This window comes from Trinickia acidisoli, assembly GCF_017315725.1.
Classification (GTDB): Bacteria; Pseudomonadota; Gammaproteobacteria; order Burkholderiales; family Burkholderiaceae; genus Trinickia; species Trinickia acidisoli.
The window spans coordinates 286566-344236 of record NZ_JAFLRG010000001.1 but is presented as its reverse complement, the minus strand read 5'-3'; the positions used below and the strand labels follow the sequence as shown (position 1 = coordinate 344236).

Annotated in this window: 45 protein-coding genes, 6 tRNA genes and 3 rRNA genes (2 of these 54 cut by a window edge); 22 read left to right on the top strand and 32 right to left on the bottom strand. The window is 62.3% G+C overall.

The genetic code is table 11. The annotated features are described in order from the left end of the window. From rpoC to J3485_RS01495, 19 genes are all read right to left on the bottom strand, one after another. Positions 1 to 3641, bottom strand: the 5' portion of a protein-coding gene (gene rpoC, locus J3485_RS01585) for a DNA-directed RNA polymerase subunit beta' (protein ID WP_206950864.1). 619 nt of this gene lie to the left of the window's left edge; only the first 3641 of its 4260 coding nucleotides appear in the window; it begins with the start codon at positions 3639 to 3641; the stop codon falls past the left edge of the window. 21 nt (positions 3642 to 3662) lie between these two features. After that, positions 3663 to 7769 carry a DNA-directed RNA polymerase subunit beta gene (gene rpoB / locus J3485_RS01580; protein ID WP_206950863.1) on the bottom strand — a complete coding sequence of 1369 codons (4107 nt, stop codon included), beginning with the start codon at positions 7767 to 7769 and terminating at the stop codon, positions 3663 to 3665. Between the two features lie 368 nt (positions 7770 to 8137). Further along, the gene (gene rplL, locus J3485_RS01575) at positions 8138 to 8512 is read right to left on the bottom strand and encodes a 50S ribosomal protein L7/L12 (RefSeq protein WP_206950862.1); all 375 of its coding nucleotides are present in this window, start codon (positions 8510 to 8512) and stop codon (positions 8138 to 8140) included. A 78-nt stretch (positions 8513 to 8590) separates the two neighbouring features. Further along, positions 8591 to 9085: a 50S ribosomal protein L10 gene (rplJ, locus tag J3485_RS01570; RefSeq protein WP_206950861.1), complete on the bottom strand. Its 495-nt coding sequence runs from the start codon at positions 9083 to 9085 to the stop codon at positions 8591 to 8593. Positions 9086 to 9410: 325 nt separating this feature from the next. Next, positions 9411 to 10112, bottom strand: a complete 702-nt coding sequence (gene rplA, locus J3485_RS01565) for a 50S ribosomal protein L1 (RefSeq protein ID WP_206950860.1) — start codon at positions 10110 to 10112, stop codon at positions 9411 to 9413. Beyond that, a complete protein-coding gene (gene rplK / locus J3485_RS01560; protein WP_102645094.1) occupies positions 10113 to 10544 on the bottom strand; it encodes a 50S ribosomal protein L11 in 432 nt (143 codons plus the stop codon). 153 nt (positions 10545 to 10697) lie between these two features. Beyond that, entirely contained in the window at positions 10698 to 11255 is a 558-nt protein-coding gene (nusG, locus tag J3485_RS01555; RefSeq protein WP_206950859.1) for a transcription termination/antitermination protein NusG, read from the bottom strand. Position 11256: 1 nt separating this feature from the next. Beyond that, positions 11257 to 11637 (bottom strand): preprotein translocase subunit SecE, encoded by a 381-nt coding sequence (secE, locus tag J3485_RS01550; protein ID WP_206950858.1) that lies wholly within the window; start codon positions 11635 to 11637, stop codon positions 11257 to 11259. A 35-nt stretch (positions 11638 to 11672) separates the two neighbouring features. After that, positions 11673 to 11748: transfer RNA gene (locus tag J3485_RS01545), tRNA-Trp, on the bottom strand. 63 nt (positions 11749 to 11811) lie between these two features. Continuing rightward, positions 11812 to 13002, bottom strand: coding sequence for an elongation factor Tu (gene tuf / locus J3485_RS01540; protein ID WP_206950857.1), 1191 nt, complete (start codon positions 13000 to 13002; stop codon positions 11812 to 11814). A gap of 62 nt (positions 13003 to 13064) precedes the next feature. Next, positions 13065 to 13139, bottom strand: a tRNA-Thr gene (locus J3485_RS01535). A 15-nt stretch (positions 13140 to 13154) separates the two neighbouring features. Beyond that, a tRNA-Gly gene (locus J3485_RS01530) sits at positions 13155 to 13228 on the bottom strand. 43 nt (positions 13229 to 13271) lie between these two features. Continuing rightward, positions 13272 to 13357: transfer RNA gene (locus J3485_RS01525), tRNA-Tyr, on the bottom strand. Positions 13358 to 13518: 161 nt separating this feature from the next. Then, a 5S ribosomal RNA gene (gene rrf, locus J3485_RS01520) occupies positions 13519 to 13632 on the bottom strand. A gap of 228 nt (positions 13633 to 13860) precedes the next feature. Next, positions 13861 to 16743: ribosomal RNA gene (locus tag J3485_RS01515) — 23S ribosomal RNA — on the bottom strand. A 366-nt stretch (positions 16744 to 17109) separates the two neighbouring features. Beyond that, a tRNA-Ala gene (locus tag J3485_RS01510) sits at positions 17110 to 17185 on the bottom strand. 61 nt (positions 17186 to 17246) lie between these two features. Continuing rightward, a tRNA-Ile gene (locus J3485_RS01505) sits at positions 17247 to 17323 on the bottom strand. Between the two features lie 64 nt (positions 17324 to 17387). Beyond that, positions 17388 to 18918: ribosomal RNA gene (locus J3485_RS01500) — 16S ribosomal RNA — on the bottom strand. Together the 16S, 23S and 5S rRNA genes with 5 tRNA genes alongside form the textbook arrangement of a ribosomal RNA operon. A 452-nt stretch (positions 18919 to 19370) precedes the next feature. Beyond that, positions 19371 to 20663 carry an SGNH/GDSL hydrolase family protein gene (locus J3485_RS01495; protein ID WP_206950856.1) on the bottom strand — a complete coding sequence of 431 codons (1293 nt, stop codon included), beginning with the start codon at positions 20661 to 20663 and terminating at the stop codon, positions 19371 to 19373. Positions 20664 to 21005: 342 nt separating this feature from the next. Between J3485_RS01495 and J3485_RS01490 the strand changes: the two genes are divergently transcribed. The 3 genes from J3485_RS01490 to J3485_RS01480 are packed head-to-tail and all read left to right on the top strand — an operon-like array spanning position 21006 to position 22342. Continuing rightward, positions 21006 to 21392, top strand: a complete 387-nt coding sequence (locus J3485_RS01490; RefSeq protein WP_206950855.1) for a hypothetical protein — start codon at positions 21006 to 21008, stop codon at positions 21390 to 21392. Positions 21393 to 21407: 15 nt separating this feature from the next. Then, positions 21408 to 21827: a hypothetical protein gene (locus tag J3485_RS01485; RefSeq protein ID WP_206950854.1), complete on the top strand. Its 420-nt coding sequence runs from the start codon at positions 21408 to 21410 to the stop codon at positions 21825 to 21827. Between the two features lie 35 nt (positions 21828 to 21862). Continuing rightward, complete coding sequence (locus J3485_RS01480; protein WP_206950853.1) at positions 21863 to 22342, top strand: lytic transglycosylase domain-containing protein; 480 nt, start codon at positions 21863 to 21865, stop codon at positions 22340 to 22342. Positions 22343 to 22365: 23 nt separating this feature from the next. On the opposite strand, the gene J3485_RS01475 is transcribed toward J3485_RS01480, so the two are convergent. After that, positions 22366 to 22548 (bottom strand): hypothetical protein, encoded by a 183-nt coding sequence (locus tag J3485_RS01475; protein WP_206950852.1) that lies wholly within the window; start codon positions 22546 to 22548, stop codon positions 22366 to 22368. Positions 22549 to 22749: 201 nt separating this feature from the next. On the opposite strand from J3485_RS01475, the gene paaA reads away from it, so the two are divergent. The 7 genes from paaA (at position 22750) to J3485_RS01440 (ending at position 28282) form a co-directional block, all read left to right on the top strand. Then, entirely contained in the window at positions 22750 to 23748 is a 999-nt protein-coding gene (paaA, locus tag J3485_RS01470) for a 1,2-phenylacetyl-CoA epoxidase subunit PaaA (protein WP_206950851.1), read from the top strand. Between the two features lie 72 nt (positions 23749 to 23820). Further along, on the top strand, positions 23821 to 24105 hold the full coding sequence (gene paaB / locus J3485_RS01465) for a 1,2-phenylacetyl-CoA epoxidase subunit PaaB (RefSeq protein ID WP_206950850.1): 285 nt from the start codon (positions 23821 to 23823) through the stop codon (positions 24103 to 24105). Positions 24106 to 24112: 7 nt separating this feature from the next. Further along, the gene (gene paaC / locus J3485_RS01460) at positions 24113 to 24916 is read left to right on the top strand and encodes a 1,2-phenylacetyl-CoA epoxidase subunit PaaC (protein WP_206950849.1); all 804 of its coding nucleotides are present in this window, start codon (positions 24113 to 24115) and stop codon (positions 24914 to 24916) included. 38 nt (positions 24917 to 24954) lie between these two features. Further along, on the top strand, positions 24955 to 25530 hold the full coding sequence (gene paaD, locus J3485_RS01455) for a 1,2-phenylacetyl-CoA epoxidase subunit PaaD (RefSeq protein ID WP_206950848.1): 576 nt from the start codon (positions 24955 to 24957) through the stop codon (positions 25528 to 25530). A gap of 2 nt (positions 25531 to 25532) precedes the next feature. Then, positions 25533 to 26621 (top strand): 1,2-phenylacetyl-CoA epoxidase subunit PaaE, encoded by a 1089-nt coding sequence (gene paaE, locus J3485_RS01450; protein WP_206950847.1) that lies wholly within the window; start codon positions 25533 to 25535, stop codon positions 26619 to 26621. A gap of 144 nt (positions 26622 to 26765) precedes the next feature. Then, positions 26766 to 27365 carry a TetR/AcrR family transcriptional regulator gene (locus tag J3485_RS01445; protein WP_206950846.1) on the top strand — a complete coding sequence of 200 codons (600 nt, stop codon included), beginning with the start codon at positions 26766 to 26768 and terminating at the stop codon, positions 27363 to 27365. A gap of 245 nt (positions 27366 to 27610) precedes the next feature. Beyond that, complete coding sequence (locus J3485_RS01440; RefSeq protein ID WP_206950845.1) at positions 27611 to 28282, top strand: GNAT family N-acetyltransferase; 672 nt, start codon at positions 27611 to 27613, stop codon at positions 28280 to 28282. A 109-nt stretch (positions 28283 to 28391) separates the two neighbouring features. Here the strand turns inward: J3485_RS01440 and J3485_RS01435 are convergent, their stop codons facing one another. Continuing rightward, positions 28392 to 28883 (bottom strand): Lrp/AsnC family transcriptional regulator, encoded by a 492-nt coding sequence (locus J3485_RS01435; protein ID WP_206950844.1) that lies wholly within the window; start codon positions 28881 to 28883, stop codon positions 28392 to 28394. 224 nt (positions 28884 to 29107) lie between these two features. On the opposite strand from J3485_RS01435, the gene hppD reads away from it, so the two are divergent. Continuing rightward, complete coding sequence (gene hppD, locus J3485_RS01430) at positions 29108 to 30205, top strand: 4-hydroxyphenylpyruvate dioxygenase (RefSeq protein WP_206950843.1); 1098 nt, start codon at positions 29108 to 29110, stop codon at positions 30203 to 30205. A gap of 102 nt (positions 30206 to 30307) precedes the next feature. Here the strand turns inward: hppD and J3485_RS01425 are convergent, their stop codons facing one another. Then, positions 30308 to 30607, bottom strand: coding sequence for a hypothetical protein (locus tag J3485_RS01425; RefSeq protein ID WP_206950842.1), 300 nt, complete (start codon positions 30605 to 30607; stop codon positions 30308 to 30310). A gap of 393 nt (positions 30608 to 31000) precedes the next feature. Between J3485_RS01425 and J3485_RS01420 the strand changes: the two genes are divergently transcribed. After that, entirely contained in the window at positions 31001 to 34591 is a 3591-nt protein-coding gene (locus J3485_RS01420) for an indolepyruvate ferredoxin oxidoreductase family protein (RefSeq protein ID WP_206950841.1), read from the top strand. Between the two features lie 81 nt (positions 34592 to 34672). On the opposite strand, the gene J3485_RS01415 is transcribed toward J3485_RS01420, so the two are convergent. After that, positions 34673 to 36943 (bottom strand): NADP-dependent malic enzyme, encoded by a 2271-nt coding sequence (locus tag J3485_RS01415; RefSeq protein WP_206950840.1) that lies wholly within the window; start codon positions 36941 to 36943, stop codon positions 34673 to 34675. A gap of 312 nt (positions 36944 to 37255) precedes the next feature. Here J3485_RS01415 and J3485_RS01410 point away from each other — a divergent pair, with 312 nt between their 5' ends. Continuing rightward, a complete protein-coding gene (locus J3485_RS01410; RefSeq protein WP_206950839.1) occupies positions 37256 to 37942 on the top strand; it encodes an orotate phosphoribosyltransferase in 687 nt (228 codons plus the stop codon). Positions 37943 to 37992: 50 nt separating this feature from the next. Here the strand turns inward: J3485_RS01410 and J3485_RS01405 are convergent, their stop codons facing one another. Then, on the bottom strand, positions 37993 to 38805 hold the full coding sequence (locus J3485_RS01405) for a response regulator (protein ID WP_206950838.1): 813 nt from the start codon (positions 38803 to 38805) through the stop codon (positions 37993 to 37995). A 124-nt stretch (positions 38806 to 38929) separates the two neighbouring features. Here J3485_RS01405 and J3485_RS01400 point away from each other — a divergent pair, with 124 nt between their 5' ends. From J3485_RS01400 to J3485_RS01385, 4 genes are all read left to right on the top strand, one after another. After that, positions 38930 to 39538 (top strand): YbhB/YbcL family Raf kinase inhibitor-like protein, encoded by a 609-nt coding sequence (locus tag J3485_RS01400; RefSeq protein ID WP_206950837.1) that lies wholly within the window; start codon positions 38930 to 38932, stop codon positions 39536 to 39538. Positions 39539 to 39709: 171 nt separating this feature from the next. Beyond that, positions 39710 to 40660, top strand: coding sequence for an N-acetyl-gamma-glutamyl-phosphate reductase (argC, locus tag J3485_RS01395; protein ID WP_206950836.1), 951 nt, complete (start codon positions 39710 to 39712; stop codon positions 40658 to 40660). Between the two features lie 707 nt (positions 40661 to 41367). Then, on the top strand, positions 41368 to 42588 hold the full coding sequence (locus tag J3485_RS01390; protein ID WP_206950835.1) for a DUF2957 domain-containing protein: 1221 nt from the start codon (positions 41368 to 41370) through the stop codon (positions 42586 to 42588). Between the two features lie 50 nt (positions 42589 to 42638). Then, complete coding sequence (locus tag J3485_RS01385) at positions 42639 to 43475, top strand: OmpW/AlkL family protein (RefSeq protein WP_206950834.1); 837 nt, start codon at positions 42639 to 42641, stop codon at positions 43473 to 43475. A 200-nt stretch (positions 43476 to 43675) separates the two neighbouring features. Here the strand turns inward: J3485_RS01385 and J3485_RS01380 are convergent, their stop codons facing one another. Together J3485_RS01380 and J3485_RS01375 are read right to left on the bottom strand one after the other, a co-directional pair. Next, positions 43676 to 44116, bottom strand: coding sequence for a response regulator (locus J3485_RS01380; protein WP_206950833.1), 441 nt, complete (start codon positions 44114 to 44116; stop codon positions 43676 to 43678). A gap of 265 nt (positions 44117 to 44381) precedes the next feature. After that, complete coding sequence (locus J3485_RS01375; RefSeq protein WP_206950832.1) at positions 44382 to 45314, bottom strand: LysR family transcriptional regulator; 933 nt, start codon at positions 45312 to 45314, stop codon at positions 44382 to 44384. Between the two features lie 96 nt (positions 45315 to 45410). Here J3485_RS01375 and J3485_RS01370 point away from each other — a divergent pair, with 96 nt between their 5' ends. After that, a complete protein-coding gene (locus tag J3485_RS01370) occupies positions 45411 to 46685 on the top strand; it encodes an MFS transporter (RefSeq protein ID WP_206950831.1) in 1275 nt (424 codons plus the stop codon). A 119-nt stretch (positions 46686 to 46804) separates the two neighbouring features. Here the strand turns inward: J3485_RS01370 and J3485_RS01365 are convergent, their stop codons facing one another. Further along, positions 46805 to 47449, bottom strand: a complete 645-nt coding sequence (locus tag J3485_RS01365) for a LysE family translocator (protein WP_206950830.1) — start codon at positions 47447 to 47449, stop codon at positions 46805 to 46807. Between the two features lie 165 nt (positions 47450 to 47614). Next, positions 47615 to 48484, bottom strand: a complete 870-nt coding sequence (locus tag J3485_RS01360) for an NAD(P)-dependent oxidoreductase (protein WP_206950829.1) — start codon at positions 48482 to 48484, stop codon at positions 47615 to 47617. Positions 48485 to 48598: 114 nt separating this feature from the next. Between J3485_RS01360 and J3485_RS01355 the strand changes: the two genes are divergently transcribed. After that, a complete protein-coding gene (locus J3485_RS01355; RefSeq protein WP_206950828.1) occupies positions 48599 to 49363 on the top strand; it encodes a Mut7-C RNAse domain-containing protein in 765 nt (254 codons plus the stop codon). Positions 49364 to 49377: 14 nt separating this feature from the next. On the opposite strand, the gene J3485_RS01350 is transcribed toward J3485_RS01355, so the two are convergent. After that, the gene (locus J3485_RS01350) at positions 49378 to 51027 is read right to left on the bottom strand and encodes a carbohydrate porin (protein WP_206950827.1); all 1650 of its coding nucleotides are present in this window, start codon (positions 51025 to 51027) and stop codon (positions 49378 to 49380) included. 1069 nt (positions 51028 to 52096) lie between these two features. Here J3485_RS01350 and J3485_RS01345 point away from each other — a divergent pair. Together J3485_RS01345 and J3485_RS01340 are read left to right on the top strand one after the other, a co-directional pair. Further along, the gene (locus J3485_RS01345) at positions 52097 to 52255 is read left to right on the top strand and encodes a hypothetical protein (protein ID WP_206950826.1); all 159 of its coding nucleotides are present in this window, start codon (positions 52097 to 52099) and stop codon (positions 52253 to 52255) included. Between the two features lie 108 nt (positions 52256 to 52363). Then, complete coding sequence (locus J3485_RS01340) at positions 52364 to 54022, top strand: NRAMP family divalent metal transporter (RefSeq protein WP_206950825.1); 1659 nt, start codon at positions 52364 to 52366, stop codon at positions 54020 to 54022. Positions 54023 to 54060: 38 nt separating this feature from the next. Here J3485_RS01340 and J3485_RS01335 read toward each other — a convergent pair whose 3' ends face one another. From J3485_RS01335 to J3485_RS01325, 3 genes are all read right to left on the bottom strand, one after another. Further along, positions 54061 to 55095, bottom strand: a complete 1035-nt coding sequence (locus tag J3485_RS01335; protein WP_206950824.1) for a class I fructose-bisphosphate aldolase — start codon at positions 55093 to 55095, stop codon at positions 54061 to 54063. A 274-nt stretch (positions 55096 to 55369) separates the two neighbouring features. After that, on the bottom strand, positions 55370 to 56092 hold the full coding sequence (locus J3485_RS01330) for an Hpt domain-containing response regulator (protein ID WP_206950823.1): 723 nt from the start codon (positions 56090 to 56092) through the stop codon (positions 55370 to 55372). A gap of 187 nt (positions 56093 to 56279) precedes the next feature. Next, positions 56280 to 57188, bottom strand: a complete 909-nt coding sequence (locus J3485_RS01325; RefSeq protein WP_206950822.1) for a DMT family transporter — start codon at positions 57186 to 57188, stop codon at positions 56280 to 56282. Positions 57189 to 57362: 174 nt separating this feature from the next. Between J3485_RS01325 and J3485_RS01320 the strand changes: the two genes are divergently transcribed. Next, a protein-coding gene (locus J3485_RS01320; protein ID WP_374192399.1) for a helix-turn-helix domain-containing protein crosses the window boundary here: on the top strand, positions 57363 to 57671 show its beginning. It continues 624 nt past the right edge of the window; 309 of the gene's 933 nt are visible here — the first part of the coding sequence; it begins with the start codon at positions 57363 to 57365; its stop codon lies beyond the right edge, outside the window.

Below are 57671 nucleotides of genomic sequence, written 5' to 3'. Positions count from 1 at the left end.
TCGCCCTTGTTGACGACCTGACCATCGTGGACGAGCACCTGCTTTTCCTTCGCGATCAGAAACTCGTGCTGGTTGCCCTCGAGATCCGTGATGACGAGACGCTGCTTGCCCTTCGTATCTTTACCGAACGAAACCGTACCGGTGACTTCCGCCAGAATGCCGGCATCCTTCGGCGAACGCGCTTCGAACAGTTCGGCCACACGTGGCAGACCGCCGGTAATGTCACGCGTCTTTTGCGATTCCGTCGGAATCCGCGCGAGCACCTCACCGACCTGCACCTGCTGGCCGTCCTTCACCGTAATCAGCGCGCCGACTTGGAAGCCGATCTGCACCGAGTGTTCGGTACCGGGGATCTTCACTTCCTCGCCGACGGCATCGAGCAGCTTCACCTGCGGGCGCACGCTCTTGGCGGCCTGCGAGCCACGACGCTTCACGTCGATCACGACGAGCGTCGAAAGCCCCGTCACGTCGTCGATCTGCTTGGCAACCGTCACGCCTTCTTCGACGTTCTCGAACTTCACCGTACCGCCGTACTCGGTGATGATCGGACGCGTGAGCGGGTCCCACGTGGCCAACTGCGTGCCGGCCTTGATCTGCGCGCCGTCGAGCTGCAACAGCGTGGCGCCGTACGGCACCTTGTGACGCTCGCGCTCGCGGCCGTGATCGTCGGTGATCATCGCCTCGCCCGAACGCGTGATGACGATCTGTTCGCCCTTCGCGTTCGTGACGTAGCGCATCGTCGAGGTGAAGCGCACCGTACCGTTGCTCTTCGCTTCGACCGACGAGGCCACCGCCGCACGCGATGCCGCACCGCCGATGTGGAACGTACGCATCGTGAGCTGCGTGCCCGGTTCGCCGATCGACTGCGCCGCGATCACACCGACCGCTTCGCCGACGTTTACGAGCGAGCCGCGGCCGAGGTCGCGGCCATAGCACGCCGCGCAGAGACCGTAGCGCGTTTCGCAGGTGAGCGGCGTGCGCACGCGCACTTCGTCGATACCGAGGCGTTCGATCTCTTCGACAGCCGTTTCGTCGAGCAACGTACCCGCTTCGTAAAGCGTTTCTTGCGATTCGGGGTTGACGACGTCTGCCGTCGCCACGCGGCCGAGAATCCGGTCGCGCAGCGCTTCGACGACTTCACCGCCTTCGACGAGCGCCTTCATCGCCACGCCGTTGCTCGTGCCGCAATCGTCTTCGGTCACGACGAGATCCTGCGTCACGTCGACCAGACGCCGCGTGAGGTAACCCGAGTTCGCCGTCTTCAGTGCCGTATCGGCCAGACCCTTACGCGCGCCGTGCGTCGAGATGAAGTACTGCAGCACGTTCAGGCCTTCGCGGAAGTTCGCCGTAATCGGCGTCTCGATGATCGAGCCATCCGGCTTGGCCATCAGCCCCCGCATACCGGCCAACTGACGAATCTGCACCGCGGAACCGCGAGCGCCCGAGTCGGCCATCATGTAGATCGAGTTGAACGACTCTTGACGCACTTCGTTGCCGTCGCGATCGACCACGGGTTCGGTCGAGAGCTGCTCCATCATCGCCTTGCCGACCGCTTCCGACGTTGCCGACCAAATATCGACCACGTTGTTGTAGCGCTCTTGCGCGGTGACGAGACCCGACATGTACTGGCGGTCGTACTCCTTCACCTTCTTCGCGGCGTCGCCGACGATCACTTCCTTCTGCGTCGGCACGAGCATGTCGTCCACGCAGATCGAGATGCCGGCGCGCGTCGCGAGGCGAAAGCCCGACTGCATCAACTGATCGGCGAAGATCACCGTCTCGCGCAGACCGCAACGGCGGAACGCCGTATTGATGAGGCGCGAGATTTCCTTCTTCTTGAGCGGCTTGTTCAGCACCGAGAACGGCAGGCCCGGCGGCAGGATTTCCGACAGGATCGAGCGGCCGACCGTCGTCGCGTACAACGAGATCTTCGGCACGAACTTCGGCGCGCCTTCGGACGTGTCCTCGTTCGCCACCATTTCGGTGATACGCACGTTCACGCGCGAGGCCAGCTCGACTTCCTTGTTCTCGTAGGCACGCAGCGCTTCGGACACGCCCGTGAACGACATGCCTTCGCCCTTGCCGTTGACCGCCTCGCGCGTCGCGTAGTACAGGCCGAGCACGATATCCTGCGACGGCACGATCGACGGATCGCCGTTGGCCGGGAACAGGATGTTGTTCGACGCGAGCATCAGCGTGCGCGCTTCCATCTGCGCTTCGAGCGACAGCGGCACGTGCACGGCCATCTGGTCACCGTCGAAGTCGGCGTTGAACGCCGCGCAAACGAGCGGGTGGAGCTGAATGGCCTTGCCTTCGATCAGCACGGGCTCGAACGCTTGAATGCCGAGACGGTGCAGCGTAGGCGCGCGGTTGAGCATCACCGGGTGCTCGCGGATCACCTCTTCGAGGATGTCCCACACCACCGCCGTTTGATTCTCGACTTCCTTCTTCGCCGCCTTGATGGTCGTGGCCACGCCCATCACTTCGAGCTTGTTGAAGATGAACGGCTTGAACAACTCGAGCGCCATCAGCTTCGGCAGGCCGCACTGGTGCAGCTTCAGCGTCGGACCCACGACGATGACCGAACGGCCCGAGTAGTCGACGCGCTTACCGAGCAAGTTCTGACGGAAGCGGCCGCCCTTGCCTTTGATCATGTCGGCGAGCGACTTCAGCGGACGCTTGTTCGCACCCGTCATCGCCTTACCGCGACGACCGTTGTCGAGCAGCGAATCGACGGCCTCTTGCAGCATCCGCTTTTCGTTGCGGACGATGATTTCGGGCGCCTTGAGCTCGAGCAGACGCTTCAACCGGTTGTTCCGGTTGATCACGCGGCGATAGAGATCGTTCAAGTCCGACGTGGCGAAACGGCCGCCGTCGAGCGGCACGAGCGGACGCAGCTCGGGCGGCAGCACGGGCAGCACTTCGAGCACCATCCATTCGGGCTTGATGCCCGAACGCTGGAAGGCCTCGAGCACCTTCAGGCGCTTCGCGTACTTCTTGATCTTCGCTTCCGAGCCCGTGTTCTTGAGCTCGGTGCGCAGCGTCTCGACTTGCTCGTCGATGTTGATCGCGCGCAGGAGCTCGCGCACGCCTTCCGCGCCCATCTCGGCGCGGAACTCGTCACCGTACTCTTCGACCTTGTTGTAGTAATCCTCTTCGGTCATGATCTGCCGCGCTTTGAGCGGCGTCATGCCCGGATCGATCACCACGTACGCTTCGAAGTACAGCACGCGCTCGATGTCGCGCAGCGTCATGTCGAGCACCATGCCCAGACGCGACGGCAGCGACTTCAAGAACCAAATGTGCGCGACGGGCGAAGCCAGTTCGATATGGCCCATCCGTTCGCGACGCACCTTCGCGAGCGTCACTTCGACGCCGCACTTCTCGCAGATCACGCCACGATGCTTCAGGCGCTTGTACTTGCCGCACAAGCATTCGTAATCTTTGATCGGCCCGAAGATCTTCGCGCAGAACAAGCCGTCGCGCTCGGGCTTGAACGTGCGGTAGTTGATCGTTTCGGGCTTCTTGACTTCACCGAACGACCACGAGCGGATCTTGTCGGGCGAGGCAAGACCGATCTTGATCGCATCGAAAACTTCTTCTTGTTGGACTTGCTTGAATAGATCGAGCAAAGCTTTCATCGCTTCTCTCCAGTAGTCCTATTAGTTCCGGTCCAGGTCGATGTCGATACCGAGCGACCGGATTTCCTTCACCAACACGTTGAACGACTCAGGCATGCCGGCGTCGATCACGTGGTCGCCCTTGACCAGGTTCTCGTAAACCTTCGTCCGGCCCGTCACATCGTCAGACTTCACCGTCAACATTTCCTGCAGCACATACGATGCGCCGTACGCTTCGAGCGCCCACACTTCCATTTCACCGAAGCGCTGACCGCCGAACTGCGCCTTACCGCCGAGCGGCTGCTGCGTCACGAGCGAGTAAGGACCGGTCGAACGGGCGTGCATCTTGTCGTCCACCAAATGGTGCAGCTTCAGGTAATGCATGTAGCCGACCGTGACGGTGCGCTCGAACGGCTCGCCCGTGCGGCCGTCGCATAGGCGCACCTGGTTCTTCGATTTCGTCATGCCGAGTTGCTCGGCGATGTCGTCCGGGAAGGCAAGGTCGAGCATCTTCGACATTTCCTCTTCCGTCGCACCGTCGAACACCGGCGTTGCGAACGGCACGCCTTCGCGCAGGTTCTTCGCCAACTCGACGATGTCGTCGTCCGAGAAGCTCTCGAGCTCTTCGGCGCGGCCCGACTCGTTGTACAGCTTGGTCAGGAACACACGCAGCTCTTCGATCTTCGCCTGACGCTGCAGCATTTCGCCGATACGCCAGCCGAGACCCTTCGCAGCCCAGCCCAAATGCACTTCGAGCACCTGACCCACGTTCATCCGCGACGGCACGCCGAGCGGGTTCAGTACGACGTCGGCCGGGCGGCCGTCGGCCATGTACGGCATGTCCTCGATCGGAACGATCTTCGACACGACACCCTTGTTACCGTGACGGCCGGCCATCTTGTCGCCAGGCTGCAGGCGGCGCTTGACGGCCAAGTACACCTTGACCATCTTCAGCACGCCCGGGGGCAGTTCGTCGCCTTGCGTGAGCTTCTTGCGCTTCTCTTCGAACGCGAGGTCGAATTGGTGACGCTTCTGCTCGATCGAATCCTTGATTGCTTCGAGCTGAGCGGCCGCTTCTTCGTCGGCGAGGCGAATGTCGAACCAGTGGTAATGGTCGAGATCTTCCAGGTACGCTTGATCGATCTTCGTGCCCTTCGCGAGCTTCTTCGGACCGCCGTTCGCGACCTTGCCGACGAGCATACGCGCCAGACGCTGGAACGCATCGCCTTCGACGATACGCAACTGATCGTTCAAGTCGAGGCGATAGCGCTTCAGTTCATCGTCGATGATCTGCTGTGCGCGCTTGTCGCGCTGGATGCCTTCGCGCGTGAACACCTGCACGTCGATGACCGTACCGCTCATGCCCGAGGGCACGCGCAGCGACGTGTCCTTCACGTCGGATGCCTTCTCGCCGAAGATCGCGCGCAGCAGCTTTTCTTCCGGCGTGAGTTGCGTTTCGCCCTTCGGCGTGACCTTGCCGACGAGCACGTCGCCCGCTTCGACCTCGGCGCCGATATAGACGATGCCCGACTCGTCGAGCCGGCCAAGCTGCACTTCGGCCAAGTTCGAGATGTCGCGCGTGATTTCCTCAGGTCCGAGCTTCGTGTCGCGAGCGACGACGTTGAGCTCTTCGATGTGGATCGACGTATAGCGATCATCGGCCACGACCTTCTCGGAGATCAGGATCGAATCTTCGAAGTTGTAGCCATTCCACGGCATGAACGCGACGAGCATGTTCTGACCGAGCGCGAGCTCGCCCAGATCCGTCGAAGCGCCGTCCGCCAGGACGTCGCCGCGCGCGACCATGTCGCCGACCTTCACGATCGGACGCTGGTTGATGTTCGTGTTCTGGTTCGAGCGCGTGTACTTGATCAGGTTGTAGATGTCGACGCCGACTTCACCGGCCACCGCCTCGTCGTCGTTCACGCGAATGACGATACGGCCCGCGTCGACGTAATCGACGACACCACCGCGCAACGCTTGCACCGTGGTGCCCGAATCGACGGCCACTGTCCGCTCGATGCCCGTACCGACGACCGGCTTCTCAGGACGCAGACACGGCACGGCCTGACGCTGCATGTTCGAGCCCATCAACGCGCGGTTCGCGTCATCGTGCTCGAGGAACGGGATCAGCGAAGCTGCGACCGAAACGATCTGCGACGGCGCCACATCCATGTACTGGATGCGGTCCGGCGTGACCATCAGCGTTTCGCCCGCTTCGCGCGACGAGACGAGCTCGTCGGTCAGCGTGCCGTCGCCCGCCACCGCCGCGTTCGCCTGCGCGATCACGTAACGGCCTTCTTCGATCGCCGACAGGTAGTCGATCTGGTCCGTCACTTTGCCGTCCACGACCTTGCGGTACGGCGTTTCGAGGAAGCCGTACTCGTTCAGGTGCGCATAGAGCGCGAGCGAGTTGATCAGGCCGATGTTCGGACCTTCAGGCGTTTCGATCGGGCACACGCGGCCGTAGTGGGTCGGGTGCACGTCGCGTACTTCGAAGCCCGCGCGCTCGCGCGTCAGACCGCCCGGTCCCAGTGCGGAAACACGGCGCTTGTGCGTGATTTCCGACAGCGGATTGGTTTGGTCCATGAACTGCGACAACTGCGACGAACCGAAGAACTCGCGGATCGCCGACGAAATCGGCTTCGAGTTGATCAGGTCGTGCGGCATCAGGTTTTCGCTCTCGGCTTGGCCGAGGCGTTCCTTCACCGCGCGCTCGACGCGCACGAGGCCGGCACGGAATTGATTCTCCGCGAGTTCGCCAACGCAGCGCACTCGACGATTGCCGAGGTGATCGATGTCGTCGACTTCGCCCTTGCCGTTGCGCAGCTCGACGAGGATCTTGATCGTCGCGAGGATGTCGTCGTCCTGCAGCGTCATCGGGCCCGTGATTTCATCGCGGCCGACGCGGCGGTTGAATTTCATGCGGCCGACCTTGGACAGGTCGTACGCGTCTTCGCTGTAGAACAGACGATTGAACAGCGCCTCGACCGCTTCTTCGGTCGGCGGCTCGCCCGGGCGCATCATGCGGTAGATTGCGATGCGCGCGGCCGTCCGGTCGGTCGTTTCGTCGATACGCAGCGTCGACGAGATGTACGGGCCTTGATCCAGATCGTTCGTGTAGAGCGTCTGAATGTCCTTGACCTTCGCCTCGCGCAGCTTCTCGAGCGTGCTTTCGGTGATTTCGTCGTTCGCGTTCGCGATGACTTCACCCGTCTCGCCATCGATCACGTTCTTCGCTAGAACGCGGCCGAGCAGGTAGTCCTCGGGCACCGAGATGAACTTCGTCTTGGCGTTGTCGAGGTCACGGATGTGCTTCGCGTTGATCCGCTTGTCCTTTTGGACGATGACGTTGCCGTCGCGATCACTGATGTCGAAGCGCGCGACTTCGCCGCGCAGACGTTCGGGGACGAACTCCATCTGCGCCCCTTCCGCCATCAGCGTGAAGTTGTCGAAGACGAAGAAGTTCGCGAGGATCTGTTCCGGCGTGAGGCCGATCGCCTTGAGCAGGATCGTGACCGGCATCTTGCGGCGACGGTCGACGCGGAAGTAGAGAACGTCCTTCGGGTCGAATTCGAAGTCGAGCCACGAGCCGCGGTACGGGATGATCCGCGCCGAGAACAGCAACTTGCCCGAGCTATGCGTCTTGCCCTTGTCGTGTTCGAAGAACACGCCCGGCGAACGATGCAACTGCGAGACGATGACACGCTCGGTGCCGTTGATGACGAACGAGCCGGTCGGCGTCATGAGCGGAATTTCGCCCATGTAGACTTCCTGCTCCTTCACTTCCTTGACGACCGGTTTGCTCGGCGATTCCTTGTCGAGCAAGACGAGGCGCACCTTGGCGCGCAAGGCCGAGCAATAGGTGAGACCGCGCTGCTGGCACTCCTTGATGTTGAAGGCCGGCGGCGACAACGCGTAGCTCACGAACTCCAGGCGCGCGAAACCGTTGTGCGAGACGATCGGGAAAACAGACGTGAACGCTGCCTGCAAACCCTCGGGTTTGCGAGCATTCGCGAGCACGTCAGCTTGCAGAAACGTGCTGAATGATTCAAGCTGGGTGGCCAGCAGGAAAGGTACTTGGTGAACGATGGGGCGCTTCGCAAAACTCTTACGAATGCGCTTCTTCTCGGTGAAGGAATATTGCATACGATCTCCGAATCACGGCGGGAATGGTGTCGAGGCAAGGCGCCAGGATGAGACAACCCGAGTGTTCACCGACTGAGACCCGATGGCCGTTCTGAGGCTTGAACGAGCCTAGAAGCTTGGTGGTTGGCCGCTACCAACCGCTGGCTGACGGCAGCGGATGCCTATGTTGCCCGCCGCCCGACCAAACTTGCCTTCTGCAGTCGCTTCAGAAGACAAAGAGAAATGCCGCTCGCAGGGAGAAGGCAATTTTCTTTGGCCTCTTGGGGCTATGTTCCGATGGCGCAAAGGGCCAGCAAAACATAGTTCCCACAAAGCACAAAAAGGCCGGCGGTGGAAAAACCGCCAGCCTTCGCACAACGCGAGGGGCTTTACTTGACTTCAGCTTTCGCGCCGGCTTCTTCCAGCTTCTTCTTCGCTTCTTCAGCAGCAGCCTTGGGCACCGCTTCCTTCACGGGCTTCGGTGCACCGTCGACGAGATCCTTCGCTTCCTTCAGGCCCAGGCCCGTCAGTTCGCGCACGGCCTTAATGACGGAAACCTTGTTGGCGCCGACTTCCGTGAGGATCACGTTGAATTCCGTTTGCTCTTCGACGGCGGCAGCAGCACCGCCGCCTGCGGGGCCCGCCACTGCGACAGCAGCGGCCGACACGCCGAACTTCTCTTCGAACGCCTTGACGAGTTCGTTCAGTTCCAGAACCGACATCGAGCCAACGGCTTCGAGGATGTCTTCTTTTGCGATTGCCATGTGAAATACTCCTAAATTGAATTCGGATACAGCCAGCGATCAGTCACGCCCGGCTAGAGTGCGCCATGCGCTGCCCGTTTAGGCAGCTTCGCCCTGCTTCTCGGCGAGCGCGGCGAGTGCGCGCACAAAGCCCGAGACAGGCGCTTGCATGACGAACAACAGCTTGGAGAGCAGCTCTTCACGGCTCGGGATGTTGGCGAGCGCTTGCACGCCTGCCTTGTCCATCACCTTGCCTTCGTACGAGCCGGCCTTGATGATCAACTTGTCATTGCTCTTGCCGAAGTCGTTGACGACCTTGGCGGCGGCAATGGCATCTTCCGAGATGCCGTAGATCAGAGGACCGGTCATCTGCTCGGCCAACGGAGCAAACGGGGTACCCTCGACAGCGCGACGCGCCAGCGTGTTCTTCAACACGCGCAGGTACACCTTCTGCTCGCGCGCTTTCGCGCGCAGCTTCGTCAGATCGCCAACCGCTATCCCACGATACTCGGCCAGGACCATGGACTGGGCTTTCGCGACTTGCGCGGAAACCTCAGCCACGACGGCCTGCTTATCTTCTTTGTTCAGTGGCACGGTTAACCTCCAGATGCGATGCGCCAGGCGACTAAGCCCGATACACCGCGTTCAACAACGGCGTCCGAGGGTTAGGAGTATTTCGCCCACCGGCCTTGCGCATCGCTGCGCGCAACCCGTGAACTCAATGACTGCAAAACTTTTTCGGGTTCGCCATCTGCGTTGGCTTTCAATTAAGGAAACGCTTGCCTGTTGCCTTCCTGCTACGTTCCCGCCAACGGTCTTTGACAACCGGCCGCGCGAGGCACGATACCCTCCCGCGACCGCCCAAAGCCCTTAAATACCGCGCCGGTGGGCAACTGCCGCACCGGACGCGATCGATTCTTTACTGCTGCGCAGCGAGCGATGCTTGGTCGACCCGCACGCCGACGCCCATCGTGCTCGACAGCGCGATCTTACGCAGGTACACGCCCTTGCTCGTCGCCGGCTTAGCCTTCTGCAGCGCTTCAACCAGCGCCGACAGGTTCGTGCGCAGCGCGGTCGGTTCGAACGACGCACGGCCGATCGTTGCGTGGATGATCCCCGCCTTGTCGACGCGGAACTGCACTTGACCCGCCTTGGCATTCTTCACAGCCGTTGCGACGTCGGGCGTGACCGTGCCAACCTTCGGGTTCGGCATTAGGCCGCGCGGGCCGAGGATCTGGCCCAGCGTACCGACAACGCGCATCGTGTCCGGCGAAGCGATCACGACGTCGAAATTCAGATTGCCGCCCTTGATTTGCTCGGCGAGATCTTCCATACCGACGATCTCAGCGCCGGCAGCGCGCGCTTGCTCGGCCTTTTCACCCTGAGCAAACACCGCAACGCGAACCGACTTGCCGGTACCCGCGGGCAGCACAACCGAGCCGCGAACGACTTGATCCGACTTCTTCGCATCGATGCCGAGCTGAACGGCAACGTCGATCGACTCATCGAACTTCGCCGTTGCACATCCCTTGACGAGCGACAGCGCTTCGTCGATTGGGTACAGCTTCTGACGATCGATCTTGTTCGCGAATGCTTGCAGACGCTTGGAAATCTTAGCCATTTACACGCCCTCCACGGTGATGCCCATCGAGCGGGCGCTGCCGGCGATCGTACGGACCGCGGCGTCCAAGTCGGCAGCCGTGAGGTCGGGCATCTTTGCCTTGGCGATGTCTTCTGCTTGCGCGCGCGTGATCTTGCCGACCTTGTCGGTGTGCGGCTTGCTCGAACCCTTGTCGATCTTCGCAGCCTTCTTGATCAGCACGGTGGCCGGAGGCGTCTTGAGGATGAACGTGAAGCTCTTGTCGGCGAACGCGGTGATGACGACGGGAACGGGCAGGCCCGGTTCCATCGCTTGGGTCTGCGCGTTGAACGCTTTGCAGAACTCCATGATGTTCAGGCCGCGCTGACCCAGTGCCGGGCCAACCGGCGGCGACGGATTGGCTTTACCTGCAGGGATCTGCAGCTTGATAAAGCCGATGATTTTCTTTGCCATGACGAAAACCTCGTTGGAACGCGTGAGCGTTCGGTGAGTAGTAGCGCGCTGTCACCGCGATGCACCGCGATTACTGACGCTCCTCAACGGTCATTACGCGGACCGTAAGCGCGAAAACGGACCGCCCGCAATCGGGCGACCCGTTGGAATCGATCACAGCTTTTCGACCTGCCCAAATTCCAATTCGACAGGCGTGGCGCGCCCGAAGATCGTGACCGAGACGCGCACGCGCGATTTCTCGTAGTTCACTTCTTCGACGCTGCCATTGAAGTCCGTGAACGGACCATCCTTGACACGAACCATCTCGCCCACTTCGAACAGCGTCTTCGGCCGAGGCTTCTCGACGCCTTCTTGCATTTGCGACATGATCTTTTCGACTTCGCGCGGGGAAATCGGACTCGGGCGGTTGCGCGCACCGCCGACAAAGCCTGTCACCTTCGCCGTGTTCTTGACGAGATGCCAAGTTTCATCGGTCATCTCCATCTCGACGAGAACGTAGCCGGGGAAGAAACGACGTTCGGTCACCGATTTGTGACCCCCCTTCACTTCCACGACTTCCTCGGTCGGAACGAGGATTTGGCCAAACTTATCTTGCATGCCAGCGCGCTCGATGCGCTCTTGGAGCGCCCTCTGCACGCTTTTCTCCATGCCGGAGTACGCATGCACGACGTACCAACGTTTACCGCTCGGAGGTGCCGGAGTATCGCTCATATCATTTCCAACCCAGAATCGCCGAGAAAATGACCCATTCGATGGATTTATCGCTGATCCACAGCAGCACCGCCATCACCAGCACGAAGCCGAAGACTACGAGCGTGGTTTGCGTTGCCTCCTTGCGAGTCGGCCAAACAACCTTGCGGACTTCCTTGTAGGAGTCCTTGGCGAAAGCGATAAAGCTCTTACCGGGGGAGGAGAGGAGACCAACCACTACACCGGCAACGACGCCGACAGCAAGCGCCGCGCCGCGCACATACCATTCCTGACCACTCAGCCAGAAGAAACCCACGAATCCGGCCAAGACCAGCAATACGCCCGCGATGACCATCAACTTGTCGCTGGAAGTATCCACAGCTTCGACGGAAGGATTCGCCATAACACCCTAACGTGCGCCTATTCAGCGCAGAATTTTGGCAGGGGCAGAGGGAATCGAACCCCCAACCTTCGGTTTTGGAGACCGACGCTCTGCCAGTTGAGCTATACCCCTAAACCATTTGGGGTTGACTCTACAGCCAACCCCGAAACCACCGATCAACGAGAATTAACTGGCTTACTCGATGATCTTAGCGACGACACCTGCGCCGACGGTACGGCCACCTTCGCGAATGGCGAAGCGCAGACCTTCTTCCATGGCGATCGGGGCGATCAGCTTCACCGTGATCGACACGTTGTCGCCCGGCATCACCATTTCCTTGTCCTTCGGCAGCTCGATCGAGCCCGTCACGTCCGTCGTACGGAAGTAGAACTGCGGACGGTAGTTGTTGAAGAACGGCGTGTGGCGCCCGCCCTCATCCTTGCTCAGCACGTACACTTCAGCCGTGAAGTGCGTGTGCGGCGTGATCGAACCGGGCTTGGCCAACACTTGGCCGCGCTCCACGTCTTCGCGCTTCGTGCCGCGCAGCAAAATGCCCACGTTGTCGCCCGCTTGACCTTGGTCCAGCAGCTTGCGGAACATTTCCACGCCCGTGCACGTCGTCTTCACCGTCGGCTTGATCCCGACGATTTCGATTTCCTCGCCGACCTTCACCACACCGCGCTCGACACGACCCGTCACCACCGTGCCGCGGCCCGAGATCGAGAACACGTCTTCCACCGGCATCAGGAACGCACCGTCGATCGCGCGCTCCGGCGTCGGGATGTACGAGTCCAGCGCGTCGGCCAGGTTCATGATCGCCACTTCACCAAGCTCGCCCTTGTCGCCTTCCAGCGCCAGCTTGGCCGAACCCTTGATGATCGGCGTGTCGTCGCCCGGGAAGTCGTACTTCGAGAGCAGCTCGCGCACTTCCATTTCCACCAGTTCGAGCAGCTCCGCGTCGTCCACCATGTCGCACTTGTTCAGGAACACGATGATGTAGGGCACGCCCACCTGACGGGCCAACAAGATGTGCTCGCGCGTTTGCGGCATCGGGCCGTCCGCTGCCGAACACACCAGGATCGCGCCGTCCATCTGCGCCGCACCCGTGATCATGTTCTTCACGTAGTCGGCGTGGCCCGGGCAGTCCACGTGTGCGTAGTGGCGATTGGCCGTTTCGTACTCGACGTGCGCCGTGTTGATCGTGATGCCGCGCGCCTTTTCTTCCGGTGCCGCGTCAATCTGATCGTAGGCCTTCGCCTCACCGCCGAACTTCGCCGTCAGCACCGTCGTGATCGCCGCCGTCAGCGTCGTCTTGCCATGATCCACGTGACCAATCGTGCCCACGTTCACGTGCGGCTTGGTCCGCTCAAACTTACCCTTGGCCATTTTCGACTCCTAAGAGGATTTTCCGTATGTTGCGCCGCACGCAAACAACCAATGACAGCTACTGGTGCCCATGGGCAGGATCGAACTGCCGACCTCTCCCTTACCAAGGGAGTGCTCTACCACTGAGCCACATGGGCAGTACTTCTTGGCATTGGAGCGGGTGAAGGGAATCGAACCCTCGTCATAAGCTTGGAAGGCTTCTGCTCTACCATTGAGCTACACCCGCGAGGGCCTTCGCGATTCCCTGCCGCACCACGGCCTGCATATTCTGGTGGAGGAGGTTGGATTCGAACCAACGTAGGCGTAAGCCAACAGATTTACAGTCTGCCCCCTTTAGCCACTCGGGCACCCCTCCGCAGAGAACGGACAATTATGAAGACAAAGTCGTGCCGTGTCAAGCCTTACGCACGCGCTTCAGGAGTCGGCGCTCTCATCTATACAACGAGACTTTTTGTTCGAGCATAAAGCACAAACCCCCGGTAGCGGGCGCGCTAACGGGGGTTTGTAGGGTAGGGAGCCTGACGATGACCTACTTTCACACGGGCAATCCGCACTATCATTGGCGTGGAGTCGTTTCACGGTCCTGTTCGGGATGGGAAGGGGTGGTACCAACTCGCTATGATCATCAGGCATGACTTGTTGCTACGAGGCTTGTGGGCCGCATAGCCAATCTGGGAAGAAGTATTGAGCGCGCGGTGTGGGCGGGCTCGGTGTCTCGGTGTAATGGGGGGGTGATCGATGGGGGGTGATTGCGTGGCACGGATACGCGAGTCAAACCTTGAGCGCTGAGCCCCCGTTCGGGGGTGCTCTTCAGTCGGTGCTGAGGCACACACACTGAAGGCGAAACGCTCCGGTTATAGGATCAAGCCGTACGGGCAATTAGTATCGGTTAGCTAAGTGCATTACTGCACGTACACACCCGACCTATCAACGTCCTGGTCTTGAACGACCCTTCAAGGGGCTTAAAGCCCCGGGGATATCTCATCTTAAGGCGAGTTTCCCGCTTAGATGCTTTCAGCGGTTATCTCTTCCGAACATAGCTACCCGGCGATGCCACTGGCGTGACAACCGGTACACCAGAGGTTCGTCCACTCCGGTCCTCTCGTACTAGGAGCAGCCCCCTTCAAATATCCAACGCCCACGGCAGATAGGGACCAAACTGTCTCACGACGTTTTAAACCCAGCTCACGTACCTCTTTAAATGGCGAACAGCCATACCCTTGGGACCGGCTACAGCCCCAGGATGAGATGAGCCGACATCGAGGTGCCAAACACCGCCGTCGATATGAACTCTTGGGCGGTATCAGCCTGTTATCCCCAGAGTACCTTTTATCCGTTGAGCGATGGCCCTTCCATACAGAACCACCGGATCACTATGACCTGCTTTCGCACCTGCTCGACTTGTCGGTCTCGCAGTTAAGCACGCTTATGCCATTGCACTATCAGCACGATTTCCGACCGTACCTAGCGTACCTTCGTACTCCTCCGTTACGCTTTGGGAGGAGACCGCCCCAGTCAAACTGCCTACCATGCACTGTCCCCGACCCGGATCACGGGCCAAGGTTAGAACCTCAAACAAACCAGGGTGGTATTTCAAGGACGGCTCCACGCAAACTAGCGTTCACGCTTCATAGCCTCCCACCTATCCTACACAGATCGGTTCAAAGTCCAATGCAAAGCTACAGTAAAGGTTCATGGGGTCTTTCCGTCTAGCCGCGGGTAGATTGCATCATCACAAACACTTCAACTTCGCTGAGTCTCGGGAGGAGACAGTGTGGCCATCGTTACGCCATTCGTGCAGGTCGGAACTTACCCGACAAGGAATTTCGCTACCTTAGGACCGTTATAGTTACGGCCGCCGTTTACCGGGACTTCAATCAAGAGCTTGCACCCCATCATTTAATCTTCCGGCACCGGGCAGGCGTCACACCCTATACGTCCACTTTCGTGTTTGCAGAGTGCTGTGTTTTTATTAAACAGTCGCAGCCACCAGTTTATTGCAACCCCTTCACCCTTCTGGCGCAGGCCAGTCAAGCTACAGGGGCGTACCTTATCCCGAAGTTACGGTACCAATTTGCCGAGTTCCTTCTCCCGAGTTCTCTCAAGCGCCTTAGAATACTCATCTCGCCCACCTGTGTCGGTTTGCGGTACGGTCATCATGAGACTGAAGCTTAGAGGCTTTTCTTGGGACCCCTTCCGATTGCTTCGCAGCACTAGGCCGCTCGCGCCACACCCTTGAATTACGCGCCCGGATTTGCCTAAGCGCCTTCTCCAATGCAGCGACCGGGACTTCCAACACCCGGACAACCTTCCGCGATCCGTCCCCCCATCGCATCTCACGACGGTGCAGGAATATTGACCTGCTTCCCATCAGCTACGCATTTCTGCCTCGCCTTAGGGGCCGACTCACCCTACGCCGATGAACGTTGCGTAGGAAACCTTGGGCTTACGGCGAGGGGGCCTTTCACCCCCTTTATCGCTACTCATGTCAGCATTCGCACTTCCGATACCTCCAGCACACCTTACGGTGCACCTTCGCAGGCTTACGGAACGCTCTCCTACCATGCGCACTTGCGTACGCATCCGCAGCTTCGGTGACTGGCTTAGCCCCGTTACATCTTCCGCGCAGGACGACTCGATCAGTGAGCTATTACGCTTTCTTTAAAGGGTGGCTGCTTCTAAGCCAACCTCCTGACTGTTTTAGCCTTCCCACTTCGTTTCCCACTTAGCCAATCTTGGGGACCTTAGCTGGCGGTCTGGGTTGTTTCCCTCTTGACACCGGACGTTAGCACCCGATGTCTGTCTCCCGTGATTGCACTCTTCGGTATTCGGAGTTTGCTATGGCGAAGTAATCCGCAATGGACCCTTCAACCATGACAGTGCTCTACCCCCGAAGGTGATACACGAGGCACTACCTAAATAGTTTTCGGAGAGAACCAGCTATTTCCAGATTTGTTTAGCCTTTCACCCCTATCCACAGCTCATCCCCTAACTTTTCAACGTTAGTGGGTTCGGTCCTCCAGTACGTGTTACCGCACCTTCAACCTGGCCATGGATAGATCATCTGGTTTCGGGTCTACGCCCAGCAACTGAACGCCCTATTCGGACTCGCTTTCGCTACGCCTGCCTTAATCAGTTAAGCTTGCTACTGAACGTAAGTCGCTGACCCATTATACAAAAGGTACGCCGTCACCCCTTACGAGGCTCCGACTGTTTGTATGCATGCGGTTTCAGGATCTATTTCACTCCCCTCCCGGGGTTCTTTTCGCCTTTCCCTCACGGTACTGGTTCACTATCGGTCGATCACGAGTATTTAGCCTTGGAGGATGGTCCCCCCATCTTCAGACAGGATTTCACGTGTCCCGCCCTACTTCTCGTACGCTTAGTCCTTCAACACTGTTTTCGCTTACAGGGCTATCACCTGCTATGGCCGCACTTTCCAGAGCGTTCAGCTAACAACATCGATAACACGTACAGGCTCTTCCCATTTCGCTCGCCACTACTTTGGGAATCTCGGTTGATTTCTTTTCCTGCGGCTACTTAGATGTTTCAGTTCGCCGCGTTCGCTTCGCGTAGCCTATGTATTCAGCTACCGATACTCCATTCGGAGTGGGTTTCCCCATTCGGACATCCCCGGATCAAAGCTCGTTTGCCAGCTCCCCGGGGCTTTTCGCAGGCTACCGCGTCCTTCATCGCCTGTGATCGCCAAGGCATCCACCACATGCACTTGTTCGCTTGACCCTATAACGAGAGCGTCTCGCGGCCAGAGTTAGCGCTTTAGCGCTTACTCTGGGCTCGCCCCCTTGCGGGGCACCTAGAAGGTACCACCTACGGGGTTAGAACCACTCGCACTACAGGTTTGAGTTCTCGCGTTGTGCCGTATTCCAAGTCATCTTTCGATCACTTTTCATACTTGATACAATCACTACCCATCGATATCTTCCACGTCCATCTCATAGACGCTTCCAATATCCATTACTACTTCTTCCAGATTGTTAAAGATCGACAGCCGACTCGGACTACTTCAGTCGCTCTGACTGGCTCAATCGCCAATGACAAAGACTCTTCCTGCGCAACGCCTTGCGCCGAACCCTTGTCATTGGTGGTTGGTGGAGGCAGACGGGATCGAACCGACGACCCCCTGCTTGCAAAGCAGGTGCTCTCCCAGCTGAGCTATGCCCCCTCACTCAGTACAGACACAGACAGCCCACCTCTTCGATGAGCTCCCCAGGGGCGCAGACATATGGTGGGTCTGGTTGGATTCGAACCAACGACCCCCGCCTTATCAAGACGGTGCTCTAACCAACTGAGCTACAGACCCCTGAGTCTGTCTTGATCTACAGCCGATAAGCGTGAGCGCTCAACCTTGAACACGTCAGCTCGAGAAAGGAGGTGATCCAGCCGCACCTTCCGATACGGCTACCTTGTTACGACTTCACCCCAGTCATGAATCCTACCGTGGTGACCGTCCTCCTTGCGGTTAGACTAGCCACTTCTGGTAAAACCCACTCCCATGGTGTGACGGGCGGTGTGTACAAGACCCGGGAACGTATTCACCGCGGCATGCTGATCCGCGATTACTAGCGATTCCAGCTTCATGCACTCGAGTTGCAGAGTGCAATCCGGACTACGATCGGTTTTCTGGGATTAGCTCCCCCTCGCGGGTTGGCAACCCTCTGTTCCGACCATTGTATGACGTGTGAAGCCCTACCCATAAGGGCCATGAGGACTTGACGTCATCCCCACCTTCCTCCGGTTTGTCACCGGCAGTCTCCTTAGAGTGCTCTTGCGTAGCAACTAAGGACAAGGGTTGCGCTCGTTGCGGGACTTAACCCAACATCTCACGACACGAGCTGACGACAGCCATGCAGCACCTGTGTGACGGTTCTCTTTCGAGCACTCTCACCTCTCAGCAAGATTCCGTCCATGTCAAGGGTAGGTAAGGTTTTTCGCGTTGCATCGAATTAATCCACATCATCCACCGCTTGTGCGGGTCCCCGTCAATTCCTTTGAGTTTTAATCTTGCGACCGTACTCCCCAGGCGGTCAACTTCACGCGTTAGCTTCGTTACTAAGGAAATGAATCCCCAACAACTAGTTGACATCGTTTAGGGCGTGGACTACCAGGGTATCTAATCCTGTTTGCTCCCCACGCTTTCGTGCATGAGCGTCAGTGTTAGCCCAGGGGGCTGCCTTCGCCATCGGTATTCCTCCACATCTCTACGCATTTCACTGCTACACGTGGAATTCTACCCCCCTCTGCCACACTCTAGCTCGCCAGTCACCAATGCAGTTCCCAGGTTAAGCCCGGGGATTTCACATCGGTCTTAGCGAACCGCCTGCGCACGCTTTACGCCCAGTAATTCCGATTAACGCTCGCACCCTACGTATTACCGCGGCTGCTGGCACGTAGTTAGCCGGTGCTTATTCTTCCGGTACCGTCATCCCCCCTCGATATTAGCGAGGAAGATTTCTTTCCGGACAAAAGTGCTTTACAACCCGAAGGCCTTCTTCACACACGCGGCATTGCTGGATCAGGCTTGCGCCCATTGTCCAAAATTCCCCACTGCTGCCTCCCGTAGGAGTCTGGGCCGTGTCTCAGTCCCAGTGTGGCTGGTCGTCCTCTCAGACCAGCTACGGATCGTCGCCTTGGTAGGCCTTTACCCCACCAACTAGCTAATCCGCCATCGGCCGCCCCTTGAGCGCGAGGTCCGAAGATCCCCCGCTTTCCTCCATAGAGCGTATGCGGTATTAATCCGGCTTTCGCCGGGCTATCCCCCACTCCAGGACACGTTCCGATGTATTACTCACCCGTTCGCCACTCGCCACCAGGGTTGCCCCCGTGCTGCCGTTCGACTTGCATGTGTAAGGCATGCCGCCAGCGTTCAATCTGAGCCAGGATCAAACTCTTCAGTTCAATGCCTGTTACTGTTTTCGATTCACGTAGTTACCTACGTCTTGAATCGGTCGCTCACTCAACGTACTGACAGGTCGAATCCATCTCTCGATGAACCCTACCTCAATACTGTGTGAGGCTTGATACTTTCGCTTCCGGCCAGGCCCGAAGACCCAACCTCGCGTTCGCCATCAAGCGCCCACACTTATCGGCTGTAAATTTTTAAAGATCGCGTCGCTCAACCAGCAGCACCAGAATAACCACCCTTCCAGCACCGACCGTCTTGCGTTGCTGCGTCAGCAGCAGAGAAACGAGATTATGCAGAACCTTGCACATACCGTCAACTGTTTTTTAGCACATCGCTTAAAACTCGTTGACGCCGGCGCTCGCTTCATCGCCGTCTCCCAAAGGAGGAAGCGAATAGTAGGTCAAACCCGCCTCTTGTGACAAGGGTATGACGCATCTTTTTTTCGCTAGCGGCGCGCAGCCGACACGATCGCATCGAGCGGCACGGCCGTGGCCATCGCAGCGTAGCCGTCGTCGTTCGGGTGAATATGGTCGCCGCTATCGAAACGACGCTGCAGTTCGCCCGGATGCGCGCGATCGCGCAGCGCGGCATCGAAATCCACCACGCCATCAAATGCGTGGCTCGTGCGAATCCAGTCGTTGACTGCCGTACGAATAGCCTCGCGCGCCGGCGGGAGCGACGCCGGCGTCAGCGTCGCCCCGTAAATGCGCATGCCGCTGCGGTGGGCACGCTCGATCAAACGCCGATAGCCGTCGATCAGATCGCGCGCTGTTACCGCCGTATGCGGAAAGTCACAGTCGAGCCCGGCGCGCGGCGGCATCGAGGGAAAATTGATGTCGTTGATGCCGATCAGCAAGATCACAGCGCCGACGCCTGCGTGGCCGAGCGCGTCACGATCGAACCTCCGGTCCAGCGCCTCGCCGTAGCAAGCCGAATCGCTCAGCAAGCGATTGCCGCTGATACCGAGATTGAGCACGGCTATCGGCGCGCTGCCGGCTTCGCCAAGCCGGTGCGCCAAGCCGTCAGGCCAGCGGCGATTCCGGTTCAAGCTCGAACGCAGCCCGTCGGTGATCGAATCGCCGATAGCGGCAATTGCGACGGCGTTCGGCGCGCGCACGTCGAGTGCACTCACCCATGCCGATTCGGTGAACTTGCGCGGGTATGCGCTCGACGTCGCATCGGCGGCATGGTCGCCCTCGGTCGACACGTAATTGACTTGGTTCGCAACGCGGTGCCAGGCGCTCAGTGTCTGGTGCGCCCCCGCGACCAGGCTGATCGCGTAGGGCTCGCCGGCCGTCAACGTCGTCTGAATGAGGTCGCTGTCGATTTCGGCGCCCGGCTTCAGGGTAATCGACGGCCTACCGCCGAAGGTCACGCGCACGGCCGTGCCGGGCTGCGTCGCGGCGCCGCCGGCAGAGCGCGCGAGCATGACGTCGGTCAGCATTAGCGGGCCGCGCCCGTACACGTTGCTGATGCGGATGCGCGCGCCACGTCCGGGCACCGTCGGGTAGACGATTTGCCGAACGGTGCGGCCGGCAACGTCGGGCGTCCGGTAGAGCGGCGGCGGATTGGACAAATCGGGGATCGACTGCAAGGCTGTCGCCCAAGCGGTCACCCAGCCGCCGGGCGCCTGTGCCGGGGCGGCCGCACGCGCTTGTGCTGCACCGGCAATGCATACGGAAGTGAGCAACGCGGACATCAACACGCGCAGTGCACGCGAATCGTTACGGAAAAACATAGTGCGAGGGGAATCCCGGAAAGAGCGATCGAAGCGGCGATTGTGCCTGACGCGCGCATTCAAGATAAGCGTTCGCAGCGCCTTGCCACGACGCGGCGATCCACCCCGGTCGAAACGTCTATACCGCCCCAATTAATGCACTCGCCGACGCCCGGCAGGCAGGCACGTGATCGTCCTTCGAGCACTGGTTGAGCCCGACGGGACGGCAGACCATTATCAGAACGCAACACCGGGCCAAATTCCGCGCCCCCGCCCCTCGGGTTTTCCCTCGGTTCGTTTTCATCAGTTTTAATCAATGGGCTTTCACTGCCGATAACTCACTTCTCAGTGTCGGAGATCAACGTGAAAGCCCTCACCTGCCTTCTTATCGTCGCAGCCCTATCCGGGTGCGCGCAGATTCAAGCCTTGCGATCGAACGACGACAGGCAAACGGCTTCGGCATCGACGACCCCACCGCCGGCCAAACTCGTCGACATCACGATTCCCGCCGATGCACTCGGGGCGCGCGACGCACATCTGACGGAGGTGCTCGCCAAAGTCGGCGCGGTGGCTTCGAAGCAACAGCAGCCGACGACGATCGTCATCGCCGCCTTGACGCAAGACTTCCCCTATCTGAATCAGTCGGTCAAACGCGGCATCGCGCCCGCGCGCGGGGGTTCCGTCCGGATCGAAAACGTCACGGTCAGCAGTTGCCAGCCCTACAGCGTGCAAGTCGTGCCAACCGAATAGCCTCCGGAGACGATCATGATTTTCCGTTTCTCCCTACCTCTGGCCGGGCTCGTCGCCCTCGCGGCCGCGCTGCCCGCCCATGCTCAAACGAACGCCCTCGGCGGTGCGTCCGTGCTCTCGGTCAAGCCGCCGACCGAAAGCGCGGGCCCGAGCCAACTCTTCCCGCCGCTGCCGTCGCTCGCCTCGCTGCCGCCGTCAGCCGCGGAGCAAGTAGAAGAGGCAGCACCCATCACGAGCGGCCGCCACTCCGGCAAAAGGGCCCGCCGGGCCGCCTGGCATAAGGCTGTCGTCGAGCCGAGCATCCGCGTGGTCGTCAGCGACGAGTCCGAAGCGTATTTGGCCGAGGTCGACCGCAAGCTGGACAACGCACTACTCAGTGCCACTCGCGATCCGCGAGTGAGTGCGACCGCGGTTTCCGTGGCGTCCACGCGGTAGCGGCGGGCGATCATCTCTCTGTTGGAATCTCGGCCATGACGTCATCCTTCCTTCTCGCCTCCCGCCCGGCCCGCGCGCGGCTAGTCGCAGCCGCACTGGCGATCGCGTGCTTGCCCGGCGCCCCGATCGCCGCTCAAGCCGCCGAGGACTGCTTCGCCCGGGCGGGCGCGTATCAAGGCGTCAATCCGCTCATCCTGCGCGCGATCGCCTGGTACGAATCGAAAGGCAACCCCGATGCCGTGCACCGCAACGCCGACGGCAGCATCGACGTCGGGCAAGCGCAGATCAACTCCGTGCACTTTGTCGAACTGCGCCGCTATGGCGTGCCGCCCGGCGCGCTCAAGGATCCGTGCGTCAATACGTATGTGGCCGCCTGGATGCTCAAGCAGAAGATGATCCGTTACGGAAATACGTGGCATGCGATCGGCGCCTATCACTCGGAAACGCCTTCGCTGCGTGACCAGTACGCGCGCAGCATCCACGGCGTGCTCGTATCGTGGGGCATGGCCAAGTAGCGATCGCCGGCAACGACTGCGCATCACTGGCGGTGCTGGGTAATGATCAGGTAGCCCGGCCCGGCGTTCTCGCGCGCGGCGAGTTCCGCCTCCTCATAGGAAAGGAAATGCTCGGCTTCCTCTAACGACGGCGTCAAGCCAACGTCGCCGTCTTCCCCGGGGCAAAGATACTGCTCGCCGGTTTTTACGAAATAGACGGTCGTCATGATCGCAATGCAGCGCACGTAGGTCAAAAGACGATGTCTTCAGTCTAGCAGCCCGCAGCGATGCCGCGAGCCGCGGCCCTTCATCCCTCCGATCGCAGAATCTGCCCTCCTTTCATCCGGCCCCGAAAAATAATTTATTAACCGACCGGTCGGTTGATTTATACTCGCCACAACGTACAACCCAGGACGAGACCGTTCCCCATGTATACGCAATCCCTCGACATCCCGGGCAACGTCGCGGCGCTCGATGCCGGCGCGGCCACGCCCGAGCAGAACCGCTTCGACGCGGTGGTCGCCGCCGACGGTAAGATCGAACCGCAAGACTGGATGCCGGATGCCTATCGCAAAACGCTCGTGCGGCAAATCTCGCAGCACGCGCACTCGGAAATCGTCGGCATGCTGCCCGAGGGCAACTGGATCTCGCGCGCGCCCAGCCTCAAGCGCAAAGCCATCTTGCTCGCCAAGGTGCAGGACGAAGGCGGGCATGGGCTCTATCTCTATAGTGCCGCCGAAACGCTCGGCGTCTCGCGCGACCATCTGATCGACGCGCTGCACAGCGGCCGCGCCAAATACTCGAGCATCTTCAATTATCCGACGCCAACTTGGGCCGACGTGGGCGCGATCGGCTGGCTAGTCGACGGCGCCGCGATCATGAATCAGATCCCGCTGTGCCGCTGCACATACGGGCCCTATGCACGCGCGATGATCCGCATCTGCAAGGAGGAGTCGTTCCATCAGCGCCAAGGCTTCGATGCCCTGCTCGCGATGATGAAAGGCACGGCCGCGCAACGCGAACTCGTGCAGCAAGCCGTCGATCGCTGGTGGTGGCCCGTGCTGATGATGTTCGGTCCGAGCGACAAGGATTCCATCCACAGCAATCAATCGTCGAAGTGGGGCATCAAGCGAATCTCCAACGACGATCTGCGGCAAAAGTTCGTCGACGCCACCGTCGAGCAAGCGAAGGTGCTCGGCGTGACGCTGCCCGACCCCGACCTCAAGTGGAACGAGACGCGCGGCCACTACGACTACGGCACGATCGACTGGGACGCGTTCTGGCGCGTCGTGAACGGCGACGGCCCGTGCAACAAGGAGCGTCTCGCCACGCGCGTCAAAGCACATGAGGACGGCGCCTGGGTGCGTGAAGCAGCCCTCGCCCACGCCGAAAAAGTCGATCGTCGCGCTCGGCAGGAAGCGGCTTGACGTATCGCTCATCGCGCCTCGCGCGCCCAGCCAATTATTAGTCAGCGTTGCCAAGCATTCAGGAGTGAGTTCATGAACAAGGAATGGCCGATCTGGGAAGTGTTCGTCCGCAGCAAGCAGGGCCTAGACCACAAGCACTGCGGCAGCTTGCATGCCGCCGATGCGTCGATGGCCCTACGCATGGCGCGCGACGTCTACACGCGACGCCAGGAGGGCGTCAGCATTTGGGTCGTGCCCGCTTCGGCGATCACGGCTTCCGATCCCAACGAAAAGGCGGACCTGTTCGAGCCCGCCGGCGACAAGATCTACCGCCACCCGACGTTCTATACGCTGCCCGATGCAGTCAACCACATGTAAGAGTGTCATGACGACCACGCCCGAACATCTTTCCTACGTACTGCGTCTCGCGGACAACGCGCTGATCCTCGGTCAGCGCAACGCGGAGTGGTGCGGTCACGGTCCGGTGCTCGAAGAGGACATCGCGCTCGCGAACATGAGCCTCGACCTCATCGGCCAGGCGCGCATGCTTTATTCGCATGCCGCGGCGCTCGAACACACGCTGACCGGCGCGAGCAAGACCGAAGACGACTACGCTTACTTTCGCGCCGAGCGCGAATTCGCGAACTACACGCTCGTCGAGTTGCCGCACGATGGCCCGCTTGGCAGCACCGCGCGCGGCAATCGCGATTACGCGGTGACGATCGTGCGCAATTACCTCTATACCGCGCTGATGGCACACGTCTGGACGGCGCTGGAGGGCTCGAAGGACGCGCAACTCGCGGCGATCGCGTCGAAGTCGATCAAGGAAACGCGCTATCAGTTGCAGCATGCGCACGATTGGCTCGTGCGCTTGGGCGACGGCACCGAGGAGTCGCATCGGCGCGCGCAAGCCGCGCTCGACTTTCTGATGCCCTATACGCGCGAGTGCTTCGCGGCCGACGCGCTCGAAGACGTCGTAGCGGCCTCGGGGCTGGGCGTGCGCGCCGCTGATTTCGAAACCGCCTGGCTGCACGACGTGCAAGCCGCACTCGACGAAGCCACGCTGACGCTACCCGTCCCCGTTCAGCACGTGACCACGGGCAAGCACGGCGAGCATTCCGAGCACATGGGCTTTTTGCTCGCGGAAATGCAGTGCCTTGCGCGCCAGCATCCCGGCGCGACTTGGTGATCGCCCGCCTCCGACGTCCTTCGCCCCAGGTGCGCGACATGTTGCCTACGCCTCACTTTGCCGAAAACGCGGCTGCGCATGCAGCGGCGAATGACGACGCGCTCGCGCGCGCATGGTCGGTGCTCGAGTCCGTACCCGATCCCGAAATCCCCGTGGTATCGATTCGCGAACTCGGCATCTTGCGCGGCATCGAGCAGGCCGAGGACGGTACGCTCGAAGTCGTGATCACGCCGACCTACTCGGGGTGTCCGGCGATGGCGCACATCGCTGAGGACATCGCCGCGGCGCTCGAGCGGGCGAACTTGGGTCCGCATCGAATCAAGACGGTGCTCGCACCTGCATGGACCACCGATTGGATCACCGACGAAGCGCGCGACAAGCTGCGCGCCTATGGCATCGCGCCGCCCGGCGGACGATGCGCAAGCACGAGTACGAGTGCGGGCGCAGGCCAGCAGGCGATCCGCTTCGTACCGCGTGCTCCGGCGCCTCCGGCGTGCCCCCACTGCGGCTCGGCGCATACAGAACGCTTGTCGCAATTCGGCTCCACGGCATGCAAGGCGCTCTATCGCTGCATCGACTGCCGCGAACCCTTCGACTACTTCAAACCCTACTGAAAATGGCGACCCCGCAATTTCATTCGCTGCGCATCCGCGAGGTGCGGCCCGAAACCGCCGACGCGGTTTCCGTCTCGTTCGAAGTGCCGCCCGAGCTGCGCGACCAATATCGCTTCACGCAAGGGCAATTCGTGACGCTGAAGGCGCACGTCGACGGCGAGGAGACGCGGCGCTCCTATTCGATCTGCATCGGCGTGACCGACTACGATCGCGACGGCGCGTTGCGCATCGGCATCAAGCGCGTGCGCGGCGGACGCTTCTCGAACTTCGCGTTCGATACGCTGCAAGCGGGCCACTCGATCGACGTCATGACGCCCGACGGTCGCTTCTTCACGCACCTGAACGCCGAACAGGGCAAGCAGTACGTCGCCTTCGCCGGCGGCTCCGGCATCACGCCCGTCCTCGCCATCGTCAAGACCACGCTCGATATCGAGCCGCGCAGCACGTTTACGCTGATCTACGGCAATCGCAGCGTCGACGCGATCATGTTCGCCGAAGAGCTCGAGGATCTTAAGAACCGCTACATGAACCGCTTCGTCCTTTACAACGTGCTGTCGGACGACATGCAGGACGTCGATCTGTTCAACGGTGTGCTCGATCAAGCGAAGTGCGCCGCGTTTCTCGAGACGCTGGTGCCGGCGGAATCGATCGACGAAGCGTTCATCTGCGGCCCGGCGCCGATGATGGATGCGGCGGAGGCGGCGCTCAAGGCGGCCGACATCGCCGAGGCGAAAGTCCACGTCGAGCGTTTCGGCACGCCGCTGCCGCAGGCGGGCGCGCCTGCCGTCGAGATCACCGAGGAAACTCCGGCCGCCGACCTCGAAATCATCATCGACGGCAATCGCCGCAAGATGCGGCTGCCGTATGAAGGCGCGAGCCTGCTCGACGTCGGCCTGCATGCCGGCCTCGCGCTGCCCTATGCCTGCAAAGGCGGCGTGTGCTGCACCTGCCGAGCGAAGGTGCTCGAAGGCGAGGTGAAGATGGACAAGAACTACACGCTCGAAGAGCAAGAGATCCGTGACGGCTTCGTGCTGACGTGCCAGTGCCATCCCGTCAGCGAGCGCGTCGTCGTGAGCTACGACGAACGCTGAGTCGACAACCGCCGCGTTTCGCTTACACTAGCGCCGCGGCGGCCCACAGCGTACGACGCGCCCGCGGCGGACCGCGCGCGGCGCGCCCATAGCGACAATCACGACGATCGCGCGCCTCGGCCGGCCGAATACGACGACGACATCATGGCCCGTACCCGAGCACCCGATCACGAAACCCAGCGCGAGCAAATTCTCGAGCTCGCAGCAGCAGCCTTCGCGCAAACGAGCTATCCGAGCACGTCGATGGCCGAGCTCGCCGCAGCGAGCGGCACGTCCAAAGCGCGCCTTTATCACTATTACGAAAGCAAGGAAGCGATCCTATTCGATCTGCTCGACCGCTACACGAAGCGGCTCATGCTGATCATTGCCGAGGTCGAGGGCTCGAGCCAACGGCGCGGGCTCTCCGAGCGCGAAACCTTCGCCGAACTCATCCGCGCATTCCTCTCGGAATACGAAACCTCGCACAGCCGGCACGTGGCGCTGCTCAACGACGTGAAGTATCTCGTCGAAACGCAGCGCGAAGTGATTCTCGATCGCCAGCGCGATATCGTCGCCGCGTTTGCACGCCAATTGGCGCGCGCCTATCCGGAACGCGTCACAAAGGAGAACCAGACGGCGTTCACGATGATGGTGTTCGGGATGATCAACTGGACATTCACCTGGCTCAAGCCGGGCGGCCGCCTTGGCTACCGCCAGTTCGCCGACCAGGTCATCGACGTCCTCGAGCAGGGACTCTGCGTTTAACGCGACACATTGACGCTGCATCGCAGCATATTCCAGTCGCAGGCCATATCGGTCAAATTGACGCGATGCGGTCGCGCAACAGGCATATTATTTCAATAAAATCAGCAACTTAAGTCGAAATTTCAGCATCATAGAGGCCACTCTCGAATCATAATGCGGGTTTTCCCTACTAGGGATAATGCGTATCGGGTAAAATCCTTACTGCGTCGCAACACGAGCACGCATGACGAAAAGGAGAACCCACGATGATCCCGCATCCACTGACTCGCGCCGCCGCGTCGATCGAGCTTTCCGACCGCGCTCCGCAGGCGGCTCATCGCGCCCCCGTACTCGTGCGCGAGCTGACGGCCGGCGATCGCGATCAACTGCTCGCGCACTTTCTCGCGCTTGGCGGGGACGATCGTCTGCTGCGCTTCGGCCAAACCGCACCCGATCACGTCATCGAGCACTACGTCCGGTCGATCGATTTCGCGCACGACAAGGTGTTCGGCGTCTACGATCAGCGCCTCGATCTCGTCGGCGTCGGTCATCTGGCCTATCTGCCGGCGGACGGCGATCAACGTATGGCCGAACTCGGCGTGTCGGTGCTCGAAAGCTCGCGCGGCATCGGCGTCGGCTCGAAGCTGTTCGAGCGTGCCGCCATTCACAGCCGCAACACACGTGTCACGACGCTCTACATGTACTGCCTTTCGCGCAACGCGACGATGATGCACATTGCCAAGAAGGCCGGCATGAAGATCGAGTATGCGTACGGCAGCGCCGATGCGTATCTGACGCTGCCGCCCGCCGATCAGGCGAGCATCATCGCCGAAATGCTGCAAGAGCAAGCCGCGGTATTCGACTACGCGATCAAGCGTCAAGCGCGCAATACCACGCGCATCATCGAAGCGATGATGCCGGACGAAGCACTCGCCTGACCCGCCCATCCCCCCGCGCGCCGCTCTCCCCTGTGCGGCACGCACGACGGGGCGGCGTCAAGCCGCCCCGTCACCTTTTTACGCGGCCGCCAGCCGCGAAGCGTATCCATCAAAGGATCGGCAGTGCCGTCGTCTCCTTGAACGATTCGAGCGCGAAGCTCGTCTTGACGTCGACGACGGACGGATGATGGAGCAACTGATCCTGCACGAAGTGCGAGAAGTGCGCCATGTCCTTCACCTGCACGCGCAGTAGGTAATCCATCTCGCCCGTCATCGCATGGCAGGCGACGACCTCCGGCCATGACTGCACCGCGGCGCGAAACAGCTCGGCGTGCGTCGTCCCCGCATGGCCCGTGGCGCCGCCGCGCTTTTCCAGGCGCACGTTGACGTAGGCGAGCAGCCCGAGGCCCAGCTTTTGCGGATCGAGCAGCGCGACGTAGCCGCGAATGACCCCGACCTCCTCGAGCCTTCGAATGCGCCGCAGACATGGGCTCGGCGAGAGGTTCACGCGTTCGGCGATGTCTTGGTTCGATGCACGTCCGTTCTCCTGCAAAAACGCGAGGATGCGTCTGTCGACAGCATCGAGTTCGATATCGGCCATTTTCATACTCCCTTCAATTCGCAAAAGACGGAAAATTGCGCAATCGTAGTGATAGCCGACAAAGTTCGCAAATTTTTGCCTAGACACCCGCTATACACTTGCGTCTATTCATGGCGTGCGGCGCTTGGCCGCGGAAATCACCGGATTTGCATGGGGCAGGAACCGGCGCGAGCGTGCCGAGCCTGACCGATGAAGGCCGCGATGCATGGGATCAGGAGACAGGTATGCAGGTTCAAACGTGGGACAACCCGGTCGGCACGGATGGCTTCGAATTCATCGAATACACCGCGCCAGACCCCAAAGCGCTCGGCAAGTTGTTCGAGCAGATGGGCTTCACCGCGATCGCGCGCCACCGCCACAAGGACGTGACGCTCTACCGTCAAGGCGACATCAACTTCATCATCAATGCGGAGCCCGATTCGTTCGCGCAGCGCTTCGCGCGCCTGCACGGCCCGTCGATCTGCGCGATCGCATTTCGCGTGCAAGACGCCGCCAAGGCTTACAAGCACGCGCTCGACCTAGGCGCTTGGGGCTTCGACAACAAGACGGGCCCGATGGAGCTGAACATCCCGGCGATCAAGGGGATTGGCGATTCGCTGATCTACTTCGTCGACCGGTGGCGCGGCAAGAACGGCGCGCAAGCGGGCAGCGTCGGCGACATCGACATCTACGACGTCGACTTCGAACCGATCCCCGGCGCCGCCCCCCATCCGAGCGGCCACGGCCTGACCTACATCGACCACCTGACGCACAACGTCCACCGCGGCCGCATGCAGGAGTGGGCGGCCTTCTACGAGCGTTTGTTCAACTTCCGTGAAATCCGCTACTTCGATATCGAGGGCAAGGTGACGGGCGTCAAGTCGAAGGCGATGACCTCGCCCTGCGGCAAGATCCGCATTCCGATCAACGAAGAAGGCTCGGAGACGGCCGGCCAGATTCAGGAATACCTCGACGCGTACCACGGCGAAGGCATTCAGCACATTGCCCTTGGCTCGACCGAGATCTATCGCACGGTGGACGGATTGCGCGCGTCGGGCATCAAGCTGCTCGATACGATCGATACGTACTACGAGCTCGTGGAACGCCGCATCCCCGGGCACGGCGAGTCGCTCGACGACCTCAAGAAGCGCAAGATCCTCATCGACGGCGAGAAAGACGATCTGTTGCTGCAAATCTTCACGGAGAACCAAATCGGCCCGATCTTCTTCGAGATCATCCAGCGCAAGGGCAATCAGGGTTTTGGGGAAGGCAACTTCAAGGCGCTGTTCGAATCGATCGAGTTGGACCAGATTCGACGCGGCGTGGTGCAGGACAAAGCCTGACGCTTGGATGGGTAGGCGGCCGCGCGGCCGCACGGAATCGAACGCCGGCGAGCCCCGCCTCGGGGGCGCCGGCCGACGCGGCCACCGACGGCCGCGATGCGATTACATGAAGAAGAACGGTGCGGCGTTCGCCTCGTTATCCGCGCCCGCACGCTTGACCGACGCCGTTTCGATCGTCGACATATGCGTTCGGCTAGCTTTGGCGATCGGCGTGCGCGATGCCGGGGCTTCGCCCATCGATACCGCCCACAGTTCAGCCGGCCCCGCGCCGATTCCCGCCTGTGCGATCGTGCGAGACACCGCCGCCGCCACTTCGCCGGCCAGCGCTTGGCGCATCGGCAACGTCATCGCAAAGAACGCGGCGGAAACCATCAAGAAGGTTTGAATGTGTCGCTTTTCCATCTGTACTCCTTATATTGGTCGCGCCCACGGCGCCTCCCGCACCGATGACGCCTCACGCCCCCGAACACACCAGCGTGGCGTCGGGCCGCGTGCCCCTAACTGAGCGGGTCGGCAAATTAAACCAGGTCGACCTTTCGCATTCCAGCCTTAAAACAAGACGTTACGGCCGTTACAGACGGATACGCGCGCCATCTCGAACTCTTTCGAGATAACACCACGCCGCCAAAGTCTTATTGGATAAGCGATGGCACTGTTTTTGATTGCTGCGGCGGGTTTCCACCAGTGCTACCATCGAAAAAAATCCGCCACTATGGCGGCCCCGGCCGAAGCATCCACAAGATGCGGGTGCTGAGACGTTTTGGTGATCCCAAACAAGGTTGAGGAGTCCACACAATGAATGCCCCGCTAGACGCAGATCAGCGAGCCTCGCTCGAAGCTGCGCTATCTTCCGTCACGCTCGACGACAAATACACGCTCGAACGCGGCCGCGCCTATATGAGCGGCATTCAGGCGCTCGTGCGCCTGCCGATGCTGCAACACGCGCGCGATCAAGCTACCGGGCTCAATACGGCCGGGTTCATCTCCGGCTATCGCGGCTCTCCCCTCGGCGGGCTCGACCTCGCCCTCTGGAAAGCGAAAAAACATCTCGCCTCGAACCAAGTCGTATTTCAACCCGGGATCAACGAAGATCTCGCCGCGACGGCCGTCTGGGGTACGCAGCAAGTCAATCTCTATCCCGGCGCCAAGTACGACGGGGTGTTTTCGATGTGGTACGGCAAGGGGCCCGGCGTCGACCGCTCGGGCGACGTGCTCAAGCACGGCAACTCGGCCGGCTCGTCGCAGCACGGCGGCGTACTCGTGCTCGCGGGCGACGACCACGCATGCAAGTCCTCGACGCTTGCGCACCAGTCCGAACACGTCTTCAAGGCATGCGGCCTGCCGGTGCTGTTCCCCTCGAACGTGCAGGAATATCTCGACTTCGGCCTGCACGGTTGGGCCATGAGCCGCTACTCGGGCTTGTGGGTCGCGATGAAGTGCGTGACCGACGTCGTCGAATCGTCGGCCTCGGTCGACATCGATCCGCATCGCATGCAAATCGTCCTGCCGACCGATTTCGCGATGCCCGACGGCGGCTTGAACATTCGTTGGCCCGATCCGCCGCTCGTTCAGGAAGCGCGCCTGCTCGATTACAAGTGGTACGCGGCGCTCGCCTACGTGCGCGCGAACAAGCTCGACCGCGTCGAGATCGATTCGCCGCACGCGCGCTTTGGCATCATCACGGGCGGCAAGGCGTATCTCGACGTACGCCAGGCGCTGGTCGACTTGGGCCTCGACGACGAAACCTGCTCGCGCATCGGCATTCGGCTCTATAAGGTCGGCTGCGTCTGGCCGCTCGAAGCGCAAGGCGCGCAAGCGTTCGCGCGCGGGCTCGACGAGATTCTCGTCGTCGAAGAGAAGCGCCAGATTCTCGAATATGCGATCAAGGAAGAGCTGTACAACTGGCCCGACGGCCAGCGCCCGCGCGTGTTCGGCAAGTTCGACGAAAAGGACGGCGCCGGCGGCGAATGGTCGGTGCCGATGGGCAACTGGCTGCTGCCCGCGCACTACGAACTCTCGCCCGCGCTGATTGCAAAGGCGATCGCGACTCGGCTCGAAAAGTTCGAGCTGCCCTCCGACGTGCGCGCACGCATCGCGGCGCGCATTGCCGTCATCGAGGCGAAGGAGAAGGCGCTCGCCAAGCCGCGCGTCACGGCGGAGCGCAAGCCCTGGTTCTGCTCGGGCTGCCCGCACAACACGTCGACGAACGTGCCCGACGGCTCGCGCGCGATGGCCGGCATCGGCTGTCACTACATGACGGTCTGGATGGATCGCAATACGAGCACGTTCAGCCAGATGGGCGGCGAAGGCGTCGCCTGGACGGGCCAGGCACCGTTCACGAACGAGCGGCACGTGTTCGCGAACCTCGGCGACGGCACCTACTTCCATTCGGGCTTGCTCGCGATTCGCGCAGCCATCGCGGCAAAAGCGAACATCACCTACAAGATTCTCTACAACGACGCTGTCGCCATGACGGGCGGCCAGCCCGTCGACGGCGTGCTGACCGTGCCGCAGATCACGCATCAGCTCGCGGCCGAGGGCGCGAAGAAAATCGTCATCGTCACCGACGAGCCGCAGAAATATAGCGGCACGACCCTGCTTGCGCCGGGCGTGACGATCCATCATCGCGATCAGCTCGACGTCGTTCAGCGCGAGCTGCGCGAGGTCGAAGGCACGACGATTCTCATCTACGACCAGACCTGCGCAACCGAGAAACGCCGCCGCCGCAAAAAGGGCGAATTCCCCGACCCGGCACGGCGCGTCGTCATCAACGAGGCCGTCTGCGAGGGCTGCGGAGACTGCTCGGTGCAGTCGAACTGCCTGTCGGTGGAACCGCTCGATACCGAGTTCGGCACGAAACGCCAGATCAACCAATCGAGCTGCAACAAAGATTTTTCGTGCCTGAAGGGCTTCTGCCCAAGCTTCGTGACGGTGGAAGGCGGCCAGTTGCGCAAGCCGAAAGCCGCCGGCGCGAAGGCGAGCGAGGACCTACCCGCGATTGCGGAGCCGACACTGCCCGAGATCGACCGCCCGTACGGCGTGCTAGTCACGGGTGTGGGCGGCACGGGCGTCGTGACCATCGGCGCATTGCTCGGCATGGCCGCGCACCTCGAGCAAAAGGGTGTGACCGTGCTCGACGTGACCGGCCTCGCGCAAAAGGGCGGCGCTGTGATGAGCCACGTGCAGATCGCCAATGCGCCGGCCGACATTCACGCGACGCGCATCGCGATGGGCGAGGCGAACCTCGTGATCGGCTGCGACGCGATCGTCACGGCCGGCGACGAATGCACGTCGCGGATGAAGGTCGATCAAACGCGCGTCGTCGTCAACAGCTCGAAGACGCCGACCGCCGAGTTCATCAAGAATCCGAACTGGACGTTCCCGGGCACGAGCACCGAGCAGGACGTGCGGGCGGCAGCCGGCGAGCATGTCGATCTCGTCGACGGCAACCGCCTCGCCGTGGCGCTGCTCGGCGACGCGATCTATACGAACCCGTTCGTGCTCGGCTACGCGTGGCAACGCGGATGGCTGCCGCTTGCGCATCGCTCGCTCGTGCGCGCGATCGAACTGAACGGCGTGCAGGTCGAGAAGAACCTGGCCGCGTTCGAGTGGGGCCGACGTGCCGCCCACGATCCGGCCAGCGTCGAGCGTGCGGCCAAGCCGGCCGGTCCGACGCCGGACGCGGGTGCGACCGTCATCTCGCTGCATACGAAAAAGTCGGTCGATGCGCTGATCGCCAAACGCGTCGAGCTTTTGACCGCCTATCAGGATGCGGCCTACGCCAAGCGCTATGAAACGCTCGTGTCGCCGGTACGCGCGGCCGAACGCGCACTCGTCGACGGCAACACCGTCAGCGAGCCGCTCACGGAAGCCGTCGCACGCAATCTGTACAAGCTGATGGCGTACAAGGACGAGTACGAAGTGGCGCGCCTGCAGACCGATCCTGCATTCCTCGCGAAACTGCGGGAGCAGTTCGACGGCGACTGGAAGCTGAACTTCCATCTCGCGCCGCCGCTCCTCGCGAAGAAGGATGCGAAGGGCCACCTCGTGAAGAAGCAGTATGGCCCGTGGATGCTGTCCGCGTTCAAGCTGATCGCGAAGCTGAAGTTCCTTCGCGGCTCGGCGCTCGACCTATTCGGCAAGACCGAGGAGCGCCGCACCGAGCGTGCGCTGATCGGCGAATACGAAGCGCTCGTGCGCGAATTGATCGGCGGATTGAAGGCGGACAATCTACCGCTCGCGATCGAACTCGCGAACCTGCCGGACGGCATTCGCGGCTACGGCCACGTGAAGGAAAACAATCTGAAGGCCGTGCGGGTGAAGTGGAACGACCTGCTCGCCAAGTGGCGCAAGCTCGGCGACGGGACGGCGCGGCACGCGGCGTAATCGGCGGCGATGGGGCGGCGATGGGGCGGCGCGCTCGATGCGCGCCGCTTTCTTCGACCTATCGCACGAGCACGATCACTATCACTCGGCCCGCACGTTCGCCGCCGCGACCGCCGTCATGTTGATGATGCGTCGCACCGTCGCCGCCGGCGTGAGGATGTGCACGGGCTTGGACGCGCCGAGCAGGAACGGCCCCACCGTCACGCCCTCGCCGCCGATCATCTTCAACAAGTTGTAGGTGATGTTCGCGGCCTCGACGTTCGGCATCAACAACAGATTCGCTTCGCCCGTGAGCGTCGTGCCAGGGAACGACTGCTTGCGGATGACTTCGGACAGCGCCGCATCGCCGTGCATTTCGCCATCGACTTCGAGTTGCGGCGCACGCTCGACGATCAACCGACGGGCGGCCGCCATCCGTTGCGACGACGCCGACGGTGCGCTGCCGAAGTTCGAGTTCGACAGCAGTGCGATCTTCGGCGCAATACCGAAACGCTCGATCTCACGCGCGGCCAGAATCGCCATGTCGGCCAACTGCTCGGCGCTCGGCACTTCGTTCACGTACGTATCGCAGATGAACAGGTTGCGCCCCGGCAGCATCAAGAGATTCATGGCCGCGTAATGCTCGGCTTGCGGGGCGCGGCCAAGCACTTGCTCGACGAACTTCAGATGGCTGTGGTACGTGTCGATCATGCCGCAGATCATGCCGTCGGCATGGCCCAGGCGAATCAGGATTGCGCCGATCAGCGTATTGAACTTGCGCATCGCGGCTTTCGCGATCTCGGGCGTCACGCCGTCGCGCGCACCGATCTCTTGGTAAAGCTGCCAGCTCTGCGTGAAGCGCGGGTCGTCCTCGGGATCGACGATGTCGAAATCGACACCGGTCTTGAGCTTCGAGCCCATCTTCTTCAGACGCATTTCGACGACGGCGGGGCGCCCGACGATGATCGGCTTGGCGATCTTCTCCATCAGCACGAATTGCGCGGCACGCAGCACGCGATCGTCCTCGCCCTCGGCGAACACAATGCGGGCGGCCTTCTTTTTGGCCGCCGCGAACACGGGACGCATGACCATGCCCGTGCGATAGACGGTCGCGCCGAGTTGCTCGCGATAGGCGTCCATGTCTTGAATCGGACGGGTCGCGACGCCCGAGTCCATCGCCGCTTGCGCAACAGCCGGCGCGATCTTGATGATGAGGCGCGGATCGAACGGCTTCGGAATCAGGTATTCCGGACCGAATTCGAGCGAATGGCCTTCGTAGGCCTTCGCGACTTCGTCGCCCTGATCCGTCTCTTCGGCCAACTCGGCAATCGCGCGCACGCAAGCGAGCTTCATTTCCTCGGTGATCGTCGTCGCACCGACGTCGAGCGCGCCGCGGAAGATGAAGGGGAAGCACAGGACGTTGTTGACCTGGTTCGGATAGTCGGAGCGGCCCGTCGCGATAATCGCGTCGGGCCGCACCGCTTTGGCGTCTTCGGGACGAATCTCGGGCTCGGGGTTGGCCAGCGCAAGAATCAAGGGCCGGTCGCCCATCGTCTTGACCATCTCGGGCTTGAGCACGCCAGCGCTCGAGCAGCCGAGGAAGACGTCGGCCGACACGATCGCATCGCCGAGCGTGCGCGCGTCGGTTGCCGCTGCATAACGCGCCTTCGACGGATCGAGATTGCCGCGCCCTTCGTAGATGACACCCTTAGAATCGGCGACGAGCACGTTGTGCTTGGACAGACCGAGCTTGACGAGCAAATCGAGGCAGGCGATGGCGGCGGCGCCTGCGCCCGAACAAACGAGTTTGACCTTCGACAGATCTTTGCCGACGACCTTCAAGCCGTTCAGGATGGCGGCCGATGCGATGATCGCCGTGCCATGCTGGTCATCGTGAAAGACGGGGATCTTCATCCGCTCGCGCAACTTCTGCTCGATGTAGAAGCACTCGGGCGCCTTGATGTCTTCGAGGTTGATGCCGCCGAGCGTCGGCTCGAGCATGGCGATGGCGTCGACGAGCTTGTCCGGATCGGATTCGGACAGTTCGATGTCGAAAACGTCGATGCCCGCGAACTTCTTGAACAGGCACCCCTTGCCTTCCATCACGGGCTTGGCGGCGAGCGGGCCGATGTTGCCGAGGCCGAGCACCGCGGTGCCGTTCGTCACGACGCCGACGAGATTGCCGCGCGACGTATACTTTTGCGCGTCGAGCGGATCGGCGTGAATCGCCTCGCATGCGGCGGCGACACCCGGCGAGTAGGCGAGCGAGAGGTCGAGCTGGTTCGACAGCGGCTTCGTGGGCGTGACCGAAATCTTGCCGGGCTTGGGGTTCTGGTGGTATGCGAGGGCGCTTTGCTTCAGTTGTTCGTCCATGATTGAGCCTGCGAGACGTAATTGAATTTAGGCCGGCACGCTCGCGCCTGGCGCCGCGCCTGGCAAGTCGATGAGATAGCGACTGCGGCGGCCTGGTTTCGCACCGGGTAGGCGCGGCGCCGGATCGTGCGCGGGTAGCGCAGACGGCGCGTGAGCGATTTGCGGGGCGCCTAGTGTACACCCCCTAATCCCAGTTTCCAGAGGGCCTGCCGCCGAACTCGGGTAAAATGCCCGCCTACGCGCGCAGCAAGCCAATCTGCGCCAACGGGCGAGCCCGCCCGCCTCACGCCATCATTTCCGAAGGATTTGCCCATGACAGGCTTCGATCGCCAAACGATCTCCGATACGACCGCCAAGATTCTGCTCGAAGTGCAGGCGGTGCACTTCAACGCCGAGAAGCCGTTCATCTTCACGTCCGGCTGGGCAAGTCCTGTCTATATCGACTGCCGCAAGCTGATTTCGTATCCGCGCGTGCGCCGCGCGCTCATGGAGATGGCCGAAACGACGATCCTGCGCGAGGTCGGCTACGAGCAGATCGACGCCGTTGCCGGCGGCGAAACGGCCGGCATCCCGTTCGCGGCTTGGATCGCCGACCGCATGATGCTGCCGATGCAGTACGTGCGCAAAAAGCCGAAGGGCTTCGGGCGCAATGCGCAGATCGAAGGCCACCTCGAGGAAGGCTCGCGCGTGCTGCTCGTCGAAGACTTGACGACGGACAGCCGCAGCAAGATCAACTTCGTCAACGCGCTGCGCACGGCCGGCGCGCAAGTGAACCACTGCTTCGTGCTGTTTCACTACAACATCTTCAAGGAAAGCGTGTCGGTGCTGAAAGACATCGACGTCGACCTGCATGCGCTCGCAACCTGGTGGGACGTGCTGCGCGTAGCCAAGGCGTCGGGCTACTTCGACACGAAAACGCTCGACGAAGTCGAGAAGTTCCTGCATGCGCCGGCAGAGTGGTCCGCCGCGCACGGCGGCGCGACGGCTGCACCGCAGTAAGCGAGCGCCATAGAGCGGGCGCGGGCGCTAGGCCCGCGCCCGCTTGCCGCCTAGCCGACCGACGATCGACTGTGCGCACGCCCTTGCGCGCGCACGATCCGGCCGGGCCTCTCCGGCATCGCCGGCCCTTCGCGAGTCATACCTTGGGGAGCCAGTCCGCTCACCCGCGCATATTCGATCAGTTCCGCATCGCACGCAACGCCGAGTTTGCGCACGGCCGACACCTTGTGAGAACTGATCGTCTTGACGCTGCGATTGAGCCGCGCGCCGATTTCACTCACGCTCAACCCCGCGGCGAAGAGCCGAACGACCTCGATCTCGCGCGGCGACAAAGCGAGTGCCCCCGTCTCCCGTTCGTTTCGTTTGCCTCGTTCATTGCGCTCGCTGCATACGCCGGCCCGATCCAGCGCTGCGCGCAACGACGGACCGACGTAACGCACGCCTTGCATCGCATAACGCACGGCGTGCCCGATATGCGAGAGTTCGTCGCATTTGCCGACGACCGCCGCGGTGCCCGCCTCGAACAGGCTTCGTAGCAGCGCGGCGTTGCCGAGCATCGTCAGGACGACGATGCGCACCGCGGGAAAATGCCGCTGCAAATAGCCGATCAGCACAAGACCGTCGCCGTACCGGCCGCCGGGCATCGCGAGATCGGTCACCACGACGTCGGCCTGTGCCTGCCGCAGCGTCTCGACGAGCTCGGTCGATTGTCGTGCTTGCGCGAGCAGAGCGAGATCGTCGAAGGCCTGGAGCGCGTGGCGCACGCCGAGCAGGATGGCGGGATGGTCGTCGGCGACGACGACGCGGGTACGGCGCGCCGGGCACGGGCCCCAAGCGGCAGAGAACGAGGCAGATTGACTCATGAGGCTGATAGCGATGCGTTGATGGCCGGCGATGTTAGACTGACTACCGCGGCGCGGCGCAATGTCGGCAAATATTCAGCCGCAACGAGATCCCTCCCCTCGCCATCGATCGGAGAATCGATTCATGCGCAAGCATCGCGAAATACTCGGATCGGTTTTCCTCGAGCTGTCGCTGAAGCGAGTAGCAGCCGGCATCGCCTTCGTCTGCATCGCCGGGCTCGCCGCCGCAGTACCCCCGGCTTCGGCGCAAGGTACATTCACGATCACAAGCAGCGACCTGCGCGACGGCGCGACCGTCGGCAACGCGCAGGTGTACGACCAGGATGACTGCAAGGGCGGCAATGTCTCGCCGCAGTTGTCGTGGCACCACGCGCCTGCGGGCACGAAAAGCTTCGCGGTCACCATCTTCGACAACGACGCGCCGGGGCCCGGTTGGTGGCACTGGGCCGTCGCCGAGATCCCGCCCAGCGTGAACGCGCTACCGTCGAATGCGAGCGCGTCGGGTTACCTGAAGAAGATCGGCGCGATCGAGGCGCGCAACGACTGGGGCAGCGTCGGCTACGGCGGCCCGTGTCCGCCGCCAGGCAAACCGCATCGCTACATCGTGACGGTCTTCGCCCTGAATACGGCCAACTTGCGGCTCGGCCAGGCACGCCATGCGCTGATGTTCGATCACGAGATCAATACGACCATGCTGGCGAAGGCCAGCCTCACGGTGACCTACGGGCGCTGAACCGCCGCTTGCCGCACTTGCGGCATTCATGCAGCTTCTGGCGGCAACGTGCTGCGTTGCACGGAAATTTCACAGCATTTCCCGTTAATAACCCGTAAAATCATCGCTTTGACGCAGTCGCCGCGGCTGCGTCCGAACCGGCCACATACCCGGCCACACAGCGAGATCGAAATGAGCACGAAAGTTTTTGTCGACGGACAGGAAGGCACGACGGGTCTGAAGATTTTCGAATACCTGTCGCGCCGGACCGACGTCGAAGTGCTCCGCATCGAAGAAGCGAAGCGCAAGGATCTCGACGAGCGGCGCCGGCTCATCAACGCGTCGGACGTGACGTTCCTGTGCCTGCCCGACGTCGCTTCGCGCGAATCGGCAAGTCTCGTCGAAAACGACAAGACGGTGCTCGTCGATGCAAGCACCGCGTTTCGCACGCATGCCGATTGGGCCTATGGCTTGCCCGAACTCACGCGTGCGCAGCGCGAGCGGCTACGCACGGCCAAGCGCATCGCCGTGCCGGGCTGCCACGCCTCCGCATTCGTACTCGCGATGCGGCCGCTCGTCGATGCAGGCTTCGTCGCGCGCGATTTCGCGGCACACGCTTATTCGATCACGGGCTACAGCGGCGGCGGCAAGAAGATGATCGCCGATTACGAAGCGGCCGAGCCGAACGGGAAACTGCAAAGCCCCCGCGCCTACGCGCTCGCGCTCGGACATAAGCATTTGCCCGAGATGGCGGCCCATACGGGCCTTGCGGCCGCGCCGATCTTCACGCCGATCGTCGGGCCGTTCTACAAAGGCCTCGCCGTCACGACGTACTTCACGCCGAATCAGCTCGCCAAGCGCGTCGGCCCACGCGACGTGCAAGCGCTGCTCGCCGAATACTATGCGGGCGAAGCGTTCGTGCGCGTGGCGCCGTTCGATGCCGACGAAAACCTCGACGGGGGCTTCTTCGACGCGCAGGCGAACAACGACACGAATCGCGTCGACCTCTTCGTCTTCGGCAACGAGGAGCGCTTCGTCACCGTCGCGCGCCTCGACAATCTCGGCAAGGGTGCATCCGGTGCGGCCATCCAATGCATGAACCTCGCCATCGGCGCCGACGAGCAAACCGGGCTGCAGTGCTGAATCGCAAGACCCGCGAATGCTCGATGAAAGCCGGCGCAACGCCGGCTTTTTTATTTGATGCATTGCAATGAGAAACATATCCATTGCATCGGCGATTGAGCACGTAGATCGATAATCAATCCATTGATCGAGTACCCGCAATTACTGCAACTTTCTTCACATCAATTGCCTGCGGCGCGCTTCAATCCTACCGGCATTGGCGTGCGAGCAAACATCGTGCAGGCTGACGACAGCCACCCTTCGCATGCAACCGCTTGAAACGCTCTTTTTGTTTCAATATGCCGTCAATCACCTTATCCAGTCTCGCTATCATTACAATGCCGTTTGTTTGAATTATGCTTTTTAGATGGCTTTATCAATTGACAGAAAATAAATACGCAGCGAAATTACGTCGCATAACTAGATGGATCAGGGAGACGAACGGCACGACTCGATGCCGTTCCAGCGAGCGCGGCGCGACAGACGCCGACGCGTCATCGCCGGCCGCGCGCCGGCACGGCCGCCGCATGCCGGCGCGCCGCCCTCTCGCCTCGATCGATCGCTTGGAATACTGCCGCCGCACGTAGCCCGTCTTCGGCGCGCAGCGCTCGCGCACCATCACGGGAGGCGAATGGTCTGCGAGGAATCAGTTAGGACTACGAACTAAATGAAGCGGCCGCCGACAGGGAGCCGACAGCCCGATAACGATAAGGCAATGGAGGAACGTCATGATCCGAAACGCCCTTTTGACGGCGGCGCTCGTTGCGCCTTTCTTGGCCGCGTGCGGCAGTGGCGGTGACAGTGGTGCGCTCGACGCGGCTGCCGCCGTCAATCGTCTGTGCCCCGCGTCGCTCGACTACAGCACCGTATTCACGGGCGGCGGCGGTGACGGCGAGCTCGCGAAGATGCAGATCGATACGACGAAGATGACGTGGCAGGTGACGTACGTCGAGTCGGCCATTCCCGCCACGACCGGGACAGTGACGCCCTCGCGCGCGGGCACGACGCAAAGCGGCACGCTCGCGCCCGAGACGCTGCTGCCGACGCAAGCGCAGAACGAATGCGCGTTCTACCTGCATGGCGCGAGCCTCGATCCGAACGAGCCCGCGCGCATCTTCGTTGGGCAAGGCGTGCTCGGCGGAACGATTCCGGGCAAGGAGATCCAGTATAGCGGCATCGCCGGTTTCGGCGCCGTACCCGACAAGACGTTCCCGTATTTTCCGTTCATCGGCTTCTCGTCGCTCGAGACGAACCTGGCCAACGTCGCGGGCACCTACAACCAAATCGGCTATCACATCATTCCTTCGCAGAACTACGCGACGGTGGCCGTCGACGCAACGATCGCGATCCATGCCGACGGCACCTGGACCGAGACCGACAACGTCGGCGTGAACGAGGGCAAAACGCAACAAGCGGGCACCGACTGGGTCCAATCGAGCGACGGCAGCGGCGCGTTCGAAACCGACAATTTCCAAAGCCAGGCCAAGCCGACGAGCTCCATCACGCCCGAGGGCAAGGGTTTCATGATCGTCGGCAAGCTGCGCAATCAGCTCGTGCCGATCCTGATCCGTACGGGATATGCGAATCCGTTGACGCTTGAGGCCGATGACGAATCGGGCATTTCGATCCTCGCGCCGCAAACCTCGATCGCCGTCGACACGCAAGACGGTCAATACATCGGGGTGGACAGCCAGTTCGACTATCGGGCGACGGCGCTTGAAGGCAACGAAGCGACGCTGCTCGCCCCCTATCAGCCGGCCAACGCATCGCTCGCGACACCGCTCGATCTGAGCTTTGCCAACGCTGTACCGGGCGTCGTGACGTCCTCCGTGAACGGTGTGTCGTCGACCGCGGCCACCGGCAAGCTCGTCTTCACGGGCGGCGTGTTCGGCTACCTCTACAACGAGAATTCGTCGCCGTATTTCATGATCAACGCGTTCGTTCAATAGCAGTGCGCGCAGCGCGGTCGCACAAAAAAACGAGAAGCCAGGGAGGAAACATGGAGAAGGCAATACGTTCGGCCGCATGTGCGGCACTGCTTGGCACGGCGGCGATCGCTGCGCACGCGCAGCAGGCGGGCGACAACGTGGTCACGCTCGGATGGTTTCACGTCATGCCGCGGGATTCGAGCACGCCGATGACGACCTACGTCACGCCCCAGCCGATCGACACGCCGCTGCGGCTGCCGAGCGCATTCACGTCGTCGGGCACGGGACTGTCGACGACGAACGCCGATACGGTGGGGCTGATCTTCAGTCATTTCCTGACGGACCATATCGCCCTCACGACCGTTGCCGGCGTACCGCCGACGTTTCAACTCAAAGGCCGCGGCGCGATCGTCCCGCCTGGCCCCGCCGGCGCGCTCGGCACCGAGAATCTCGATGATCCGGCGAACGAGCCGATCGTCAAGAGCGTACGCCAATGGAGCCCGGCGATGATGCTGCAGTACTACTTCAACTCCGCCACGGCGCGCTTCAGGCCGTTCGTCGGCGTCGGCGTTTCCTACAACTTCTTCACCGATATTCAACTCAATCCGAACTTCGTCTCGTCGACGCAAAACAATCTCGGCTCGGTGCTCGCCGCCGGCGCCGCCAAGCCGGGCATCACGAGCGTGTCCGCAAAAGCGTCGCCGTCGTGGGCACCGGTATTCAACGCGGGGGCGTCGTACGCCATCACGAAGCATTGGGGCGTGAGCGCATCGATCACCTATATCCCGCTGAAGACGCGCTCGACGGTGTACGTGCGAGCCGCCGACGGCACGCTGCTCGGCACGACGCAGACGCAATTGACAGCCGATCCGCTCATCACGTACCTGGCGGTGTCGTACACGTTCTAGGCCGCGCACGTAGGCGAATGAAACGAGTAAAAAAAAAGCCCGCCTAGTGGCGGGCTGAATCCATATCGGAGGAGACATGGAGGAGACACTTTCACTCTAGCAAACCGTTTGATGCATTGCAACAGACCTCATAGGTCGGGCGCTCCACACGTTGCCGACCCGCAACACACGCGATCTGGCCCAATTTGACCCGATCTCTGTCATACAAGCGTCATCGACAGCAAGAAACCCAATTGATCGACGCCGACCGGTTTCACCAAATGAACGTCGTAGCCGGCTGCCAGCGCCATGTCGCGATATTGCGGCTGGCCCCATCCCGTCAGCGCAATCAGCAGCAGCGCGGACTGCCCCGCCAACTCCCGCATACGCCGTGCCGCGGGCAAGCCTTCGAGCAGCGGTGCGCCGATGTCGATCAACGCGGCGTCAGGGGGCGCTCGGCGGGCGATCTCGAACGCTTCCTCGGTGTTACGCGCGGCCACGGCCTCGTAGCCTAGGCTTTCGACCAAATTCACGAGCATGCTGCGCGCGGCTTCGTCGCGATCGGCGATGAGCACGCGCTTGCGATGCCGGGCATGCGTTTCGCCCGGCTCGTCCGTTCCATTCGCGACCGTTCCTTGCGCGCTGTACCAATCGGATTTCATTGCTTCATCCTCGTTGCACAGCGCTCATTGAAACCGCCAAAGCCGACCCGGCCGGACTTCGTATGATGATTCGCTTGTCACTGATGTTCGTACCGTCAAATCAAACGAGCGTTTGGAGAAAAAGTTCAGCGCTCAGTTAAAAATAAGGGTTTCTGCTCACATAGGCAAAAAAATTTTCAATTTCGCGGCAACACGCCGCCTCGTGCAAGCGATTCAATCCCATTGCCCGATCTCAAGACGACGCGCTGCGCCGCGTTCGTGGGCGCTAGCTGCGCGAATCGGTTTGCGCGAGCACCTCGACGAGCGCATCGCGCAGCATCGCCAACGGCCGCACGAGTCGGCCCGGCAAGGTACCGTGCACGAGCCATACGTTCAATCCGCCCGGAAATTCCGGGGCTTCGACGATCTGCAACGCATCCTTGTGCACGCTCGCCGCCAGCGCACTCGGCGTCACTACGCCGAGCCCGACACCGCGTGCCACGAGCGAGAGTTGCAAGTCCGAGCCGAACGCTTCGACCGCCACCTCGAACGATAGCGATGCGGCGTTGAGCGCCCGACTCAGCGCCGAGCGCATGCCGCACCCGTCCTGATTGAGTACCCACGGATAGCCGGCCAACTCGGCCAGCGTAAGCCGCGGCGCGCCGGGCCCTGGCCGCCCGCAGTTCTGCACTTGCAGTGAGCGCGATGCCACGATCACCGTGGGTTGCACGGCGAGCAACGTCGCTGTGGTCGATTCCGGCAGCACGAACGAGGCCGGCATCATGATGACGGCCGCGTCGAGCTCCGCCCGCAACACGCGCTCGAGCAGCGCAGGCGACCAAGCGGCCGTCACCCTCAGCGTGAGCCGAGAAAACGCCGCGCGCAAGCGATCGATCGGCACTTCGAGCGCAAGCTCCGACAGAAACGGCGGCACCCCGATCTTCAGTTCGCCGGCCGGCTCGCTGCCCGGCGCGGCGACCGCTAGCAAATCGTCCACGCTACGCAGGACCGCGCGCGCCAGCACGTAGACCTCTTTGCCAGCCCCGGTCGGCTTGAGCGGCTTGCTCTGCCGATCGAGCAGCGGCACGCCGAGCATCGTTTCCAGGTTTTGCACCCGCCGCGTGAGCCCCGGCTGCGTCAAATGCAGCTTCGTCGCCGCCCGCACCATCGATCCGCTATCGACGACTTCGACAAATGCCTGCAAGTCTCGCGTATTCAAAACAACCTCGCATAATCAATATCGACATATTTCAATTGTCGCATAACATCCGGACGCCTACGATGACCGTTCCTTCTTACGCATTCACTCTTTCGTATGAATCGTCCCGCAGACACCACCGAGCTTTATCGACCCGTCGCCCCCGTCGAGACACATAGCGCGCATACCCTCACCACGCCGCTGACGATCTTGTTCGCCGCGGCCACCGGCATCATCGTGATGAACCTGTTCGCCGCACAGCCGCTCACGGGCCCCATTCAGCGCGCGCTCGGCGTGCCTGGCTCGCTGACGGGGGCGATCGCGATGCTGCCGCAACTCGGCTATGCACTCGGGCTCGTCCTGCTCGTGCCGCTTACCGACCTGATCGAGAATCGCCGACTCATCGTGCGGACGCTATGGGCTTGCGCGGCGCTGCTCGCGATTGCCATGGCCGCACATTCGGGCAGCCTGTTCCTGGCCGCGCTGCTCTTCGCCGGCGCGGCCTCGAGCGTCATTCAAATGCTCGTGCCGATGGCGGCGTCGATGGCCTCCGAGGCGCGGCGCGGGCGGGCCGTCGGCAATGTCATGAGCGGCCTCATGCTCGGCATCCTGCTGTCGCGCCCGCTCGCCAGCGTCATCGCAGGCTCGATCGGCTGGCGTGCGTTCTATGGCGTCGCGGCGGCAGCCGACGTCGTGCTGGCGCTCGTGCTCGCCACGCAGCTTCCGCGGCGTGTGCCGCTCGTATCGGCCAGTTACGCCGCGCTGCTGCGCTCCCTATGGACGCTGCTCGCGGCCGAGCGCGTGCTACAGCGGCGCGCGTTATCGGCGGCGCTCGCGATGGGCGCGTTTACCGCGTTCTGGACCGCGGTCGAGCTGCGGCTCGCGCAGCGCCCGTTCGGCTTCAATTTTTACGATATCGCGCTATTTGCGCTGGCCGGTGCGGGCGGCGTCGTCGTCACCCCGCTCGCCGGACTGGCCGGCGACAAGCGGTGCGGACGCGCCGCGCAGATTCTCGGCCACGCGAGCATGATCGGCGCGCTCGTTGCGTGCGGTGTCGTCGGCGCCGGCTGGTTCGGCTTTAACGTGAGCACGCACCGCGGCTTGGCCATCGCGCTGCTCGTTGCCGGCGCGGCGACGCTCGATGCCGGCGTCGTGACCGATCAAACGCTCGGCCGGCGCGCCATCAATTTGTTGAACCCTGCTGCACGCGGACGGCTGAACGGCCTCTTCGTCGGGATTTTCTTCGTGGGCGGCGCAGCGGGCGCATCGGCTTCCGGCGCGGCCTGGGCATGGGGCGGATGGAGCGCCGTCTGCGCTGTGGGACTCGCCTTTGCGGGCGCCGCGTTCCTGCTTGGCTTGCTGCCCGGCGCACACGACGAACCGCGGGGATGACGTCCATGCGCGGCCATCTTGGGGCCGCGAAGATGATTCGGATTCCTAACTAAACCGCACCAAATGAAAAGGGGCGACGCCTCGGCAGCGCCGCCCCCTGCGATTCGTCGTGCAAGCGATCAGTGCCGCACGAGCGCCATCATTGCGCCGAAGCCAACGAACACGCCACCCGTCAGCCGATTGAACGCGCGGGCAACGCGTCCGCTCTTGAGCGTCGCGCCGATCCGTGCGCCGCATGCCGCGTAGACGAGATACCAACTGACTTCGATCACCGCGAACGTGGCGACGAGAATGCCGAACTGCGGCAGCGTCGGCTTCGATGCGTCGATGAATTGGGGCAGCAGCGCGGCGGCGAACAGGATCGCCTTCGGATTGCTGCTCGCGACGAGAAAACCATTGCGATAGAGCGCGCCGAGCGAGCGCACCGGCTTGGCGGATGCCTCGCGCTGCGGCGACGCTTCGGCAACCGCCTGCTCCTCGACTTTCGCGCGCCAGGACTTCACGCCCAGGTAAATCAAATAGGCGGCCCCGATCAAACGCAGCGCATCGAACATCGTCGGCCACGCCTTGAGGAACACGCCGAGCCCCGCGGCAGAAACCGACAGCATGAGGATGACCGCCGACAGAGCGCCGGCCATCGTGGCCGTCGCACGACGTATCGTGTACTGGGCGCTGTTCGTCATCACGACGAGCATATTGGGCCCGGGAATGGCGCAGACGACGAAGACGGTGGCGACGAACAGCCACCAAGTATGCAAGCTCATGACGCGAAGCCTCCGGTTAAGGGCACGAATTTTCGATTATGCGCTCGATCGTCGATTCGAGTAGGCCGAGTGCGCCGAGCCGCGGTTGCCATGCTTTCCTACGAAGATGCAACACCGGGGTGCATCGTGCACGTGCCCCACCCGCCTGCGCATCTTCGCCATCCATCAGCGACCCGCGCGCCGCGCCGCCACTTCGCCCAGCACGGCGAAGTCCTTCTCGCCGTCGCCGCGCGCCATCACCTCGAGCAAGTTGTCGCGCAGCAGACTGCCGAGCGGCATCGGCGTCGACGTCGCCTCGGCCGCCGCAAGCGCGAGCCGCACGTCCTTGAGGCCAAGCCGGGCCTTGAACATCGCCGGCTCGTAGCGCTGCTCGGCGATAAGCTTGCCGTAGCCCGCATACACGGGCCCGGGGAATACGCTCGACGTGATGACGTCGAGATAATCGTTCATTGCCACGCCGTGTCCCGCCAATAGCGATGCCGCCTCCCCGAGCGTTTCGATCGCCGCGGCAAGCGCAAAATTGGCGGCGAGCTTGATGACGTTCGCATGCTGAGGCAGCGAGCCGATCCGGAAAGTCTTTTGTCCGATGACATCGAATAGGGGTTGCACGCGGTCGACCGCTTCGGCCGGGCCCGCCGCCATGATCGTCAGCTTGCCCGCCGCGGCGACGTCGGGCCTCCCCATCACGGGCGCGGCAACATAGTGAATACCGCGCGCGGCGTGATCGCGCGCCAATGCTTGCGCAAGATCGACCGATACCGTCGCCATATTGACGTGAACGAGATCGCGTGGGGCCCGATCGAGCAAGGCGTCATCGATGACTTCGACGATAGCCGCATCGTCGGCGAGCATCGAGAACACGGCGTCGCCGGTGAATGCCTGTGCCGGCTCGGCGACGATTTGTGCGCCCAGCGCCGCGAGCGGCTGCGCACGTTCACGCGTGCGATTCCAAACGCGCACTTGATGGCCCGCTTTCAGCATGTTTTCGACGATTGCATGGCCCATGTTGCCCAGACCGATAAAGCCGATGTCCATCGCTCGCTCCTTCGCCCAAAAATTCGAAGTAAAGCACGATTGTCAGGAATGCGTCGGCTGGAGCGTTCGTTTCGACGCCGCGCGCATCCGGGCCAGCGGTGCGATACTCGTGCGATGCCGACCGTTACCGCCACGTTCCGGTTTTACGAAGAGCTGAACGATTTCCTCGCTCGGCCGCTGCGCGGGTGCGCGTTCAGTTGCGCCTGCGCGCGCGACGCCACGACCAAGCACATGATCGAGGCCCTCGGCGTGCCGCATACCGAAGTCGAGCTGATTCTCGTCAACGGCGAATCGGTCGGGTTCGAGCGCGCGCTGGAAAACGGCGACCGCGTTGCCGTCTATCCGAAGTTCGAAGCGCTCGACATCTCGCCGTTGCTGCGCGTGCGCGAGCGGCCACTGCGTACGATCCGGTTCATCGCCGATGCGCATCTGGGCGGCCTCGCGCAATTGCTGCGCCTAGCCGGATTCGACACGCTCTACGACAACCACTTCCCCGATGCCGAGATCGAAACGCTCTCGACTTCGCAAGAGCGCATCGTGCTCACGCGCGATCGAGAACTGCTCAAGCGCCGCACGATTACCCACGGCTGCTACGTCAGAGCGCTCAAACCGCAGGTGCAGTTGCGCGAGGTGATCGATCGGCTCGATTTGGCAGGCAGCGTCCGCGCGTTCCGGCTCTGCCTGTCGTGCAATGCCCCGCTGCGACGGATCGAGAAGGCACAGGCGGTCGGGCGCGCCCCGCAAGGGGTGCTCGAACGCCATTCGCAGTTCGTCACCTGCGACGTCTGCAAGCGTGTGTTCTGGGAAGGCTCGCACTGGCAACGCATGCGGACGCTGATCGACTCGCTCGTGCCCGAGCAGCGCGACGCGGTGCGATGAAGCGAATCGCAACATCAGAACGTCAGCACCGTTCTAGCGCCCGCGACGGCCTCGTTGCCGATGCGCGCGCCGCCGGCGTTCGGATTCGGCACGCCACCGCCGGGACGGAAGAAGTATTGGAAATCAGCTTGCACGAGCCACCAAGGCGCAACCTGATACTGATAGGTCGCCTCGACCACCGTTTCCGCCGTTCGCACGGGGTAATTCGGCGTCGTCAACGCCCCGACGTCGCGATCGAATGCGCTCGCATGCGAGCCGATGTCGGCGTAGCCGAGCGCGAGTCCGACCGAGTCGTTGTCGCGACCCGCGAACGGCGCCTTCAAGACCACACCGGCGTTGGCGCTGAAGTCGACGGCATTGCGATCGCCCGGCGCACCCATCACGCGCGCGAACACCCCAACCGAGCGAGCCGAGTCCGGGCTCGGCCGCCAGACCATTTGATCCGCTATCCCGTAGACGCTGAAGTCGCCGTGCCGCATCCGCGGCATGCCGCTCGACGCGGGATCGGCCAATGAAAGGCCGTTCGTCGCTTCACGCTGATCGGCAAAGCGCGCGCTGTCGTACCAAAAGCCGAGCTTATAAGTCCCGGGCAATACGTGCGATGTTTGCCCACTGCTCACGCCCGAGCCCGTACCGCCGGCCGGCGATTGGCCGATCGCGTATTGTAGTTCACCGATGAACAGCGCACCGTCGTGCACATTCAAGCGCGTGCCGCTACCGTTCAGCTTCTGCGGATCGCCAACGCCGGGTGCCGGGTTGCCGTCGAATACCCCACCGAGCATGGTCGCGGCGTCGCTCACCTTATAGCGCGCCCGCACCCCGAGCGACGACAGCGGATAAGCGGGACCGCCCGCGGGCAAGTCAGCGGCGGGCAGCACAGGCCAGCCGAACGTGGCATTCAGGAACGTGTTCGCGTATTGGCTGACGATGAATTCCTGATCGAGACTTTGCTGGCCGAGCCTGACGTCGCACGCGTCGCCGAACGATTGCTGATACCAAAGCTCCCACAGCCGCGTTGTCGGCTCGGCTTCCACGCCGCTCACGCTTTGCAGCGCGGAAAGATGCGAGGCTGTAATGCCGTGCCCGTGAATTTGTAGTGCATCGACGAAGAATTGGCCGCCCTTCAGGCCGACGGCTTTATCGGTATTGACGCTCAGGCCAAACTGCGTCGCGCCGTCGTACGCGAGCCCGCGCTTCGTGCCGCCGGAAAAATTGCCGAACGCTTCGCTCGTTTCCTGCAGGTTCAGCGTGACGCCGCGATCGCCGAGCAGCGTACGCAAGCCGCCCATGTCACCGAACAATGTCGGGCGATCCCCCAGCCCCTGCGGCGCACCATCGGCTTGCGGCGCTTTGGCGGCATCGCTCGTGGCCGATGCCGATGCCGATGCCGATGCCGATGCCGATGCCGATGCCGATGGGACTGGATCTACCTGAGAAGGAACTGCCTGAGTGGTAGCGACCTGCGCATGCGCTGCCGTTGCGGTGCCGCCCGCAATCGCCAGCGTGAGCAGTGCAGCCGCGGCAACGGGCGCAAGACGCGAGGGCACGCGCGGGAAAGCGGAGGCCAAGTACGACGCAATAGGCGCCGCGATATCAGACGACAGCGCACCGGGCAGCGCGCAAAGATAGTTGCGCGAGATGCGCAGGAAACGGTCGACGTGCATAACAACTCCCCATTGGTCCGGCCGGGAGCCGGACGAAATGCATGGACGACACGCCGCGCGCGCTCATGCGAGCGCGCCGAACGGTCGTAAAAATGGGAGCGGGCAACAAGACGGAACGCCGTCGAGACGGTCCGATTGGAAGCGCGCTGACCCGGCAATGCGGGGCAGCGGCGAGGAAGGTCCTGCGTCGCTAACGCGCGATTGCGAATGAACTGCCGGCACCTGCCGGCAAACGAGATCGACTACTGCTTGCGTCCACGAAGGACTCCTCTGAACTGAAGCAGCGCGGATTCTATGCGCACCCGTTTTGAGGATGCAAGCGCAAGCGCGATTGTTGCGCGCATTCCACACCCTCCGTTACGACGGCAAACACGCCGATCTCTATGGCACCCGCGCCGATGCGTGGGCCAATGCACGGAAGGAAGAAAAAATTTAGGCGAGACCAAAATCGTTGGTTGACGCGTTATCTATGCGGAACCTACAATTCGATTAATTTCACAAATGGGGCATATGCCTTGGACAGTTGCAGTAGTCGACCTTCGAACAGTGTTTTTGCCTGATCGGCACGACGCCAGCTGAATTCTTCCTTTAGCCGCCGTCCAGCCAACTGGCAGACGGTGCGCATCGCAGTCTCTTCCTAGCTTCTTTCGCGCATCGATTTCGAATGGCCAACGTGCCGTTCGGTGTCGCTTCGTGTGCGTGCGTGTGCATGCATCCAAAGCGCCCGGCGGTTCGCGACCGCGCGCGGCCCCCGCTCGCGGCCACCGACGTACACGCCGGCAACACGCTCGTCTAAAGCGTGCTGGCCGCCGTGCCGATGAATACGTTCGTACGCGCGTCGCGTACGAACCTTGCGAGAAAGGAGTCAGCCATGACCGACCCCGACCCTAGTCGATCTTCGAGCCGGCGTTCGCTCACGTTGAACGCCGCCAGCATTGCCTGAACCGAGGCCGCATGCGTTCCTTCCCGCCTGATCCGCTTATCGCGGCACGGGCGAGTCGAAACCGAGAAGGCCCCTGAATCAGGCCACGTCATCCGGTTTCAACCATTCGACATCGAAGGAATTGCCATGTACTTCGCTCTTCTCGTCTCGCAACTGCCGCACGTCAGCGACGCCCGCGGCTTCTATCCCGACATGCTCGCGCGCCCCACGAAAACGGACCGCGCACGTCAGGCAGCCGCACGCTGCCTCGCCGGGCTTCGCGCACTGCTCGAACTCGTCGGCTAGCGACGAGCGCGGGCAGTGCGCGACTTCGGCCGCCGCGACTGCGTCGAGGCGGCCGCCCGCATCGGATATCGAATAAGACATCGAAGCAACACCCAAGGAAAAATACAAATGTCCACGCCTGCAAACGTCTCGTCCGCACGTAGCGCCGTGCTCGACGACGCCCACATCGGCGACATCAAAGGGGCCTTCGGGACGATCGCCCACCACGACACCGCACCGCGCCGCAACTGGGCCGCGCGCCTGCGTACGCTACTCGCGATTTTGGGCCCGGGGCTCATCGTGATGGTCGGCGACAATGACGCCGGCGCGTTCGGCACCTATACGCAAGCGGGCCAAAACTACGGCACGACGCTGCTGTGGACGCTCGCGCTCTTGATCCCCGTGCTCTACGTCAATCAGGAAATGGTGCTGCGTTTGGGCGCTGTCACCGGCGTCGGTCATGCGCGACTGATCTTCCAGCGCTTCGGCAAATTCTGGGGTGCCTTCAGCGTCATCGATCTGTTCCTGCTCAACGCGCTGACGATCGTGACCGAGTTCATCGGCATCACGTTCGCCCTCGATTTTCTCGGCGTCTCGAAGGTGCTCGGGGTCTGCATCGCGGCAGTACTGACGATGGCCGCCGTCAGCACGGGCGACTTCCGGCGCTTCGAGCGATTCGCGATCGTGCTGTGCCTGCTCAGCCTGCTGCTCGTGCCAGTGCTCGTCTCCATCCATCCGCCGGTCGGCACCATCGCGCGCGATTTCATCGTGCCTAGCTGGCCGCAGCACTCGAAGCTGTCCGACGTCATGCTGCTCGTGATCGGCATCGTCGGCACGACGGTGGCGCCCTGGCAGTTGTTCTTCCAGCAAAGCTACGTGATCGACAAACGCATCACGCCGCGCTTCATGAAGTACGAAAAAATCGATTTGTGGATCGGTATCGGCTTCGTGATCGTCGGCGCCGTGGCGATGATGGCGTTCACGGCCGCGCTGTTCCAAGGACGCCCCGAATTCGGCCAGTTCACCGATGCAAGCGGCGTGATCGCAGGGCTGCACAAATATATCGGCCAGACGTCGGCCACGATCTTCGCGGTCGCGCTACTCGACGCGTCGATCATCGGCGCGGCTGCCGTCTCGCTGTCGACGGCCTATGCGATCGGCGACGTCTTCGGCATCCGCCATTCGCTGCATCGCAGCGTGCTCGATGCCAAGGGCTTTTACCTCGTCTACTTCGGCATCGTGGCGCTCGCCGCCGCGCTCGTGCTGATGCCGGGCAGCCCGCTGGGCCTGTTGACCGAAGCGGTGCAAACGCTTGCCGGCGTATTGCTGCCAAGCGCCACCGTCTTCCTGCTGCTCTTGTGCAACGACAAGGCCGTGCTCGGCCCGTGGGTCAATTCGAAACGGTTGAACGTCTTCACGGGCACCGTCATCGCCGTGCTCGTCGTGCTTTCGATCATCCTGACGGCCGCGACGGTCTTTCCCGATATTTCGGGTTCGACGATCGTCTGGATTCTTGTCGGCGGCATGCTGTTGTTCGCACTCGGGTATTTCGGTGCCGAAATCGCACGCGGCCGTGACGGCTCAGCCGCTTCATCCAAGCGCGGGCATCGGGCCACGCGCGCCGCGGATCGCGCACTGCGCGACACCTGGCGCATGCCGCCGCTCGACGAACTCACGCCACCGAAGCTCACGTTCGCGACGCGTCTATGGATGGGCGCCCTGCGCGGGTATCTCGTGATCGCCGTCGCGCTCGTGATCGTCAAGGTCGTACAGATGGCGATGCATTAACAGCGTCGCGCGGCTCATGCCGACGCTTAGTCGCTCGCTTAGTCGCTCGCTTCGTCGCTCGCTTCGTCTTTCGCTTCGTAGCATCCGCGCGCGGCGGCGCCGTTCAACCGCGCGCGCTTGAGCAGCGAGCGCTGGGCCGCCTCGACGTTCTCGGCCTTTCCTCGCCAAACCGCGAGCGGCGGCTCCTGCAATGCCCGCCCGTAGGAAAAGCTCAGCGGCCAAGGGCGCCGTCCGGTGCGATTGATGGCGTCGAGGTGAGCGCTCGCTTCCTCGGGCGTTTGACCGCCCGACAAAAAGTAAATGCCCGCGACGGCCGGCGGCACCGTGCGGCCGAGCACGGAGACCGTGTGCGCCGCAACCTCGCCTACGCCCGCTTGCCGCGCGTGCGTCTTGCCGGCGACGATCATGCTCGGTTTGAGCAGCATGTGCTCGAGCACGACGGCATACCGATGCAGCGCATGAAAGACCTCGTGCAAGACGGCCTCGGTCACTTGCGCGCAGCGCTCGAGCGAATGGTCGCCATCCATCAGCACCTCGGGCTCGACGATCGGGACGATCCCCGCTTCCTGGCAAATCGCGGCATAGCGCGCGAGCGACTCGGCGTTCGCCTTGACGGCAAGCCGGCTCGGCAACGCATCGGACACGTTGTAGACCGCCCGCCACTTCGCGAAGCGCGCGCCCTGCGCCTTGTACTTCTCGAGACGCCCTGCAAGCCCATCGAGCCCTTGCGTGATTTCGTCACCGCTTGCATGCGCGAGCGCGATCTTGCCCGCATCGACTTTGATGCCGGGTACGATCCCCTGCCGCGCGGCCAAGTTCGGCAACGGCTCGCCGTCGTCGGCATGTTGGTCGAGCGTTTCCTCGTACAGAATCACGCCGCTCACGTACCGACCAAGGCCCGGTGTCGACAGCAGCAGGGTGCGCCATGCACGGCGGTTTTCCTCGGTCGATTCGACGTCGATCGTCTTGAACCGCTTGGCGATCGTCGGACCGCTTTCGTCGGCGGCAAGCAAGCCCTTGCCGTTCTGCACGATCGCGTCGATGGTGGATTGCAGTGCACTGTCGGTTTGCATCGTCTGCTCCTCGGGCAAAAGGCGTCGCGCGCGGCCAAGCACGTTTGCGCGCGCAACGGTCGTCCCCCCGGTCTGCTCCTAGTGTGCGCGGTGCGGCGGACGTGCGCCAGCCGCCGATGTGCGTTCGACCGCGTAGGGAGCTTCGGGGCGCAGTCACAGGCGTGCGCAAGCACACCACACGTGATCGGCCCCTTGGGCTTCGCAAGCAAATCGAATGCCTGAGCGAATGCCCGAGCGAATGCCCGGAGGTACCGCGATCGCGAGCGCAGGGCAATCACTTGCAATTTCGCCGACGGCCGATTCGCGCGCACGAGCGCATGAAGCGTTCGATTCGCGCGGCGCTCGTCTCGATGCCCCGACTGCGCACGTCGACCTGCAAGCGAGCACAAGCGCGCTGCGCCCGCGCTTCACCGAGCACGGCGAGCGCCCCATGAAGGCGGTGAAGACGGTGCAACAGAGCCGTCGCATCGACCGACGCGAGCGCGGCGCGCAAATCCTCCTCGTCGCCGGGCCAGGCGGCCGCAAAAGCCTCGCGCAGCGCACGCCGCCGCGACGTGTCCGGTGAGAGGCCGTGCCCGCCGAGCACGGTGCTGCCGATATGCGCTCGCAATAGAGCGCGCAATTGCGTGATGCCGATGGGCTTGCGCAGCACAGCCGCAAATCCACCGGGCGGCGCTCCGCTCGTTCGCGCCCAGACCGGCTCGCGCCACGCCGTCCCGGCAATGACAGGCATCGCCAGCCCATGTGCGCGCAATGCGGCCAGCAACGCCTCGCCGCCCATGTCGGGCATGCACAAATCGGTGATGACGAGATCGTACGGACGACTCAACGCCCAGCGCAGCGCCTCTCCCCCATCGACGGCGGTATCGACGAGCCGATAGCCGAGCGCGTCGAGTTGATCGGCGAGGATGAGCCGGGCGAGCGTGTCGTCATCGACGACGAGAATGCGCACCTGATCGGCTGCGTGCGTGGCGATTGGTTCTAAAATGTCGAGCATGGTGGCCTCCGGGCTCGCACCCGCCGCACCGTGCGACGGCACGCGCGCCGCGATCGATCGATCGATCGATTCCGGCGAAGATAAGGCCGGATCGGGACCGCTGCGGCCATGTCCGACAAAAAAAGGACCGCGGGGGGCCGCCCTTCGAGGACAAGCCGACCCGCGGTCCGGACCGAACCGATCGAAACTACCTCAGTGCGCGCTCGCGCCTCCGCAAAAACGGCCATTGCCGAAACATATTGAAGGCGACGAGGTTGCCGAGCACGACGAGCGCAAGACCGACCACGGCCGGCACCGACCACCGATAGCCCTCGAAGACGGTCGATATGGCCAGCGCCACGAACGGAAACAACACGGTGCAGTACGCGGCGCGCTCCGGGCCGATCCGGCCGACGAGTGTCAGATAGGCCGTAAAGCCGACCACGGAGCCGGGCACGGCCAGATAGAACAGCGCGCCGAGATAGCGTGGCGTCCATTCGGGTTCGAACGAGAAGCCGGCCGCAAGGCTGCCGAGCGTAAGCACGCACGCGCCGATCAGCATCGCCCAGCCGTTCGTCACGCTCGGATGCAGCCCCATCGATTGCATGCGGCTCGACAGCAGATTGCCCGCGGAAAAGCACATCGTGCCGACGAGCGTAATGGCCAAGCCGAGCCACATCGTCCGATCGCCTGCATGGTCGGCCACCTGCGGCGCGAACAAGAACAAGATTCCGGCGAGCCCGAGCACGGCCCCGACGATCGCGCTCGGTTGCAGCGCGCGCCCCATGAAGACGCGCCCGCTGACCGCGTTAAAGAGCGGTGCTGTCGAGAAAACGACGGCAACGAGCCCGCTCGGCACGATTTGCTCAGCGTAATAGAAGCACAGGAAGTTGCAGCAAAAGAGCGCGAGCCCCTGTGCGAACAGCAGCGGCCAGGCGGCCCGCGGCGGCCGCATCGGGCGGCGGGTCAAGCGCACGAGCGTGAGCATGACGATCGACGCCAGAATGAAACGGAACGCGATCGAGACGGGCGGCGCGACCACCCCCGTCTGCCACTTGATGGCGATCCATGTCGTGCCCCAAATGAGCACGGTAGTCGAATAGAGCAGCAAGTTCATCGAAGCACTCGAACGATGTTGGGCGAGCCGAACTAGCCCACCGGTTCACCACTATGCAATGGCGAACCCCCATCGGCGTTGTCTATCCTTGCGGTTTTGTTCGCCCCTGCCGGCGCGCCGGTCCCGGTTTCTCTATACTCATACCGTCCTGATCCGATACGCATCGCCGCCGCCGTGAACGCGAGCCCCTTCGCCCCCGCTCAAACCGACGCCTCTTGCGCCGACGCACCGCCGTTCGGCATGCAGTCGATCGCCGTCACGCTCGCCAATGCGAACGCGACCCTCGAGCGCTTCGCCTGGCTCGGCGACCGGCTCGCCGTCGCGATCTGGCAGCGCAACATCGTCGAAGACGAAACGGCTTACGACCATCCCGGCCATCACACGCTCTCGTGCTATCTGGACGGCGGCTATCGCACCGAGCGCCAGAAGCTGCCGGGCCAGTACGGTGCGCCGCAGCGGCTCTGCGCATTGCCCGGCGATCAC

Excerpts from the sequence above, each read along its gene's own strand:
- rpoB (WP_206950863.1), bottom strand. The coding sequence starts at position 7,769 with ATGCAATATTCCTTCACCGAGAAGAAGCGCATTCGTAAGAGTTTTGCG.
- J3485_RS01350 (WP_206950827.1), bottom strand. The coding sequence starts at position 51,027 with ATGCACGTCGACCGTTTCCTGCGCATCTCGCGCAACTATCTTTGCGCG.
- J3485_RS01345 (WP_206950826.1), top strand. The coding sequence starts at position 52,097 with ATGTACTTCGCTCTTCTCGTCTCGCAACTGCCGCACGTCAGCGACGCC.
- J3485_RS01380 (WP_206950833.1), bottom strand. The coding sequence starts at position 44,116 with ATGAAATCCGATTGGTACAGCGCGCAAGGAACGGTCGCGAATGGAACG.
- J3485_RS01425 (WP_206950842.1), bottom strand. The coding sequence starts at position 30,607 with ATGGAAAAGCGACACATTCAAACCTTCTTGATGGTTTCCGCCGCGTTC.
- J3485_RS01360 (WP_206950829.1), bottom strand. The coding sequence starts at position 48,484 with ATGGACATCGGCTTTATCGGTCTGGGCAACATGGGCCATGCAATCGTC.
- J3485_RS01440 (WP_206950845.1), top strand. The coding sequence starts at position 27,611 with ATGATCCCGCATCCACTGACTCGCGCCGCCGCGTCGATCGAGCTTTCC.
- J3485_RS01485 (WP_206950854.1), top strand. The coding sequence starts at position 21,408 with ATGATTTTCCGTTTCTCCCTACCTCTGGCCGGGCTCGTCGCCCTCGCG.
- paaC (WP_206950849.1), top strand. The coding sequence starts at position 24,113 with ATGACGACCACGCCCGAACATCTTTCCTACGTACTGCGTCTCGCGGAC.
- J3485_RS01495 (WP_206950856.1), bottom strand. The coding sequence starts at position 20,663 with ATGTTTTTCCGTAACGATTCGCGTGCACTGCGCGTGTTGATGTCCGCG.
- rplA (WP_206950860.1), bottom strand. The coding sequence starts at position 10,112 with ATGGCTAAGATTTCCAAGCGTCTGCAAGCATTCGCGAACAAGATCGAT.
- nusG (WP_206950859.1), bottom strand. The coding sequence starts at position 11,255 with ATGAGCGATACTCCGGCACCTCCGAGCGGTAAACGTTGGTACGTCGTG.
- paaB (WP_206950850.1), top strand. The coding sequence starts at position 23,821 with ATGAACAAGGAATGGCCGATCTGGGAAGTGTTCGTCCGCAGCAAGCAG.
- J3485_RS01480 (WP_206950853.1), top strand. The coding sequence starts at position 21,863 with ATGACGTCATCCTTCCTTCTCGCCTCCCGCCCGGCCCGCGCGCGGCTA.
- J3485_RS01475 (WP_206950852.1), bottom strand. The coding sequence starts at position 22,548 with ATGACGACCGTCTATTTCGTAAAAACCGGCGAGCAGTATCTTTGCCCC.
- J3485_RS01405 (WP_206950838.1), bottom strand. The coding sequence starts at position 38,805 with ATGAGTCAATCTGCCTCGTTCTCTGCCGCTTGGGGCCCGTGCCCGGCG.
- rplL (WP_206950862.1), bottom strand. The coding sequence starts at position 8,512 with ATGGCAATCGCAAAAGAAGACATCCTCGAAGCCGTTGGCTCGATGTCG.
- paaE (WP_206950847.1), top strand. The coding sequence starts at position 25,533 with ATGGCGACCCCGCAATTTCATTCGCTGCGCATCCGCGAGGTGCGGCCC.
- J3485_RS01385 (WP_206950834.1), top strand. The coding sequence starts at position 42,639 with ATGGAGAAGGCAATACGTTCGGCCGCATGTGCGGCACTGCTTGGCACG.
- J3485_RS01420 (WP_206950841.1), top strand. The coding sequence starts at position 31,001 with ATGAATGCCCCGCTAGACGCAGATCAGCGAGCCTCGCTCGAAGCTGCG.
- J3485_RS01365 (WP_206950830.1), bottom strand. The coding sequence starts at position 47,449 with ATGAGCTTGCATACTTGGTGGCTGTTCGTCGCCACCGTCTTCGTCGTC.
- J3485_RS01355 (WP_206950828.1), top strand. The coding sequence starts at position 48,599 with ATGCCGACCGTTACCGCCACGTTCCGGTTTTACGAAGAGCTGAACGAT.
- J3485_RS01400 (WP_206950837.1), top strand. The coding sequence starts at position 38,930 with ATGCGCAAGCATCGCGAAATACTCGGATCGGTTTTCCTCGAGCTGTCG.
- J3485_RS01415 (WP_206950840.1), bottom strand. The coding sequence starts at position 36,943 with ATGGACGAACAACTGAAGCAAAGCGCCCTCGCATACCACCAGAACCCC.
- hppD (WP_206950843.1), top strand. The coding sequence starts at position 29,108 with ATGCAGGTTCAAACGTGGGACAACCCGGTCGGCACGGATGGCTTCGAA.
- J3485_RS01435 (WP_206950844.1), bottom strand. The coding sequence starts at position 28,883 with ATGGCCGATATCGAACTCGATGCTGTCGACAGACGCATCCTCGCGTTT.
- J3485_RS01390 (WP_206950835.1), top strand. The coding sequence starts at position 41,368 with ATGATCCGAAACGCCCTTTTGACGGCGGCGCTCGTTGCGCCTTTCTTG.
- J3485_RS01335 (WP_206950824.1), bottom strand. The coding sequence starts at position 55,095 with ATGCAAACCGACAGTGCACTGCAATCCACCATCGACGCGATCGTGCAG.
- rplK (WP_102645094.1), bottom strand. The coding sequence starts at position 10,544 with ATGGCAAAGAAAATCATCGGCTTTATCAAGCTGCAGATCCCTGCAGGT.
- J3485_RS01340 (WP_206950825.1), top strand. The coding sequence starts at position 52,364 with ATGTCCACGCCTGCAAACGTCTCGTCCGCACGTAGCGCCGTGCTCGAC.
- J3485_RS01370 (WP_206950831.1), top strand. The coding sequence starts at position 45,411 with ATGAATCGTCCCGCAGACACCACCGAGCTTTATCGACCCGTCGCCCCC.
- J3485_RS01325 (WP_206950822.1), bottom strand. The coding sequence starts at position 57,188 with ATGAACTTGCTGCTCTATTCGACTACCGTGCTCATTTGGGGCACGACA.
- J3485_RS01330 (WP_206950823.1), bottom strand. The coding sequence starts at position 56,092 with ATGCTCGACATTTTAGAACCAATCGCCACGCACGCAGCCGATCAGGTG.
- secE (WP_206950858.1), bottom strand. The coding sequence starts at position 11,637 with ATGGCGAATCCTTCCGTCGAAGCTGTGGATACTTCCAGCGACAAGTTG.
- paaD (WP_206950848.1), top strand. The coding sequence starts at position 24,955 with ATGTTGCCTACGCCTCACTTTGCCGAAAACGCGGCTGCGCATGCAGCG.
- paaA (WP_206950851.1), top strand. The coding sequence starts at position 22,750 with ATGTATACGCAATCCCTCGACATCCCGGGCAACGTCGCGGCGCTCGAT.
- J3485_RS01445 (WP_206950846.1), top strand. The coding sequence starts at position 26,766 with ATGGCCCGTACCCGAGCACCCGATCACGAAACCCAGCGCGAGCAAATT.
- argC (WP_206950836.1), top strand. The coding sequence starts at position 39,710 with ATGAGCACGAAAGTTTTTGTCGACGGACAGGAAGGCACGACGGGTCTG.
- J3485_RS01410 (WP_206950839.1), top strand. The coding sequence starts at position 37,256 with ATGACAGGCTTCGATCGCCAAACGATCTCCGATACGACCGCCAAGATT.
- tuf (WP_206950857.1), bottom strand. The coding sequence starts at position 13,002 with ATGGCCAAGGGTAAGTTTGAGCGGACCAAGCCGCACGTGAACGTGGGC.